Origin of the sequence: Dyella sp. 2RAB6, assembly GCF_052115385.1 — a bacterium.
Taxonomy (GTDB): Bacteria; Pseudomonadota; Gammaproteobacteria; order Xanthomonadales; family Rhodanobacteraceae; genus Dyella_D.
On record NZ_JBFRGP010000013.1, the window covers coordinates 57,672 to 112,811 of the forward strand.

Sequence of the window (55,140 nt, forward strand, 5' to 3'; positions counted from 1 at the left end):
CCCTGGGTCAGGCAGGGCGGCGGCGGCCAGTACACGCGCAAGATCCGTGTGCGCACCGACACGGCATTGACCAGCCGCGCAGGAGGCGCGCAGAGCTTCGTCGGCATCGGGCTGGACGAGCATCTCGCTACGCGCCTGCTGAAGGCGCGTGCTCTATGGAGCGGCATCAGCAAGCGCAAGGCGCGGAATGTGTTCGACAACCGCTCGCGCACGGCCGACCTGGTCTGGTACAACCCGCCGCCGAACCAGGGCGCTGCGCCGGGCAGTTGGCAGCCTATCGCAGGCCATACGCCATCGATCAAGTCCGCCGCCGTCGGCGGGACCAAGTCCGCGATCACCGAGGGCCACGGCAACGGCCGCCCGGGCAGCGGGCGCGACGGCGCGCGCGAACTGGCCGTGGAACGGACCAGGCAGGACACCAACTCGCCCCGCCCGTTCTCCGACACGCTGGTGATGGGTACGCTGGCGACCATCAAGCATATGTCCGATCCGTCGACCCGGCTCAAGCTGGCCAGGCCGCACGTGAAGACGTTGCCGACGCCGCGCTATGCCGCGCTTACCGGCAATAAAGATCTGCGCAAGAAAAAACACTTCAAGAATCTGGTCGCCCACGTGCAAGAAGAGCGCGAGCGCAAGAAGTGGGAGGTCGGCTCGGTGATGCGCGGCGACAAGCGCCTGAAAGGCATGGTGCCGCCGGTGATACGCAGCTACCTGAAGGCGAACGCCAACCGGCCGCTGGCGGCGATGGAGGCGTTCCGCAAAGACGTGCACAACAAGGCCGTCCCTCCGCCGGTCAATACCTCGGTGGAGTCGGACACCCGCAATCTGGCGACCAAGTCGCTGCACCAGATGGCGACCAAGACCAACACGAGCGGACGCCGGCAGCGCTCCCTCAGCGATGCGCGGATGCTGCCGGTGGCGCCGCCGCAGAACAGTCGGGGACATTGAGGTATGCGTACCGGTCAGGCCCACGGCCCGGTCGCGCAGGCCGACCGGATATCGTCAGAGATCAGGAGTGAGGTATGCCCAAAGACAGCTTGAGAGCCCGGGTAGCGAACAAGATCGCCGAAGCCAACCGCACCGGTGCGGCGCCGGTATTCGCCCAGCGCGAGCAGCGCCTGGTGCCGGCGCTGGTGCGCTCGCCCAGGGCCGGCTTCACGCCGGGCTTGCTGCAGGCACAGAAGCAGCAGCTGCGGCGGGTGGAGGAGGTGCGCGTGCACGGTGGCCTAGACCATGTGCACGTCAAGCGTGCTGCCGGACAGGACGCGGGGGCGTTCGCGGACCTCGCCGCCGATGCGCGCCGTTCCATGCACACCTTGATGAGCAAGCCGGACGGCGAGCGGATGATGAAGGAGATCGACACGCGCAGCGCGCAGAACCGCGCGCATGCCGGCGACAACGCCAAGGTCCATATCAGCTCGACCAGGCCTACCGATGCCTCGAACATGAATGCCCCGCACATCGCACCCGGCCTGGAACAGGGCTATCGCTTCGCCGGCAAGGAAGGCAAGGGCTGGGGCAGCGAGGTGCGCGTCGACCCGAACGAAGCGAAGTTCAACCGCTTTGTCGGCCTGGGCCACGAGATGGTGCATGCGCACCGGTTGGCGCATGGCAAGGCAGTGGGCGTGCCGCAGATCAACCAGGCCAACCATCCCTTGTTCAACGATCCGATCTCGCAGGGTGCCAGGGTCGAGCGCGGCCAGAACGCCGAGTTCGGCGCGCACCTGATGAACGTGGTCCAGCATGCCAATCATCTGCAGGAGGAGTTCGAGACCGTCGGCTTGAGCAAGACGCCGCGCGGCGCCTTCAATCCGTCCGAGAACATGCTGCGTGCCGAGCACGGTCTGAGGGCGCGTACTGATTACTCCAAGGCGAAACCCGGCGCCGCCGACGACATGATTGCCAAGGGCGACGCGCTGTTCGACAACCGCTCGGCGGCGGCCAAGCTCTGGCACGGGATATCCAGCCGTTCGCCGGCACCGACGCCGGTAAGCGATATGGTCAAGCGCTACAAGGACTGAGCGCGGGACGGATAGCGTCGAAGCCTTGAGGGGGAGGCTCCATGTCCAAGGGCTGGAAGAGGTCGAGCAATGACATGACGGGCGGCCGGGCGCCTGGAGCCGACGAAGGCAGAAAGGTCAGCCGCGGCCGCGGTATGGCGAATCCGTCGCTGACGCCGCCGGCGCTGGTCGATGAGATCGAAGACTTCCCCGACTCGCCTCCGCCTCGATCGTCTTCGTCATCCGGTTCAAGGCAGGCGCGTTCGTCGTCGAGCAGTTCTTTCCGGCGGGGCAGCGCCCTGGGTACGCCCTCCGGCACGGCAAGCTCGCCGATGGGGCCGCCTGCTTCCGGGCGGCCTGCATCGTCCTTGTTCCGGCAGCCAGTGCCTTCGGCGCCGACGCCTATCGATCCGTTGGTAAATGACCCCATCGAGGAATACGACAGCTCGCCTCCGCGCGGCATCCGTTCACTGCACGGCACGACCAGCTCATCGCGGGGGGCGCCTGGACCGCGGCCATCGGGCGCGCGCCCTGGCAGCCTTCTGTTGTCGTCATCGTCATCGTCGCGAAGTCGCGGCGGTTCGTTCCAGCGCGGGCCTTCGCACGGTCCATCGATGGACGATTTCGATCCGATCGTGGACGACGCCGCCTCGCCCCCGCGCGGTCGATCTCCATCGCCGGTTCTGCGCCGCGCGCCGCCGCGCCTGAGTTTTTTGCCGGCAAGCCATTCGAGCTCTTCCTCTTCCTCTTCCTCTTCTTCCTCGTCTTCGATGCACGGCATGGGCGCCACGCCGCCCACGCCGGTTTCCGCATTCGCTGTGCCATCGACGTCGACTGCGTCGTCCAGTTCGCCGTCATGGGAGGATCTGAATAAATCCAAAAACGCGGCGGAACACCGTTTTTCCAGGAGCTGGTCGTGGTGGACGGCACAGCCTCGCTTTGCGTCGGGATCGCGCTACAAGGAGAACAACGAGCACGCTGGGGCCGGAGATGTGGCCAAGCGCGGCCAGCCCGAGGGTAGCCTTGCACGGCGCACGCGCGATCCGGCCAGGTTTTCCATCAAGGCACTGAGTGAGCTGGATGCGCGTCCCGCAAGCAAGCCTGGAACGCGCAGAGAGCAATTGGAGTTTCTCCAGCGCGAACGTGATCCTGACGGTTTTGCCAGGTTCAGTGCGGCCCTGGTCGCACCGGATCGCGAGGGCAGGGCGTCGCGCAGCGTGGCATTGGAGCCGCTGTATGCCGACGGCCGATATCGGGGCGTCGAACAGCAGGCGATCGACAAGGGGAAAGCCGTCTTCGGCGGATCCGGGCGAACCTATCCGGACTGGGTAGCCAGGTCCCGGCAAGGCGACGGCAGCTACAAGACGATCGCCTTCGATCTCAAGGTTCCGCTTTACAAGCCCGGCACCTTCATGCAGACATTTTACGAGCCGCAGGGCGCGACCGGCATCAAGCAGGAGTTTACGAAACGAAGGGAACGCATGGAACCAGGCACCGAGCAGCGCCTGGTGTTCGATCTGGTCAGCGGCGCGCATGACTATAAGAGGAGCAGGCAGGCGATTATCGATTTCGCCGGCACCCATCGGGATCGGTCGGGGAATTTCGTGGCCGATTCGGCGCAGTTTCTCTACCGCAGGGAGATCAAGGACAAATCCGGAGCGACCCCGCGAGGAACCGGCCGTTACGAAGTGAAGATGTCCAAGCCCATCGCGCTCAATCCATCGCCGACGATGGCTGCTTCCGGCCCGAGCTCCAGTTCAACAGCGGCTCCGGCGCTGCCGGGCCTCGGCGGAGCGGCTTCATCGACGCGGCAGCTGTCATCGTCGAGTGCCGGTTCGACCACGTTTGCTCCGTTGGCTCTTTCTGCCGCGCCCACCCACGCACTCGGCCCACCCGCGGTCAGGACAAGTTTTGGCGTGTCGCCCAGGCCGCCCGGTTCATCCAGTTCTTCGAGTGCGACCAGCTCTTCGAATGCGACGTCTGGCCCTCGTCTTTCCCTGGCCCCTGCACCGCATCCACCACCTTCGCCATCGTCCTCGACGGGTACCTCAGGTGCGAGGCAGGGCACTTCATCCAGTGCAAGCTCTTCGTCGTTGCGCTCCTCGACCGCCGCTTCGACCAACAAGGGCGGTGGTCATCAGGGGCCGCTCTAGATCGCTTCGGTCTGGCGGGCGCGTGGGCCAGATGGGCTCATCCGCCGGTAATCTTTCGGGGTCACGCCGAAATAGCGATGGAACAGCTCGCCGAAATGCGAAGGTGTGGAAAATCCCAGCGCTTCAGCGATAGCAGCCACCGGCTGGTTTGTCTCCAGCAAGCGCCGGCTCGCGAGATGCAAACGATGCGTGCGCACGTAATCGCTCCACGCCATGCCGACCTGCTGCTTGAAGCGGCGGCTGAAATAGGCCGGCGACAGCGCGCATAGCGCCGCGGCCTGTTCGGCGCCATGCGCATCGGCGGGACGGCGGCGCAGGCGGTCGATGGCCGGGCGCAGGCGTTGCAGGCCGTCGGCATGGGCGGGGAGCGCTTCGCCCTGGATGGGCTTCGCCAGCACGGCGGCGCGCAGCAGCGATTCGGTCAATGGCAAGGCGAGCGGATCGCCGCCATCCAGCTCGGCCAGCCATTCGGTCAGCGCCAGCAGGCGGCGGTAGAGCGTGCGGTCCGGCTTGGCGCAGAAGGCATGTTGCAGTCGTTCCATGCCCGGTGAACGTGCCAGCGCATCGACGACTGCCGCTTCCACCTGCACCAGCACCCAGTCGCGCGGTCCTGGCGCGAGCACGAAATCGTGATGCTGCATTGACGGTATGAAGGCGAGGTTGCGCGCGGTCAGTGTGTAGCGTTGATCGTCGGCGACGAAATGCCCATCGACGTCACCGAACAGCACCAGCTCGTACACGTCGTGGTAGTGCACGAAGGAACCGCTCTCGCCGACCTCGGGTCCCTGCCGCACGCGCTCGGCGCGTACCGGTGCGCCGGGGCGCAGTTCCACCGGTTCGCAGATCGGGCGTTCGAGATGGGGCAGGGCCATGGCCTGCGGGATCCCTCAGGGCGTGCCGAGCACGCGGACCTGCATAGGATGCAGCACCTGGCTGGCGGATGCCTCATGACTGTTGGCAAGCAGATCGGTCCAGCTCGCCTTGGCCAGGCCCGGTTCCAGTGCCGGGCTGGCGTCGGCCCTGCCGAGATTGACCAGCAGCAAGGTCTTGCGTGCGCCGTCCTCGCGCAGGATGCACAGCACCGGTGAGCCATCCGCGCAGGGGAGGCGCTGGCTGCCTTCGCGCAGCTCTTGTCGAGCCTTGCGCAGAGCGAGCAGCGTGCGATACCAGCGATAGAGCGAATCGGGCCTCGCCTGTTCCTCTTCCAGCGAAACGCCATCGTGCGAGCGGCTGTAGCGTTGCGTCCACCATGGGCGATCGCCCTGATACCAGATGGCCGAGCCTGGAGCCATCAGGTCGGCTTTCCAGCGGAACGCTTCGCGCGACGGGATCTGGATGCCGTCGGACAGCGGCACGATCTCCTTCAGGCCGAAGCCGCGGCCGCGCATGCCCAGCTCCTGGCCGTAATAGACCAGCGGCGTGCCTTTCAGCAGCAGGGCGATGGCCGCGCCGGCGCGCGCACGGGCCATGTTGTCGCCGACGGCGGACATGTAGCGGTCGACGTCGTGGTTTTCGAGGAAGACGAGTTGGTCCTTGCCTGGCGGGGTGATCGCGGCGGTGGCGCGGATCGCCTTGACGATGGCGGCCTTGTCCAGCGCCAGCAGCGCGCCGCGCAAGGGAAACGCAAACACCATGTCCGCATGGCCGTGGGTCAGCCAGTCGGCGCCGAAGCCCCAGTCGGATTGCTCGGCGATGATGCGCAACGGCGGGCGCCGTGCTTTCAGTGCCTGGAACAGCGGCTGCCAGAAATCGGCGAACAGGTGCTTGTCGAGGCCCTTGTTGTCCAGGTCGTCCATCATATGGTCGATGCGGAAGCCGTCGACGCCGTCGGTGCCGCTGCCGTCGCCGTGCGGGTCGGCCCAGAACAGCAGCAGGTCGCGGAAATAGCTCTTCAACGCCGGCTGGTGCAGGTCGAGCATGGCGATGCCGTAGTTGCCGCCATCGAAGCCGTACCACTTGGGTTTGTCGAGGAAGAATTCGGCGGTGCGGTGTCCGGCGTCGCGCCACAACAGGTAGTTGGCGTAGCGGCTGTCCGGCTTGCCGATGGCTTCGCGCCACCACGGATGCCCTTCGGCGACGTATTGGAATTCCTCGTCGCGGTAGACCTTCAGCCCGCGCGCATGCGCGGCGCGTACGAAGGCGAACCAGTCGTCCATGCTGCCGTACTTCGGGTCGATCGCCTTGAAGTCGGTGGCGAAGTAGTTGTGGTAGTACGGCGAGGGCTGCACCGGGGTGAGCAGGATCGAAGTGACGCCCAGCTCCTTGAGGTAGTCGAGCTTCGCGGTCAGGCCCTTCAGGTCGCCGATGCGGTCGCCGTTGCTGTCGTAGAAGCTGCGCTGGAAGATCTGATAGAAGACTTCGTCATGCGGCGCGGGACGCGGCGGATCGGCGGCGTGCGCGGATGCGATGGCCGCAAGCAGCAGCGCCAGCAGGAAGAGGCGGCGCGCCAGGTGTGACCTTGCCATGCTCATGCGGCTTGCTCCGTTCACGGGGTGGATGTCAGCACGTCGCCGAAGAAGCGCAGGGTATCGGCAAGGGCGCGGGTCCAGTAGGGCCAGTCATGTCCGCCGGGGCCTTCGGCGTAGTGGTGAGCGATGCCGGTGCGCTGCAAGGCGCGGTGCAATTCGCGGTTGGCTTCCAGCAGCGGGTCGTCCAGGCCGCAGTCGAAGCGGAATGGCGGTGGGATGCCCGGCGTGGCGGCGAGCGCGGCGAGGATGCTGTGATCGATGGGCGCCTGGCTCCAGCCGTCGCGGGCGTCTTCGATAAAGTCGTCGAACATGGCCGCTTCGGTCACCGCCGAATGTGCCGCGGCCGCGGCGATGCGGCGCGGGTACTTTGCCGCCAGGCGCAGCGCGCCGAAGCCGCCCATGCTCAGGCCGGCGAGCAGCAGGGGCGAGTCGGCGCTGCAGGCGGGAATCAGCTCGCGGGCCAGCGCCGGGATCTCGTCCATGATCCAGCGCTCGGCATCGTGGTCGTCGTGCGCGACGTAGCCGGAGCCATCGCCCCACAGTCCGTCCGAAGGCATCAGCAGCGCTACCGGCGGCAAGCTGCGCGCGGCGATCAGGCGGGCCGCGGTGAGATGGGCGGAGCCCTTCAAGGCCCATGCCCAATGCGAACCGTAGACGCCATGCAACAGCACGACGATGGGCAGCGCGGTGAGGTCGTGCGCTTCGACCGGCACGTACAGCGTGACATCCGCGCGGCGCCGCAGCGCGCTGCTCTTGACGGTGACGAACTCCAGGCCGTCCATCGGGATGGCCGGGTCAGGGCGCTCGATGGTGCGGAAGGAGGTGTTCATGCGATGCGCAATACACCTTTGTGGCTGCGCCCGGACAACATGTCGTCGAAGGCGCGGTCGAGCGCATGCAGGGGGTAGCGATGGGTGACCTGCGCATCCAGTTCCAGTTCGCCGCGCTCGACCCAGTCGAACAGGCGCGGGAAATCGCGCGCGGGCACGCAGCCGCCGTAGAGCGGAGTGACGTAGCGCTTGTTCCAGAACAGCTGCGGCAGTTCCAGCGCCGCTGGCCCATGCGCGCCGCTGACCTGCACCGCCTGGCCGCCGTTGCGCGCCAGGCGCAGCGGCAGGAAGGCGAGGGCGGCTACGCCGGTGGCTTCGAAAGCATGGTCGACGCCGCGCCCGTCGCTGAGCGCGCGCACGGCGCCAATCAGCGCTTCCTCGTCGTCACCGGCCAGCACCGCGTGGGTGGCGCCGAAGCCGCGTGCGCGTTCGAGGCGGGCGGCGACGCGATCGATGGCGATGATCGTCCGCGCACCGGCGAGGCGTGCTGCCTGGATCACATTCAAGCCCACGCCGCCGCAACCAACGACAGCCACCGTCTCGTCATAACCGACGGCGGCGACATTGACCACCGAGCCTACGCCGGTCATCACCGCGCAGCCGAGAATGCACGCGGGGTCGGTGCGCAGCGTCGCCGGCAGCGGCGTCACCGCTTCGCGCCGCACCACGGTGTGGCTGGCGAAAGTGCCCAGGTGGAACGAACGCAGCACCGCGCGGCCGCGTAGCCGCGTGGCGCCTTCGTGTGCGCTGCTGGTGCCCAGGCGCGGCACGTCCAGCTCGTGCGTGCGCTCGCATAGCGCGTCGCCGTCGTGCCGGCATTGGAAGCAATGGCCGCAGGGGATGGCCCAGTTCAGCAGCACCGGTTGGCCGGGCTCGAGACCTTGCACGTCGGGACCGACGCTTTCCACATGCCCGGCGCCTTCGTGCCCCAGCACCAGCGGCCCGCGCCAGCGCAGCGAGGCGTGGTCGGTATGGCACACACCCGCCGCGGCCATGGCGATGCGCACCTCGCCGGGGCCGGGCGGGTCGACTTCGATCAGGTCCAGCGCGAAACCGCCCTGGCCGTTGCCGATCATCGCCGGCCCGGTGAGCGTGCCAAGCTTCATGCCGCGACCGTGTGCTGGAACAGCAGCGGGTTCTTCGGCGTGTCGATGATCTCCCCGGCGATCGCGCCGGGACACCAGCGTTCCCAGTCCGCCTGCTGCATCGGGTTCGATGGCGCTTTCAGGCGCATGTCGCGATCCATATAGATCACCGTCATCACCGAACGCGGCTGCGTCGAACGGTTCGGGCCGGCGCGGTGGAAGGTCCAGCCGAGATGGAAGCTCACTTCGCCCAGCTCGAACGGCTCGTCCACGACGGGGAAGCCGTGCGCTTCCATGTTGGCGGTGATGGCGCGCTCGCTCTCGTCGGAAATGCCCAGGTCACGCCCGAACTCCACCGCCTGGCTGCCGGCAAAGAAGGCCAGCGGACCCATGTCCCGCGGCACCGCCTGCAAGGGCACCCAGGCGGTGATGGTGCGGTCGCTGCTGACGGGCCAGTAATACTGGTCGGCATGCGCCGGCGTGATGCCGCCGCCGGGTTCCTTGTAGAGCGACTGGTCGTGATACAGACGCACGCCATCCACCTCCAGCAAGGCCGCGGCGAGGCCGGCGAGACGGCGGCCGAACACGAATTCGCGCACGCGATCGCTGGCCTCCCACAGGTTCATCACCTGCAGGAAGGCGCGGTCGTAGGTGCTGCGCTGTGCCAGCGGCAAGGTCTGCGTGTTGAGGGCGATGGTGAGGCGGGTGATTTCTTCGCCGTATTGGCGTAGTTCTTCCGCGTTGAAAACCTGCCTGAGGCGGATGAAACCATCGCGGCGGAAGTTATCGATCTGCTGCGCGGTGAGGGTATGTGGACGGTCGAGATCGATGGGCATGGCGCGGCACCAAGGGACGGTGGTGGTGGCGGCATGCTAGGCAACTGGTGGGTGCCTTACATCGGGCGGGCTTGTCGAAAGAGGGGGGTGGACTATCGGATTCATGACCGGTCGAGGGTTCGTCGTTCGGACATAGAAGAAGTCGCTTGCTTCCGCCTGTGCATGAGCGCACCGGAGGGCCCATGCGCATGCGATCAGAAAAATGAGGCGGCGCCGCCGACATATTCCGTGCGGGAACAGGGGGCGCTTATACGGGGCGCCATGGGCATGACGCGCGGCTCCATGTTTCCAAGGCTGGCTCAACATCCGGCCCATGTTTTCCTCGCCATGTCTTCCTCGTGCTTTGAATGGGGAACGATCTTCCGGCGAACCGGCAGACCTCTCTGGTTCGGGCATGGACGCCGGCACGTCAGGCAAGCCGCGGCCTTACGCGCCACATCGGCGCGCCTCTTGCTCGTACGAGGCGTGCGCAACTTCGGGTGGCATATCGAACGGTTGGCATCGGCGGGCGATGGTAGGTCGGGCGGCATCGCAAGCTATCGCCAGCAGGCCTGTCTTTCAGACAAAAAGAGATGGACGTCCTCGATTCCGGAGCCGGCCGGCGCATCAGGCAACAGGGCTGCCCGGCGGGCCCGTCATGTGCATGCGCACAACGCGTGCCAGCCGGCCTCGCGTATAGTCGCGGCTTGGTCCCTGGGGAAAACTCGCATGCTACGCAAGCACCTGCCCACGATCCTCGGCGGCATGGCCGCCACTTTCTGTCTCGCGCTGCCGTTCACGGCGGCGGCCCAGGCCAAAGACCCGCAGGCCGAGCAGATCGCCAAGCGCAATGCCACCGAGAAGTCGCTTGAAGAGGCGGCGGTGGTGGAGCGCAAGGTGATGGTGAAGATGCGCGACGGCAAGCGCATGGCGGCGGACATCTATCGGCCCAAGGGTGCGGGCAAGGTGCCGACGATCTTTTCGCGCACGCCGTACAACTTCAACTACTGGGATGTGAAGCTCGGCGCGCCGCGCGACATGACGCGCGCGCTGGATGCGGTGAAGCACGGCTACGCCTATGTGGAGATGAACGAGCGCGGCCATTTCTTCTCCGAGGGCAATTACGACATTCTCGGCGCGCCGATCACCGATGGCGTGGACGCGGTGCGCTGGATTTCCGCGCAGCCCTGGTCCAGCGGCAAGGTCGGCACCACCGGTTGCTCCTCGACCGCCGAGTGGCAGATGGCAGTGGTGGCACAGAACGAGCCGGCGCTGGCCACGTTCAACGTGCAGGGCTTCGGCGCGGGCGTGGGCCGGGTCGGGCCTTACTACGAGCAGGGCAACTGGTATCGCGGTGGCGCGGTGCAGATGCTGTTTATCGCCTGGATCTACGACTACGGCATCCAGAACCAGGTGCGCCCGAATTTCCCGGCCGGCACCACCCAGGCCGAGCTGGTCAATGCCTCGCGCTATTTCGACCTGGCGCCGCAGATGCCGCCGGTGGATTGGGACAAGGCGTTCTGGCACCTGCCGGAAAAGGACATGATCAAGGCGCTGGACGGTCCGCCGGGGATCTTCGACACGCGCATGCCGGTGGCCACCGGCGGCAATATGGTCGCGCGCGCACCGAACGATCCGGCCTGGTACAAGGGCGGCCTGTGGCATGACAACATGAAGATCGCCAAGCCGGGCCTGTGGTTCATGAGCTGGTTCGACGTGTCGGTATCGCCCAACCTGGCCGCCTATAACGAAGTGCGCCGCACCGCACCCAAAGCGGTGGCGGACGAACAATACGCCGTCATCGCGCCGGTGCTGCATTGCGCCTATACCCGCGCCAGCGAGCACACCATGGTCGGCGACATGGACATGGGCGATGCGCGCTACGACTACAACGCCCTGATGTTCGGCTGGTTCGACCGCTTCCTCAAGGGCGAGGACAGCGACGTGGTGAAGAAGCAGCCCAAGGTCATGTACTACCTGATGGGCAAGAACGAGTGGAAGAAGTCGGCGACGTGGCCGCCGGTGGGCGCCACCACCAAGGAGTTCTATTTCGCCAGCGGCGGCAAGGCCAACACCATGTATGGCGACGGCAAGCTGGTGGCGCAGCCGGAAGCTGAAGATCATCCGGACCAGTTCGTATACGACCCGGCCAACCCCGTGATGACTTACGGCGGTGGCGGCTGCTGCCAGGGCAATGCGGTGAAGTTCGGCTCCTTCGACCAGCGCAAGGAGGAAACCCGCAACGACGTGCTGGTGTACGACAGCGAAGCGTTCGCGCAGGGCACCGAGGTCAGCGGGCCGATCAGCGTCACCCTGAATGTCTCGTCCAGCGCCAAGGACACCGACTTCACCTTCAAGGTGATCGACGTCGATGCGGACGGCCAGGCCTTCAACATCACCGAGAACATCCAGCGCATGCGCTACCGCAACGGCTACGACAAGCCGCTGGCCTGGATGAAGTCCGGCGAGGTGTATCCGGTGACGTTCCAGCCGATCGACACCAGCTACTACTTCAAGCCGGGCCACAAGTTGCGCATCGCGGTATCGAGCAGCAACTTCCCGCGCTTCGACCGCAACCTCAACACGGGTGGCAACAACTTCGACGAGGCGGCCGGTGTGATCGCCAACAACGCGGTGCACCACAGCAGTGCGTATCCGTCGAAGATCGTGCTGACCGTGGTGCCTGAGGCGAAGGCTGGTACGGACTGACACGGCATGGCGACCGAGCAGTGCGACGCGCCCGTACCGCCGCCGTTCTGGCGGCGGTATGCGCTCGCCCTGTGGGTGTTGTTGCTGGTGGCGATCGGGGCGATGCGTGCGCTGAACCGCTACCTGGTCGGGGTGGCCTACAGTCATGTCGCGCCGATCGCGCCGCTGCTGATCGAGGAGCTGACCGGCGCGTTGAGCTTCGGCGCGTTCCTTCCACCGGTCTTCTATGCCTTGCGCTGGCTGCGTCGACGCCGCTGGCGCCTGCTATGGCATGCGGCGGTGTTCGCCGGTCTGTCGGTGGCGCAGACCAGCCTGATGATCGCGCTGCGCCTGCTGGTCTTCGGCGGGATGGGGCTGCCTGCGGACGACTACGCGCCGACGGTGTGGCGCTATGTGATGGAGATGCCGACGCAGCTGTTCTTCTATGTACTGGTCGCGGTCGGCCTGTGGCTGTTCGACCGTTACCGCGAAAGCCGCACGCGCGAATTGCGCGCTGCACAGCTGGAATCGGCGTTGTCGGAAGCGCGGCTGGAAGCGCTGCGCCTGCAGCTCAATCCACATTTTCTGTTCAATACGCTCAATGCGGTCTCCGAGCTGATGTACGACCGGCCCGCGGTGGCCGATGAAATGCTGTCGCGGATCGGCGCGCTGCTGCGCGCCACGCTGTCGGCCGGCGCGCAGGAGCATCGCCTCGCCGACGAGTGGAAGCTGCTGGCCTTGTACATGGATATCCAGCGGGCGCGATTCGGCGATGGTCTCGACGCCGACGTAAACAGCGACGCCGCGCTGGACGATCTGCGCATTCCCTTCCTGTTGCTGCAACCGCTGGTGGAGAACGCCATCGAGCACGGCGGGCAAGGCGACCATCGCCGGGTGCGGGTGGAGGCCGAGCGGGATGCCGAGCGCCTGACGCTGCGGGTGCGCGATGGCGGCGGTGGCGTGGCGCGTGCCGGGCATGGCATTGGCCTCGGCAACGTGGGCGCCCGCCTGCAGCATCTGTACGGTGATAAAGCCGGCGTGCGCCTGGAAGCGATGCCGGAAGGCGGCAGCGTCGTCACGGTATGGCTGCCCGCGCGGCGCTGGGTGGCAGCATGACCCTGCGCGCGGTGGTGGTGGACGACGAGGCACCGGCACGCGCGAAGCTGCGGCGCTATCTCGCCGAAGCCGAGGGTGTGCTCTGGGTAGGCGAGGCCGGCGATGGCCGCGAGGCGGTGCATCTGATCCAGCGCGAACGGCCGGACGTGGTGTTCCTCGACATCAGCATGCCCGGGATGGACGGCTTCGCCGTGTTGCAGGCACTGGGCGAACCGCTGCCGGCGGAGATCGTGTTCGTCACCGCGCATGACGACCAGGCCGTGCGGGCGTTCGAGGTGCATGCGTTCGATTATCTGCTCAAGCCGGTGGGCCCCGAACGCTTTCAGGCAGCGATCCGCCGTTTGCGTGAAAAGGTGGCGCCGTCGCTGAGCGTCAGCGCGCGTGTGGACGGCCTGCTGGAGAGCGCGCCACCGCCGGCACGCTATCTGGAGCGACTGCTGCTGCCGGTTGGCGATGCGGCCGAGCTGGTGCTGGTGGAGCGCATCGACCGCATCGAATCCGACCGCAACTATCTGCAGGTCTTCGTCGACGGCGCGCCGCGTCGCTTGCGCGGCACGCTGGATGCGATGCAGGCGCGGCTGCATCCTTCGCGCTTCGTGCGGGTCAACCGCTCGACCGTGGTGCAACTGGATGCCATCCGTGAAGTGCAGCCGTGGCCGGACGGCGAGAAGCGCTTGCTGTTGCGCGATGGAGCGCGGGTGACGTGGACCAGGCGTTACTTGGATCAGCTTCCGCCTGGCGTGTTCTTGTAAGCGGGAGCTGGCGCTGCCCACAGGCCTTCCGGACGTCACCCTATCGTTTAAATTCAAGCTGACTGTTGCTGGGCGAGGTGACGGGTGCCTGGGGCGTGTCGAACGGTAAGGGGCAGGCGGAGGAACGATTGAACATGTTCTGATGGTCCTGGAGCTGTCGATCGGCGGCGCTGATGTACGGACGGCGATCCGCGTCTGCGTCGGTGGAGCTCAATGGCGAAACGTTTTCTCTGGTCACGGGCGTACGCAGAAGTGATATCCCCGCACTCTTGCCATTGCGCTGCCCTGGTTCATGGCTTCCGGCGCGGGGTATTGCATCCGCCGGCGGGGAAGGAAGCTGGAGATTGAGGCTGCCCGCGGGGGCGGCGGGCGGTGCGGCCTGTCCGACGGCCCATGGTGAAACCCGCAGGGCGAGTGCTCCGACAAACAGCATCTGGCGGTGGCGAGATGCGGCGTAGATCTTTTTGATCATGCGAATGACCTGCTTTCGAGGCGGCTAAAGCATCGAAGCTAATCGACCTCCGCAAAGCTATAACACTGGATAATTCGTGAGGCGCACTCCTCGTGGTGTGCGGGTACTGTTTTTGGCGTGCCGGCTCCTGCTTTCGTCCCTGGCGTCCCAACCTTCGTCCCAGTCCGGCCCCCTCCATCCCAACCGCCCGCGCACACTCGCTCCATCCCACGGAGACCGTCATGCGCAAGAAAACCATCATCCTCGGAAGCCTCACCGCCCTGGCCCTGGCCGCCGGCGCCTATGGTGCCTCGCAGTTGAGCGAGGTCCTGCCCGTCGCTGCCGGCGTCGCCGCCCACAACGTCTGCTCGGCCACCTTCGTCGGCGGCCAGGATCCGGACCAGGCGTTCGAACAGCTGGTCCTGCCGGTGCTTGGCGACTTCGGCCGCCTGCTCAAGGTGCAGGTCGTGCGCGACACCGGCGATGTGGTGGTGTCCGGCCAACTGCGCCCGCTGGCCCGCGCCCATTTCACGCCAGGCTATGGCTGCCGGCTGGTGCTGCCCGGCGACCGGCCGTTGCCCGTGGTTGCCGAAGCACCGATCGCGCCGGCGGCGGATGGCTTCGCACCGAAGCAGCGCGTCGCCTCCAGCAAGCCCACGGTCACCGCTGCGCTGGACAACGTATTCGCCGAGCATGCGGGCCGGCCGGTCAAGCACGTCAAGGCGGTGGTGATCGTGAAGGATGGCCAGGTGGTGGCGGAGCGCTATGCCGATGGCATCGACGAACACTCGCCGCTGCTGAGCTTCTCCGTCGCCAAGTCGTTCACCAATGCCTTGTTCGGCATCCTGGTGCGCCAGGGCAAGCTGCGTGTCGATGAGCCGCTGAACCCGCCGGAATGGAAGGACAAGCACGACCCGCGCCGCGCCATCACGCTGGAAGACCTGATGCGCATGCGCAGCGGCCTGGCAGCGGAAGAAGCGGAGTCCGCCGAAAGCCCCGTGGCGAAGATGGAATTCCTGCACGGCGACATGGCCGCCTTCGCTGGCGCGCAGCCGGCGAAGGAGCCACCTGGCCGCACGTTTGAATACACCTCGGCCGATACGGTGCTGCTCTCGCGCAAGCTCGGCAGCGTGGTAGGCGGCGGCGCGGCAGGCATGCGCGAGTTCGCGCGGCGCGAGTTGTTCGCACCGCTGGGCATGGGCGACGTGACGATGGAGTTCGATGGCGCCGGCACCTTTGTCGGCTCCACTTATATCTATGCAAGCGCTCGCGACTACGCCCGCCTCGGTTGGCTCTACCTGCGCGACGGCATCGCGCCGGACGGCAAGCGCGTGCTGCCGGAAGGCTGGATGGACTGGTCGCGCCGTTCCACCCTGGACGCCCCGTACGGTGCCGGCTTCTGGACCAACGATGGCCGCAGCAAGGAGGCGAAGTGGCGCATCGAGGCGGGCTATCCGAAAGAAGGCTTCTACGCCAGCGGCACCATGGGCCAGCGCATCTACGTGATTCCCTCGGCACACCTGGTCATCACGCGCTTCGGTTATTCGGCGCCGCCGAGCTATGGCATCGAGGACGACCTGGCGCTGATCAAGGCGGCGATCGAGGCTTATCGCTGACCAGGACTCCGTGCGGCGGAGCCCCCGTGCCCGCCGCACCGCAGCCACAGGTTGTCGACCCATGCCGGTGTCATCGTCCTGGCGTCCCTATCTGGCTTCGGCGGGCAGCCTCCAGCTCGGACAGTTGGGATAGTTGTAATGCTTCTTTTTGTCGGCTGCTCGTTCGGCGACCATTTTCGGCGTGGGGCAATCCGGTGGTGCAGTCAAATCGGCAGGGCCGCTGCTGCTGCGGAAATAGGCATGGTCTTGCCAGGTTCCACTGCCGGCAAAAATCTTGTCCAGCGCCTGTCGTTTCTTCTCCGCCTCCGAGACTGGGGAAGGGGCGCTTGCCTGCGATCCGGAATCTTCATGAGCCCCCGCTTCAAGTCGAGGTCCTATCGCCTGAGGCTGAAGTTTGAGATTCAGTTTGCCCGGCGCGTCCTCAGCCGGCATGGGTTGTGCCAGTGCAAAGGGCGAGGCAAGCAGGGCGAGTGCCGCGAGCAGAAGGATTCCGGGCGCGCGACGGGAGATATATGCATCTTCGTTCATGGATTCGACTTTCTCCGGTACGAGTCGCTGGCAGTGAGTTCCAAATGAAGGATCAGTTTGCATTTCGCGGGCATGGCACCTACTGCTGGTAGTAGCCGCGCTGGAGCATGCAATCCGCTATCAGTGAATCTCTCCATTCTCTGTTGGCGTCGACGGCGCGCTCACTGGGCCCGGTCCAATAGCCGGGTGTGTAAGTGCACTCCTCACGTCCCTTGCGCTGCTCGCAGACCTCCCGGCCCGGTGTGTGATAACCGGGTTCCTGCACGACGATTTGATCGACGAACGCCTCGCGATAGCTGTTGCTGGTGCAAGCGGCGAGATCGCGGTCGCGGAGCTGCGGCGAAACACCCGGCTTAACCCACTCGGTGCAGCCTGCCAGGGACAGCGCAACTAAAAGCAAGGGAAGTATTGAGCGACGCACAGCATTTACTCTCTGATGACAAGAGAGCGAGGTTAAGTACCCTTGCGTTGACTAGCGCCTCGATTTTTCCAATTCGCGAGCGATCTAGTGCCCTGATTCAGAACGTATTGAGGTAGGGCACGCTCGATCCGGCGGCGTGCAATGAGGACGCCTGACCCGGAGCGACACCGCGCGGTGCATCGCTAACCCCCACCGCACAACTCCACCAGGAAATCGACGAATGCCCGCGTCTTCGCGGGCAGATGCTTGCGCGACGGATACAGCACGTACAGCGGAAAGCGCTCGTCCGGCCAGTCCGGAAACAGTTCCACCAGCTTGCCCTTGGCCAGGAATTCGCCGATGCCCAGCGACATCATCTGGGCGACGCCGTAGCCGGCGAGGCAGGCGTGCAGCATGGTGCCGACGTCGTTGACGATCAGGCGCCCGCCGGCGGGCACGCTCAGCCGCTTGCGGCCGCGATGGAATTCCCAGGCATAAGCCTGGCCGCTGATGGGGTCGCGGAAGTCGATGCAGGTATGGCGATCCTCGCCCAGCTCCTGCGGGGTGGCAGGCCGGCCATGGCGGCGCAGATAGGCAGGCGCGGCGACGGTAAGCACGCGCGTCTCCAGCAGCTTGCGCGCCACCAGGGCGGACGGGCGCGGTTCGCCGAAGCGGATGGCCAGGTCGATGCCCTCGCTCACCAGGTCTCCCGGCTGGTCGCGCACCAGCAGTTCCAATTGCAGTTGCGGATGGCGCGCGAGGAAGGCCTCGATGCGCGGCGCCAGCAGCAGCTGCGCGAACAGCGGATCGAGCAGGCCGACTCGCAGCTTGCCGCGTACCGCGCCCGCGCTGCCTGCGGCCTCATCGACCACTTCTTCCAGCTCGGCCAGCACCGGCGTCACCTGTTGGTGAAAACGGCGGCCTTCTTCGGTAAGGGCCACCGTGCGCGTGGTGCGGTCGAACAGGCGCAGCCCCAGCCGCTGTTCCAGCCGCGCCACGGCGCGGCTGACACCGGGCTGGGACATGTCCAGGATCTCGCCCGCGCCGGCGAAGCTGCCGGCGTCGACCACGGCGAAGAACACGCGCAGGCCGGCCAGGGTACGTTCGTCGAATCCGCTCATGCGTATGAGTCATGAATGAAATGATATTGATGTTATCGCCGCAGGACCGGCGAAGTCGAACAATGCCTGCCGACGCGGCCTTCCGCCGCCTGGCTTGAGGAGATTTCGACATGTATGCGATCACGGGTATCACGGGGCAGGTCGGCGGCGCGGTGGCGCGCGCGCTGTTGGCGAACGGTGCGGCGGTGCGCGCCGTGGTGCGCGATGCGGCCAAGGGCGAGCCCTGGCGCGCGCTGGGTTGCGAGGTCGCGCAGGCCGGCCATGAGGATGCCGATGCGCTGGCGCGGGCCTTCGAAGGTGCCGATGGCGTGTTCCTGATGATGCCGCCGGATTACGACCCGGCGCCGCGCTTTCCGCTGATCCACGCGCTGGCGGAGCGGTTCCGGCAGGCGATCGAACAGGCTCGGCCGGGAAGGGCGCTGTTCCTTTCCACCGTCGGCGCCCATGTCGCCGAACCGAACCTGCTGAACAACGCAGGGCTGATGGAGCAGGCGCTGGGACGGCTGTCGATGCCGGTGGCATTCCTGCGCCCGGCCTGGTTCATGGAGAACGCCGCATGGGACCTGCCTGGCGCACGCGAGGGCAGCATCCATAGTTTTCTGCAGCCGCTGGATCACCGCATCCCGATGGTGTCGACCGAGGACATCGGCGCGGTGGCGAAGGAACTGCTGCTGCGCGGCTGGAACGGCCAGCACGTCGAGGAACTGGAAGGCCCGCAGCGCTATGGCGCCGAAGACATCGCGCAAGCCTATGCCAGCGTACTGGGCCATCCGGTGCGTGCGGAGGCGGTTCCGCGCGAGCGTTGGGAAACCCTGTTCCGCGAACAAGGCGCACGCCATCCCGAGCCGCGCATCCGCATGCTCGACGGCTTCAACGAAGGCTGGATCCGCTTCGAAGGCGTGCCGCGCGTGGCCGCCACCTCGCTGGAAGTTGCCTTGCGCCGGATCGTCGAGCGCTCAGCCTGACGGCTGCACATGGCGCGAGGCGAGCATCAGGTATTCGCCATCGCTGCCGCGCCCCTGGCCGATCTCGGCAAAGCCCAGCTTGAGATAGAACGCCAGCGCGGCCTCGTTGCGGCGCAGGCATTTGAGCAGCAGCGGCTGCTCCGGCCAGCCGAGCGCCTGCAGCAAGGCGCGGCCGATGCCGCGCCGCTGCTGTTCGGCGGCGAGGTAGAGGTGATGGACGAAGCGGTCCGGCTCCCATAGCGCGACGAAGCCGGCAATGCTGCCGTCGTCGGCTTGCGCCACCAGGACGCGTTCGCCGCGGGTCTGGCCGTCGTAGTCCTCGAGCCGGAAGCTGTCGCCGGCGACCCAGCTGAAGGTGGCTCTGCGTGCTTGCAGGAACAGCTCGCGCAGGGCGGGGCGGTCGTCGTCGGTGGCGAGGCGGACAGGGATGGTCATGGCGTACCAGCGTAGCGCGTGGCGGGTCCGGACCGCCTCTTCTGCGTAAGGCCTATGCTTTTCGATATCCGCCACACGCTTTATGGTTTTTCGCGGGATGTGCGTTCGCTCACCGCGCTGAAAAACATCGCGTGACTGCAGTCACGCCTGCGCCAACGCCAGCGGCATCCCATGCAGCCGATGTGCTACTAAAGCCGCCGCTAAGCAAGTGTCGACCGCGTTCTACAGGGGACGTGCCGTTTGCCCGCAAGGGCATGCGTCGGCTACGCAACGACGCGGTGCCTTCGGTGGTGCCGTCCACGATAAAGCCGCAGTCACGGGTTGGCCCGAAATGACCAGCCGGGGCGTGCTTTGTCCAACGTTTTATCGGCGGCAGAACCAAGACCATGGGCAAGACGCAGTATATGAAGGGGAGCGCCGGAGCCATGCTTCAGGCAAGAAGGCAGGAGCTGGCGCTGTCGATCGCCGTGGCATTGACCTGCGCGATCGTGCCGGCCGAAGCCGGCGCCAGCATCTACACACAACCGATCACCGGCGTCGCGGGCAACGACCGGCCCGGCGGCACGGGCGGCTACAACCCCGGCTACGCCATCACCAGCAACGGCGGCACGCTGACCTATACGCTGGCCAAGGGCGACGCCATCAATGTCGAGTCGGCCGACCCGCAAGTGATTGGCGTGGGCGTCACTTCATCGTCGTCGTCCAGCGTGATCGACGCCAGCGCGGGCAATGTCTCCATTACCGCTACCCGCGACGTGCCAGCCACGGGCGGCAACAGCGGCAGCGCCACCGGCATCTACGCCTCCAGCCCGCAGTCCGATCCAAAGTCGGTGACCGTCAACGGTCCGATCAGCGTTACCGCCAACGACAAGAACTCCAAGGGCAACGGCACCATCTACGGCAATGCCTACGCGCTGTGGGCGGACGACTTCGCCAGCATCACCATCAACGGCGACACCACGCTGAAGGCGTCGACGCCAGGCTATGGGCGAGTCATCTACCTCACCGGCAACGGCAGCCGCATCACCATCAACGGCAACCTCACCGCCGAGTCGGACAGCAACAACACCAATTACGCGATCATGGGCGATGGACGCAGCATCCTGCGCGTCAGCGGCAACGTCGACCTCACCGCCAGCGGCATCTACCCGTCGGATAACGTCAACGGCATCTGGAACCCCAGCGTATCCACGCGCACGGAGATCGGCGGCAACCTGAAGCTGTACGCCATCGCCCGCGGCTCGACGGTGATGGGCATCCGCAACAACGGCTATATCGGCGTGGGCGGCACCACCACCATCACCGCGATCGGCAACCGCACCGCGTTCGGCGTCAATGCCGGCCATCGCCTGTCCAAGACCGAATTCTTCGGCGATGCCACCATTACGGCGCAGGGCGGCCCGAATTTATTCGGCGGCACCGTCGGCGTGTACAACTTCGGCGGCAACGGTGGCAACGGCTACATGACGTTCCACGGTAACCTCACGGCGATCGCCACCAACGGCACCTTCGAGGGCGACTCGGACGTGCTGGGCATCGACAACAACGGCCGCATGACCTTGGCCACCGCGGGCACCGTGGCGCGACTGCAACCCACCGGTAACCAAGGTACCCATGCGGCGTACGGCATCCGCAACGGCATGTCGTTCACCGCGGCCAGCGACGTCGACATCACGGTGTCGGAAAAGGCCGGCGCCACCTATGGCGTGCTCAATACCGGCGCAGCGGATTTCAACGGTGCGTTATCCATTGCCAAGGCGGCGGGATCGACGGCGGCCAACCATTACGGCGTGGTGACGCGAGCTTCGGCAGCGGCATCGGCAACCACCCACGTCAACCAGGCTGGCGGGCATGTGGTCGCCATCCAGGGCGATGTGCTGACCGGCTCGAACAGCGGCGGGTTTGCCGGCACGCTGAATCTCAAGCTGGATACTTCCAGCTCCTGGCTCAACGGCCTGGTGCTCGCCGATACGGACGGCAGCGTCGGTGCCGCCAACCTGGTCGTGAACAACGGTGCGCGCTGGATCGCCAACGGCAGCGGCACGATGGCCACCGATTTCGGCACCGGCAGCCTCAGCGTAGGCAGCGGCAGTGCGATCGACCTGGCCGCAAGCTGGGGCACGTTCGCACCCGGCAGCGTGCCGGCGTACAGCCTGCGCACCTTGCAGGTCGGCAGCAGTGCCGGCAGCGGCGCGTCGGTGAGCCTCGCCGATGGCGCGACATTTACGCTGCTCAGCGACGTGCGCAGCGGTACCGCGGACAAGGTGGTGTTCGGCAGTGGCGTCGCATCGTTCACGGCGCAGGGCACGCAGAACGTGCGGCTGGCGTATGACCCCGCGCTGGACGATACGTCGTGGATCAACGCGACCAGCTTGCAGAAAGGCACATCGATTCTCTCCGCCAGTCCCATCGTGATCGTCGACGCCAGCGCGGCGGCGAATGGCACGGCGGGTTTCCTGGCCGCTTCTGGCCTGTCCGGACAATGGAGCGGCACTTACCAGAACGCGTTGGTGCGCTTCAGCTATACGCCGCGGGTGAGCCTGAGCGCGGATCGCAAGCAGATCCTGCTGGCCGGTATCGATATCGCCGGCGATGGATCGAGCGCGCCCGCGGGTGGCGGTACGGCGACCGGCACCGGCGCTGGTCCGGGCACGAGCCCCGGCACCAGCACCAACTCCGGTAACGGCGCGCAACCTGGCACGGGTAGCCCGTCAACCACGCCCGGTGCCGCCGCGCCCGATGCGACCCCCGGCCAGGTGGCCATCACGCCTGCCACCGGCGTGCTGGTCGCCGCCGACGCCGCGCTCACGCTATCCAATCTCTGGCAACTCGACGAGCGCGCCGTGTCCCGCCGCAGCGAGGCATCGCGCCTGGACGACGCACCGCCCGGCTCGGCGTTCTGGGCCGACACCGACAGCGGCAGCCTCAAGGGCGATGGCGCCGATGGCCGCGGCTACCGTCAGAACGCCACCCACGTGAGCGCCGGCGCCGAGTGGCGCGCGGACGCGGACCCGGGCCGCGGCACGCTCGGCGTGGTCTACACCCATGCGCAATCCCGCGCCGACCTGCAGAACGGCAGCGCCGACCTGCGCGGCGATTCGGTCGGCATCTACGGCATCTGAAACGCGGGCAATGGCCTGTTCGCCGATGCCGTGGCGCGCACTGGCCGGCTGGGCGACAACTACACCTCGCGCGATGCGTTCGGCGTCGCTTCCGGCCGCTATCACGCGCGTGCTTCCAGCGTATCGGTGCGCGTGGGCCGCCGTTTCCGCGGCGAACACGGCGCCTATATCGAGCCGCAGGTGCAGGCGGCCTACGGCTCGATAGGTTCCGTCGGGTATACCGCCAGCAATCGCGTGCGCTTCGACGTGGATCGCAACCACACGTTCATGTCCCGCGCCGGCATGCTGTTCGGCCAGAGTTTCTTTATGGGCCCGACCTTGACCGGCGATGCCTATGCCCGCGTATCGGTGGTGCACACGGTGGGCGACCGCCCCGATATCACCGCCTCGCTCGACGGCGGCTCGCTGCCGGTGACACTGCCGGCGCGCCATGCCACCACCCGTGAGTTGGCGGTGGGCGGACGCGTCGCGTTCGGCCTGACCTGGAGTGCGTATGCGGAAGCGGGCCATGCCTCGCGGAGCGATGCGCTGGCCGGCGGCTGGCGCGCTTCGGCGGGTTTTCGCGTGAACTTCTAGCGTGGCTTGTCCAGGCGGGGCTTGCTCAGGCGTGGCTTGTCGCTGCGGCGGGCTCATGTCATGGTGCGGCGCCGCCGGAAGATCCGGCCTGCAACGGAATGCGCCATGAGATCGGTCGCGATGCGGGTACGCCCCGCGCACATGCTGCGGAGCTAGCGGTGGCCGGCGCGCATCCTCACGCCATGCCGGGCACCCGCGTGCGGCTCACCCCTAGGGAGCGCGAGGCGGTGCAGGCGTATTGGTCCGGAACGGGGTCGCCGCAGCGCGCGGCACGGCGTGTGCTCACCGCCGGCTCCAGCGTGATGGCAACGGTCGGTGCATTCTGCCTGCTGGTCGGTGTGACCGGCGCCTTCCTCGGGCCCCGGCACCTCAAGCACGCCTGGGTCTTGCTGATGATGGGCGGCATGCTGCTGCCGATGGCGTGCTTTTTCCTGTGGGCGATCCGCCGCAACGCACGCCGTCTGACCGAGGACCTGAAACTGGGTTCGAAGCTGGTCGTCGACGGCATCGTCGGCGACCGCTTCCATGTGGCCCGCAACGGCCGCACACCGGATTGCCTGGTCCGCGTGGTGGTGCCGCCGCTGCAGGAGCCCGGCAACTTCGTCGTGCCGGAGCGGGTGTTCCGCGGCCTGGGCAAGGGCGACGCCGTGCGTTGCGCCTATCTGCCGACGTCCAAGCTGCTGCTCTCGCTGGGCTCCGGCAAGGTTTTCCACGCGATCGGCGACCCGCCATGAGGGCGAGGCGCGTCGCGCCTCAGCCCGCCCACTGCGAACAGCGGATGACGCTGCAGAAATTCCCGCGCACGAAGGCCGGGTCCTTGTCGGCGAGTACATCGGCCTTGACGTTGCCGAACGTGGTTTCCGGCTTGTGGCGGATGCCATCGTAGAAGGCCCGCAGGATGTCCTCCTTGAAACGCGGCGTGCGCGGATGCAAGGCCACCACCGCGGCGCGCTCGGCTTCGCTGTACTGGCCGTAGGTCAGGCCCAGCACGTCCATCTCCACGCCGGCGGTGACCAAGGCCACCACCGGATGCATGTATTGCGGGATGCCCGGCGTCGTATGCAGGGCGATGGACGTCCATACCGTTTCGATATCCGCTTGAGCGATACCTCGCTGGCGCAGGAATTCGGCGGCCGCGTTGGCGCCGTCCACCTCGAAGCGATCGTGCGCACTGCTGTGCGAGGGCAGCAGGCCGATGTCGTGGAACATGGCGCCGGCGTAGAGCAGTTCCGCATCGAAGGACCGGCCGTCGCGGCGGCCGGCGATCGCGCCGAAGTGATAGACGCGGCTGGAGTGGTGGAACAGCAGTTCCGTCGCGGTGTCGCGCACGAACTCAGTGATTTCCCGTGCGAGCCGGCTGTCAGGCGCACGGATGGAATCGATGGTGGGGGGCATGGAGCGAGGCCTCGCTGGCTAGGAAGGTCTCCATGCTAGGATCGCCCGCCGACGTCTGCTATTAGCGTCATACGTAAATAACGGACATTTCGCTGCCGCCACGGCCATAGGAGGACAGGTGCATGCCGGCGCCCCGTATCGTTGCCATCGTCGCGGTCGACGGCGTGCAGTTGCTCGATGTCGCCGGGCCGCTGGATGTGTTCGCCGAAGCCAATCTTCAATCGGGCCGTACCTTCTATCGGCCGCAGGTGGTCGGCCTTTCGATGGCGCCGATCCGCAGTTCTTCCGGCGTGCAGCTATTGCCCGACCGCAGCATTTCCGCACGCGGCACGCCCGAGCCGATCCACACCTTGCTGGTGGCGGGCGCACCGCATGCGGCCGATGCAGCAGCACCCCCGGCGCTGCTGCGCTGGCTGCCGGAACAGGCGCGGCGTGCGCGGCGCTACGGCTCGATCTGCAGCGGCGCCTTCCTGCTGGCCGCCGCCGGTCTGCTGGATGGGCGGCGCGTCACCACGCACTGGGCGGTGGCGAAGCGCTTGGCCGAGCGCTTTCCCGCGGTAAGCGTGGAAGAGGATGCCTTGTATGTGGCCGACCGCCGCTTGCGTACGGCGGCAGGCGTCACCGCGGGTCTGGATCTGGCTTTGGCGCTGGTCGAGGAAGACCTGGGCCGGCCGCTGGCGATGCAGGTGGCGAGCCAGCTGGTGATGTATTTCAAGCGCCCCGGCGGGCAATTGCAGTTCAGCCGCAGTGGCGAAGCGGCGCCGGCCGGCCGCTCGGCGCTGCAATCGCTGCAGCGCTGGGTGGCGGCGCATTTGCCGGAGGATCACAGCGTGGCGAATCTCGCCGCGCGCATGCGCCTGAGTCCGCGCCACTTCGCGCGGCTGTTCCGCGGCGAAGTGGGCATGACGCCGGCAGCGTGGGTGGAGTCGGTGCGCGTGCAGGCCGCGCGCGAGCGGCTGGAGCAGGGCGGCCATGCGCCCAAGCAGGTGGCCGCGCTATGCGGCTTCTCCAACGTGGATCATCTGCGGCGGGCGTTCGTGCATTACGTGGGCGTCACGCCGGCCGAATATCGAAGGCGGTACGCGCTGTCCGCTTGAAGGTGCGCCATGTTGTGCCGCCCTGGCGGCGCCAGGGCGGCATCGATAGGTCGTCGCCGTGCGAGCGAGTGCAGGGACATGGATTTTCCGACGCCACGCGGTTGCCCGGCCATGGCGCATCTACTTCTTGATATAGCCGCGGCGATACATGCAGTCGTCTTCGACTGCGTCGCGCGCGTCGGAATTCGCATCGACCACGCTTGCGCTCGGGGACATCCAATAACCCGGCACGTAAGTACATTCCTTGTGCCACTTGCCTTCCTTCTGATCCCTGTGGTCCCGACAGATTCTTGTCGAAAATTCATAGTGGACCGGATGAGGCACGACGACTTGTTCCACCGGGAACCGGCGATAGCCGTCGGCCTTGCAGGAGGCCAGTTCGCGATCGCGTTGCCGTGAAGAAATGCCTGGCTGAAACCATTCAGTGCAGCCCACCACCGTGAGCATGCACAGAAGCAGTAGTGAGACGAGACGGAACATCGAGCAACCTGTCCATGAAGAATATGGGTTGGATAGGTTGGGCGGTCATGCGCCGCCACGCTTCCGGACTTTTCTGGTTCTATGTTGCAACTAGCGCTCGGCTCGGCGCCGGGAATGCGTTTGACATGGCCCGGTCCTCAGCGCGATTTGATTTCGTTGCGGCGACTTACTGCATGCACGCGATGCCAGGCGCCTACGCCAACTTGGGCCATACGGTGACGGTGCCGGTAGCGAGGTCATGCACCGCACCCGCCACCATCACCGCGCCCGAACGCACCGCCGGCGCAATGATCGGCTCCAGCCCGCGCAGCCGCTGCACGCCGTTGTTGACGTTGTTGTAGGTCACCTGCTTCTGCAGCGCCTTGCCGCTGAGTTTGCCGTCTTCGCTGACGGTCTGGTCGACGGCCGGATAAATCAGTTCCAGCAGGTCGTCGATCGCACCGGCCGGCTTGTTCTGTTCGTGGCGGAACTGGATGGCCGCCTTCATCGCACCGCATTCGCTGTGGCCCAGCACCAGGATCAGCGACACGCCCAGCTCCGCCACCGCGTACTCGATGCTGCCTTTCATCACCGGCCCGCTGCCCGCTACCACGTTGCCGGCGGCGCGCACGGTGAACAGCTGGCCCACGCCCTGGTCGAAAATGATTTCCGGCGCGGTGCGCGAATCGGAGCAGGCGATGATCGCGGCGAACGGTGCCTGGCCCTGCGCCACCTTGGCGAAATCCTCCGGCGTGCGGCAGGCGGCCGAGCCCTTGCCGGCGACGAAGCGCGCATTGCCCTGCAGCAGCCGGTCCAGTGCTTCCTGGCCGGTGGGACGATGCGCCGGCAGCGGCGGGAAGTTTGGCGAGGGCATGGCGCGAGCGTGGACGTCGGCCCATGGTGCGGCGGCGGAAGCCACGGCCAGGGCGGAGAGCTGCAGGAACTGGCGGCGGGAAGTGGTGGTCATGGGGAAGGGCCGTGAGTGGACTGGGAAGGCATGCGGCGATCGCGAGGCACGCAGATGCCGCGTGAAGCTGGTGCGCTTGCGTGACTCGTTAAGGAAGCGCGCGGGTGCCTACGAATAACCGGTCGTGCGCGCAGGCACCATGTCAGTTCGGGCCAGTGTAAGGTCGGCGTCTTTGCACAGCCGCTACCGCGACGAGCAGATCGTCAGGGCGATCCGGCGTGACGCAGCGACGTCTGCAGCGCCCGCACCGCCAGCGCCGCATTCACCTGGTTCAGGCCATGGGCCGTCTTTCCGTCCAAAAGAAGAAGCTTGCGGATGGACGCGACGTCGAGATCCGGCTGGATCGACAGCAGCAGCGCCACGATGCCGCTGACATGCGCCGCCGCCATCGACGAACCGGAAGTGAAGTCGTAGCCGCCGTTGGGCTGGGTGGTGAGGATGTCGCTGCCGGGCGCGCTCAGCACGTCCGCCGGCGCTGGCGTGGCGGTGCTGGAACGCACCACGATCACGCCGGGCGAGTTGTCCGGAAAACCCATGGCGTCGCCGTCCGGTGGACGCGCGGCGACCACGATGCGCTTCTGCCGCAGCAGCTCGTCCAGCAGCTTGCCGAGCAGCGGATCGGCGGGGCCGCCCAGGCTGAGATTGACCACGCGCGCATCGGTATCCAGCACGGCGGCCAGTGCCTTGGCCAGGGTGAACGAATTGCAGCGCGCGCCGGCGTTGCGGTCCGGATACCAGCAGGCCTTGTAGACGCTCAGCACCGCCTTCGGCGCGATGCCGACGATGCCCTGGTGGTTGTCGCCGACGGCCGCGATGATGCCGGCCACTTCGGTGCCGTGCGCGTCGCGGTCGAATGCGGCCGCGTCGTCGTCGACGGCATTGTGGGTGTCGGCGATGCGGCCTTTCAGGTCCGGGTGGGTGACGTCGGCGCCGGTGTCGACGATCGCCACGTGCACGCCGCCGCCCTGGCTGGTTTCGTGCGCGAGTGCGGCGTCGGTTTCGACGAAGCCGCGCTGCAGGTCGGCATACGGATCGTTGTACTTGTGCGCGGACTGCCGCGGCGGGTCGGCGTAGACCTCGTAATCCTGCAGTGGCTGGGCAAGCTTCACGCGCTCGTCCCTGGCCAGGTTCTGCAGCAGCGCATCGCGGTCGGCGCCGGCCGGCGGTTCCACCACGATGCAGAACAGGCCCAGCGCCTTGATCGGCCAGCCGACCACTTCGCGCAGGCCGTAGCGCTGCTTCAGCTCATCCAATTGCGAGACCGCGCGCTGGCCGGCGCCGTAATGGCCCGGCGGCACATAGCCGAGCAGGCTGGAGCCGGCATGCGTGCCCTGCGGATCGAGCGGATTGGCCACGGCCAGCACGATGTCGCGCTGGCTGTCCATCGCAGCGGCAACCGAGGGTTTCGAAGCAGCGCCACGCCCGGCCGACGCGGTCGGCGCCGCCGCGCAGGCGCTCAGCACCAGCGCCAGTGCGGCGAGGCAGGCGTGCCGCAGGCCTTTCACGGTACGGAGGCCACCGGCTCGGCCAGGCGGATGCCGCGCGTGGCGCGCAGCTGCCGCACTACTTCGGCCTGGGTGGTGGCGGTGCCGGACGGCATCACGGTGTAGGCGCCCACGGCATTGGGGCCGCCCACTACTTGCAGGTGCAGCGCATGCACGGCCGCGTTCCAGTCGACTACTTTCATGCCCGCATCCGGCACTACGCGGATCGCGCCCGCCGGAGCTGCGGCCCCGTCCTGGCTGCTGTAAGTGCGGTAGTCCGTCGCGCCCTGTTCGTGATACAGCTTCAGGCCGAGGAAGCCGATGCCCAGCGCCTGCAGCAGCACCGCGGCAGCCAGGCCGCGCAACAGCCAGCCGCTGCTGCGCGCGCGCGCCTTGGCGGGCTGCGCGACTTCGGCGTCGTGGGCGTCCAGGCGGTCGAGCAGATGCTTCAGGCCGGCGTTGGCGTCGACCGCGACATCGGCGGGCAGCGTCATCGCCTCGCGCAGGCGCAGCTGCTGCGCGTACTCGACGCGGCAGGCCTCGCATTGCGCCAGGTGACCGTCCAGCCATTGGGCCTGCTCGGGCGTGGCATGGCCCTGGATCACCCAGGGCATGGCTTCCCAGGCGCGGGCGCAATCCCGGCTGGCGTTGATCGAAAACGTCATGGCGCACCTCCGGCGTGCGCTGAGGATTCGCCGGCAAGCTCCGGCAAGACATTGCGCAGGCGTACCCGCGCGTGGAACAGCCGTGCCTTCACCGTGCCCACCGGGCACTGCATGATCACGGCCACGTCGTTGAGCGAATGGCCCACGCCGTAGACCAGCTCCAGCACCACCCGCTGGTCGATGGTGAGGCGGTCCAGCGCCTTGCCTAGCCAGTCGCGCAATTCGTGGTCCTCGCTGGGGTCGTGGCTGGGGGCGCGGTCGCCGTAGAGGCTGTCGTCCTCGATCGGCTCGTCGCCATGCTGGCGCAGCGCTTTCAGGCCGCAGCGGTAGGCGATGCCCATGATCCAGGTCGACACGCGCGAATCGCCCTGGAAGGTGCCGGCTTTCTGCCAGGCGATCCAGAAGCAGTCGTTGATGACTTCCTCGATCACGTCCGGGCGCCGGGTCAGGCGCGCCAGGAAGCGCGTCAGGCGGCCGTGATAGCCGCGATACAGCGTGGCCAGGGCCACGCGGTCGCCCGCCGCCATGCGCTGCAGCAGCGCTCGGTCGGTGGCATCGGCTTCGATATCGGCTTCGTTCATGGCGTCAGGTCACCGGTCGGAGGGCGGCGTGGCTGTCCCCATGAGTGCCGACCGGATAGGAAAAGGTTGCGCCCTGGTTAGGATCCGTCGCAAGGCCGCTCAGAACGACCAAAGCACCGTCGCCACCCAGGGTTCCGCCCCAGGGGAGCGTGAACGCCAGTAGCGGGGCGTCTTCACATCCGCCGCCACCCGGTCCAGCTCCACCCGCCAGGCGCCGCGGGTCCAGGCCAGGCCCGCATGGCCGTAGCGGTAGTACGGGTAGGGGTCGAAATAGGACTTGGCCACCCCGGCGCCGACCGACAGCGACAGTTCCTCGGTCAGCGGCCAGTGGAAGTTGGCGTCTGCGCCGCCGCGGGTGCGTTCATGGTCGGCGTGGGTGAAGTGGGTGGCCGACACGCCGAAGGTGAGCACGTCGCGGTACGTCCAGTGCAGGCCGCCTTCGCTGCGGTCGAAGAAGCGGTTGCCGGTGGGGTATTTGTAGTAGATCGCGCTGGCCTGCATGGACCAGTCGCCGGACAGCGTCCAGTAGTGCGCGACCTGGCCCATCGCCTCCACCATCCGCCCCGGCGAGCGCGCCTTGGCGCTGGCCGAAAGTCCCAGCGCCCAGCCGTCCGGCGTGGTCCACGACAGCACGCCCTGCAGGATCGGCGTGGCCTTGGTGATCGCCTGGCCGCGATCGACCAGCTGCGAGCTGAGCGCGATACCGCCGCCGAGCGTGCCGGCGTGCAGCGGCAGCGCCATGCAGCTCGCCGCCACGGTGGAGAACAGCCAACGTAGCGGCGGGGCCTTGCGTACAGCGGCGAGCGATGTTGTCAGTGGAGCGTGCCCAGGTAGGAAATGAGATCGTCGAGCTGTTTTGGATCGTTCAGCCCATCGTATTTCATTTTCGTACCGGGATTGGCGCGCTTGGCCGGTTGAGCGAGATAACTGTGCAGTTGTTCCGGTGTCCACACCCAACTCGACTGCGCATGCAGCGCATCGGAGTACTCGTAATCCGACACCGTGGCCGCCTTGCGGCCCACCACGCCGAACAGGCTCGGGCCTTTCTTGTTGCGGCCTTCCTTGATGCTGTGGCACTCGGCGCATTCGCTCTTGAACACGTCGGCGCCCGCCGATGCATCGCCGGCGAAGGCCGGCGAGCCGGTCATCCATGCGCAGGCGAGCGCGGCGAGGGCGAGATTTCGAAAGTTTCGCTTAAGGCTTGAGGTCTTCACGCATCGGATCCGGTCAGAACGCCACGGCGGCGGTAAGGGAAAAAGCATTGAAGTCGCGCGCATTGGTGCCGGGTGCGCCGAAGATGTTGTCGCGCGCGCCATTGAAGCGGGTGAAGCGGAACCAGTTGGCGGCGAGCTTGAGGTTGGCGATCGAGGTGTACGAGTCGTCCTTGCCGAACGGCGCCCAGTACAGGCTGACCAGGTTGGCGGTGGTATCCGGCACGCCATAGGGAACGAAGCGCGCGTCGTCGCGCGAGCCGGTGCTCACCAGGTGCGAGAACAGCAGGGTGTAGCTCTGCTTGAAGGTGTAGGCCACGGTCAGGGTCTGGTCGTGCACGCTGCCGCGCGGCTTGGCCAGCAGGCCCGGGGCGATCGGACTGGCCGGCGTGCTGCCGTACTTGCGCCGCTCCAGGATGTTCACGTAGCTCAGCTGCACGATGTGTTCGCGGTTGCCGAGGAACTGGTAGGTGAGGTCGTAGCCGAGGTCGGTGAGCCGGTCCATCGGGCCACCGCTGCGCGGCAATTCGCGCTTGGTGGTGAGCGCGACTACGCCTGCCGAGAAGAACTGCCGCCGCATGTCGCGCATATAGGCGAAGCGCGCGTAGCCGGTGTCGTGCAGCTTGCCCGGGTCGCCGTTGGGGTTGTAGCCGAGGCGGTCCTGGGTCGAGCGCTGCATCGAGTTGTAGGTGCCCACTTCGCCATACCAGCGCGCGTCGTACAGGCCATACACGGTGGCGCCGAACACGCGGTTGGCCGGCGCATTCGGGCTGGACGGATTGAGCACGGTGCCGGTGACGCCGGGCGGGCCCAGCGACGAGGCGGCGGGCAGGGCGGCGATCGGATCCTGGAAGCCGGGATTGTTGTTGACGCTCACGCCGACGGTGAGGTCCTTGCCGCCGAGCTTCAGTTCTTTCGCGACGAAGCGCAGGTCCACGTCGCTGAGCTTGGTGTCGAAGCGGTTGTGGCCGTCGTTGTTGCTGGTCACCTTCACATAGCCGCCGACCTGGTCGGTCAGGCGCCCGGCCAGATAGACGTCCGCCTCGGTCAGCCGGTTGGAACTCTCGCCGCGCGCCGGCACCGAGCGCGTGCCGATCAGCTGCGCGGCGACCGGCAGCTTGAAACCCTTGCCGTCGGTGTCGGTATAGCCGTTGAGCTTGAAGCGCATGCCGTAGGGCGTGAGCGCGGGGCCATAGGAGCCGGCATGGCAGTCGGCGCAGGCGGCGCCGGTCTGGCGGGCGTAGACGGGAATCGCTTGCGCGGTGGTGCAGGCCAGCGAGAAGGCCGCGCCCACGCCGTACAGCACGGTCATGTTCCGCGTCCGGTGCGCCATGCGGCGGTACGGCAGAGACAGCATGAAACCTCCTTGGTGTTTCCGGGGGGTGGGTCTTGCTAGAGGGGGACAGCGAGAGGGGCGGCGTGAGATTCAGCGCGCGCGCCACGGCCACATCGAGCGCAGCACGTCGTCGCGCCGCACGAAGTGGTGATAGAGCGCGGCGCCGATATGCAGCAGGACCAGGGCGAGCAAGGCCCAGGCGATGTCCTGGTGCCAGACCAGCAAGGCATCGGCGAGATCTTCGTCGTCCGCCACCAGCGCGGGCAGCGTGGCGCCGAACAGATACACCGGCTTGCCTTCGGCATTGCTGAGCGCCCAGCCGACCAGCGGCAGGGCGAGCAGGATCAGGTACAGCGCGGCGTGGGTAAGCCAGGCGGCGATGCGGACCAGGCGCGAATGGACCACCTGCGGCAGCTTGCCGTTGCGCAAGCGCAGGCCGATGCGCAGCACCGCCAGCAGCAGCACCAGCAGTCCGCTATGGCGATGGGCTTCGAGCAGCCACTGGCGGGCCACGCGGCCGGCCACTTCGTCGCGGGTCAGCGCGAAGGCCGCGGCGGCGATCAGCAGCAGCACCGTGCTCCAGTGCAGGATCGCCAGGCCGCGCGGGCGGCGGATCGATTGCTGTGCCTGCGTGGGGCTTGCAATGGCGGGCGTGCTGCCCGGCATCGGCATGTCGGCTTTGTCCTCGTACCTCGAACCCATCCAGCGATCCCCGCGCGTCGTGTCTGGCGTAGGTGCGGGTTGGATCGAGAAAGGTTGTGATCAATTTGCACATTGAATCCTTCTCCCTCCGGGAGCGCGCGGCTTTGAGGAGCGAGGAAGGTGGCGGCAGCCGGATGAGGGTACGGGCGGAGTGGAACGCACCACTTCGGCCGCACCCTCACCCCAACCCCTCTCCGATGGGAGAGGGGCTCAGGTTTTTGCATCGCCTGCTGTGAAGCACACGCAACCTTTCCCGACGCCACGGGCACTCAGCCTCGAACAGGTCGTTCTCACACGAGCGAAGAGTCAGCCACGATGGACATCGAACGCATCCAGTTTCAGCAGCACGGCGACCACGGCGGCATGCTCGTGGCCTTGGAACAGGAGCGCAACGTGCCGTTCGAGATTCGGCGCGTGTACTACGTGTACGCCACCGAGCCGAACGTGCACCGCGGCCGGCATGCGCACCGCCATCTCAAGCAGCTGGCGGTGGCCGTGCGCGGCTCGGTGACCATCCTGCTCGACGACGGCACCGGCCCGGTCGAGGTGGTGCTGAACGACCCGGGCCAGGGCCTGCTGCTGGGCGACATGGTCTGGCGCGAGCTGTACGGCTTCAGCGACGACTGCGTGCTGATGGTGCTGGCCGACCAGTTCTACGACCCGGCCGACTACATCACCGACTACGACGAATTCCTGCGCGAAGCCAACGGCTTCCACCGCCTCGGGGGCGCGGTGGCATGAGCCGGCCGCTGGTGCTGGTCGGCGCGGGCGAGATGGCGCGGATCGCGCTCGAATACTTCGAGCACGACAGCGACTACGAGGTGGTCGCCTTCAGCGTCGAGCGCGCGCACCTGAAAGAAACCGAGCTGGAAGGGCGTCCGGTGCTGGCCTACGAGGAGCTGGCGGCGAGCTACGCGCCGGGCGATGCCGAGCTGTTCGTGGCGATTCCCGCCACCGGCCTCAATCGCTTGCGCACGCGCCTGTACCTGGATGCCAAGGGCAAGGGCTACCGCTTCGCCAGCTACGTCAGCAGCCACGCCTTCGTGTGGCGCAACGCCGAGATCGGCGAAAACACCTTTATTTTCGAAAACAACGTGATCCAGCCGTTCGTGCGGGTGGGCAACAACTGCATCCTGTGGAGCGGCAACCACGTGGGGCATCGCACGGTGGTGCGCGACCATGTGTTCGTCGCCTCGCACGCGGTGATTTCGGGTTTCTGCGAGATCGGCGAAAGCAGCTTCGTCGGCGTCAACGCCACCTTCAACGACGGCGTGAAAGTGGCGGCGGACAATGTGATCGGTTCCGGTGCCCTGGTGGTGCGCGATACCGAACCGGGCAAGGTCTACGTCGGCTCGCCTGCGCGTGCCTTGCCGGACCGCTCCAGCCTGGATGTGAGGTTCTAGCGCGCATGCTGACGTGGACCAAGCGCGGACTGGTATTCGAGGTGGCGCGCGATGGCGTCGGTGGCTGGATGCGCCATTCGGCGCTGACCCCGACGCCGTGGCAGCTGGATGAGCAGCGCATTCGCGTCTACGCCGGTTTTCGCGATGGCGCCGGGGTCAGCCGGCTCGGCTATGTCGACCTGGCGGCGGACGATCCATCGTGCGTACTCGGCGTGAGTGCGCAGCCGGTGCTGGATATCGGCCGCGGCGGTTGCTTCGACGACAACGGCATGATCCTGGGCGACGTGGTCGAAGCACCAGGCGGGCTGCACCTGTTCTACGTGGGTTTCCAGCAGGTGGCGAAGGCCAAGTTCCTGGCCTTCAGCGGTCTGGCCCTGTCCACCGACGGCGGCGAACATTTCCAGCGCGTGCAGGAGACGCCGATCCTGGATCGCGCGCCACGCCGCAGCACCATCGCGGCGATCCACAGCGCGCACTACGACAACGGCCTGTGGCGGCTGTGGTATGCGGTGGGCGACGACTGGGAATCGATCGGCGGCCGGCCGTTTCCGCGTTATCACATCTGTTACACCGAGACGCGCGACCTCCATGCGATCCCGCGCGGCGACCGCATGTGCCTGTTGCCGCGCGGCGACGAATACCGCATCGGGCGGCCGCGCGTGTATCGCTTGGGCGGCCGCTACGTCATGTACTTCACCTGGGGCGACCGTGCCGGACGCTATCAGCCCGGCGTGGCGTTCAGCGACGACGGCGTGCATTGGGAGCGCGACGACGATGCGCTCGGCATCGCCCCTTCCCGCGACGGCTGGGATGCGCGCGCGCTGTGCTATCCGGCCTTGCTGCGCCAGCGCGGCAAGCTGCTGATGTTCTACAACGGCAACGACATGGGCATGGCCGGCTTCGGTTTGGCCGAGACGGCGTTCGACGAAGGCCGGCAAGCGGTGGCCGGGGAGCGCGCGCATGCTCTCGGTTAGACCTTATGCCCCGGTGGACGCTGCGGCGTGGGATGCGCTGGTCGCACGTTCGCGCAATGGCAACCTGCTGCACCGGCGCGGCTATATGGACTATCACGCCGACCGCTTCGTCGATGCCTCGCTGCTGGTGGAGAAGGACGGCGAACTCGTCGCCGTGCTGCCGGCCAATCGCGATGGCGAGCAGGTGAGCAGCCATGGCGGGCTTACTTACGCCGGCCTGATCAGTTCGCACGCGTTACGTGCCGAGGCGGCGCTGGAGGCGTTCGAGAAGATCGGCGAGCACTACCGCGCGCTGGGCGCGAAGCGCTTGCTCTACAAGGCGGGGCCGCATGTATTCCACGTGTATCCGGCCGAGGAAGATCTGTACGCGCTGCATCGGCTGGGCGCTCGCCTGGTGCGGCGCGATCTCTCTTCGGTGATCGCCTTGCGCGAGCCGTTCCAGTTCACGGAGGAGCGCCGCCGCGCCGTGGCCAAGGCGCGCAAGGCCGGGCTGGGCGTGCGCACCGGCGGCGACCTTGCACCGTTCCATGCACTGCTGACCCAGGTGCTCGCCAGGCACGAAGCCACTCCGGTCCACTCGCTGGCGGAGCTGCGCCTGCTGCAAGGGCGCTTCCCGGAACATATCGTGCTGCACGAAGTGGCGGACGGAAACGAACCCTTGGCGGCCGCGCTCGTCTATGACCTGGGGCCGACGGCGCACACGCAGTACCTGGCCGCTTCCGAAGCCGGCCGCCAGCGCCATGCGTTGAGCCTGCTGCTGGCCGAGCTGATCGAGCACACCTATGCGCACAAGCGCCACTTCAGCTTCGGCGTCTCCACCGAGCAGGCCGGGCGCGTGCTGAATACGGGGCTGGTCGAACAGAAGGAGCGCTTCGGCGCCCGCGCCGCGGTACACGACTTCTACGAATGGGAGTTCGCATGAGCGTCCCGTTCTTCGACCTGCAAGCCGTCAATGCGCGTTATGCCGAGGCGCTGAAAGCCGCGGCGGCGCGCGTGATCGATTCGGGCTGGTACATCCTCGGCGCCGAGCTGGAAGCGTTCGAGCGCGAGTTCGCCGACTACTGCGGCGTGCGCCATGCACTGGGCGTGGGCAACGGGCTGGATGCGCTGAGCTTGATCCTGCGTGCCTACGGCGGCCTGGGCACGCTGCGCGAGGGCGACGAAGTGATCGTGCCCGCCAACACCTTTATCGCCACCTTCCTGGCGGTGAGCCAGAGCGGGCTGGTGCCGGTGCCGGTGGAACCGGACCCGGTCACTTTCAATCTCGATCCGGCGCGGGTGGAGCAGGCGATCGGGCCGCGCACGCGGGCGATCGTCGCGGTGCATCTGTACGGCCAACTGGCCGACATGCCGACGTTGGCGGCATTGGCGCGCCGGCGCGGGCTGCTGCTGATCGAGGACGCGGCGCAGGCGCATGGCGCCACGCTCGACGGCTGCAAAGCCGGCGCGTTCGGCGACGCCGCGGCCTTCAGTTTTTTTCCGACCAAGAACCTGGGCGCGCTGGGCGACGGCGGCGCAGTGACCACCAGCGACGATGCGCTGGCCAGGCGTGTCGCGGCCTTGCGCAACTACGGTTCGGAAACCAAGTACCACCATCTGTACCAGGGCGTGAATTCGCGCCTGGACGAAATGCAGGCCGCCTTGCTGCGAGTGAAGCTGGCGCATCTGGACGAGGAGATCCTGCTCCGCCGCCGCATCGCGCGGCGCTACCGCGAGGGCATCGAGCACCCGGCCATCGCACTGCCGCGGGTGGCGCGCGAGGAAGGCCACGTGTGGCACCTGTTCGTGCTGCGCTGCCGGCGGCGCGATGCCTTGCAACGGCATCTGCTGGCCCACGGCATCCATACCCAGGTGCATTACCCGGTGCCGCCGCATCGCCAGCCCGCCTATGCACCGCTGCATCGCTGCCAGTTGCCGGTGACGGAACGGCTGCATGAGGAAGTGCTGAGCCTGCCGCTGAACCCGGTCTTGGACGAAGCGATGGTGGAGCGCGTCATCGCCGCCTGCCGTGCCTTCAAGGGTGGCGCATGAGCATCGCCCGCGCCGGCCTGTACAGCGCCATCGGCACCGCCGCACGCCTGCTCGCGGGCCTGGTGGTGGTGAAGCTGGTGGCGTGGGCGGCCGGGCCGGACGGGGTCGGCAAGCTGGGCCAGTTCATGAGCCTGATGTCGCTGCTGGCGGTGCTGGCCGGCGGCGGGATCAGCGCGGCCATCGTCAAATACGTGGCCGAATACCGCGACGATCCGGAGCGCCTCGCACGCCTGCTGCGCGCCGCGCTGGGCTATGCGCTGTGCGCGGCGATCCTGATGGGCCTGGCCGCATTGCTGTTCAGCCGGCAGCTTGCGCTGTGGCTGCTGGACGACGTGCGTTACGAGGGCTTGCTGCGCGTGCTGGCGTTCGCCCAGGTCGGCATTGCGGTCAGCAATTATCTGCTGGCGGTGATCAACGGTTTCATGGACGTGCGCCGGCTGGTGTTTATCCAGGTGGTGGGTTCGGGCTTGAGCATCCTGCTGGCCGCGTGGCTTTCCTGGCAGCAGGGCTTGTATGGCGCGCTGCTGGCGCTGGTGCTGGGCCAGCTGCTGTGGCTGGCGATCGGCTTGCCGGCGTGGTGGCGCAGTCCGGATTTCCGCCCCGGCATGCTGCGCGCCGGCTATGACCGCGACATGATCGTGCGGCTGGCGACGTTCTCATTGATGACGCTGAGCTCGGCGTTGTGCGCGCCGCTGGTCAATATCGCCGTGCGCGACCATCTCGCCGCGCAGTTCGGCTGGGAGCAGGTCGGCTACTGGCAGGCGGTGACGCGGGTGTCGGATGCCTACCTGCTGTTCCTCACCACCGCGATCAACGTCTATTACCTGCCCAGGCTCGCCGCGGTACGCGAGCGCGAGGAACTGAAGCGCGAGCTGGGCCAGGCCTGGCGCCAGCTGTTGCCGGCCGCCGCGACGCTGGCCCTGCTGGTGTACGTGGCGCGCGAATGGGTGACGCGGGCGCTGTTCACCGCCGACTTCGCCGCCGCCAATGCGCTGTACGGGCCGCAGCTGATCGGCGACGTGATCAAGATCGCCTCGTTCGTGCTGTCGTACCTGATGCTGGCCAAGGCCATGACCGGCCTGTTCGTGCTGTCGGAGTTCGTCTTCGCCGCCGGCTACCTGGGCCTGGTCTTCGTATTTACCCGCTGGTACGGGCTGCCCGGCGCGGTCTACGCCTTCGCAGTGAATTACCTGTTCTATCTCGTCTTCAACATGCTGGTGGCCCGCCGCTACCTCAGGAGGCTGTAGCCATGGGCAGCGAACGGACGGCGGGCGAGGGCGGCTGGCCGCTGGTGTCGATCCTGATTCCGGCGCACAACCACGAGCGCTTCGTGCTGCGCTGCCTGGACAGCGTGCTGGAAGATCCGTATCCGGCCAAGGAGCTGGTGATCGTCGACGACGGTTCGGTCGACGGCACGCCGGGCAAGATCGCGCAGTGGATCGCGCGGCATGAAAACACCTTGCCGATCATCTACCGGCGCCGCGAGAACCGCGGCGTGGCCGCCACTCTCAATGAGCTGGCATCGCTGGCGCGCGGCGATTTCCTCAAGCTCGGCGCCAGCGACGATTACCTGCTGCCCGGCGGCCTGGAGGCGCAGGTGCGCTATCTGCAGGCGCAGCCGCGCAAGTGGGCGGTGGTGGGCGATTCGGTGGTGGTCGATTGCTATGGCAACCGCGTGCACGACAGCGGCATGCATGGCTTGCATCGCGCGGACAAGCGCCAGTACGCCAGCGACGACGGCATTCGCCGTGCGGTGATCCGCCACTGGGCGATCGGCGGTCCGGTGGCGCTGCTGCGCCGTAGCGTGCCGGGCGCGATCGCCGGCTGGACCGAAGAATTGCGCATCGACGACTGGGATTTCTTCCTGCGCCTGGTGGCGCGCGATGCGCTGGGTTTCATCGACATGCCGGTCTGCGCCTATCGCCTGCACGATGCCAACCTGAGCAAGACGCGCCATGTCGCCACGCGCGTGGCCAATCTCGCCGAGTCGCGGCGGGTGGCGCTGCGCCGGGTCGAATTGTTCGACGGGCCGGACTGCCAGCTGCTGAAGGCGCAGGCGCATTACATCGGCGCGAAGATCGCCTTCCTGCAGCGGCGGCCGCTGCGGCTGCTGTGGCGCATGGCGGCCTGCCTGGCGCTGCGTGGCCTGTCGAAGGTCCGGCTGCCGTCCGCCCACCCGCAGGCGGAGCGCGCATGAAAGCCTTGCTGCGCCGCCCGTCGACCTATCTGGCCCTGCCGATGCTGCTGGCCTGCGCGGCGACGCTGCTGACCTACGATCTGCCGGAAGGCTATCTGGATGGCGTGCTGCTGCTGATCGCCGGCGCGGTGGCGATGCTGGCGCTGGATGCGCTGGGCGGCGTGCGCCTGCCGCCGTTCGAGCGCTTCGCGCTGCGCGAGTATGCGGGCACGCGCGAGGCGCTGGTCGCGTTCGCGTTCTGCGCCCTGGTCGCCGTGTTCTGCGTGCTGGACCTGGCGTTGTTCCCGATCCCGCTGCTGGACCAGCCCTCGGCTTATGCGCAGATGGAAGGCGGGCGCGAACATATCCGGCATCTGTCGGCCTGGTGCTGGGTGCTGCCGCCGGTGGGGCTGCTATGCGTGCGCAACCGCGGGTTGCGCTACGGCATGGTGCTGATCGGCATCGTGTTTCCGATCCTGGTGATCGACCGCAACCGCATCTTTGCCAGCCTGTTCTCGGTGGCGCTGGTGCTGGTGCTGCGGCGCAAGGGCGGCTTGCGCCTGCCGTGGCCGACCGTTTTGCTGCTGGGGTTGGTGGGCGCGGTGCTGTTCGCGGCGCTGGGCATCCTGCGTTCCGGGCCGCTGGAAGGGGTGACGCTGCCGTTCGGCGCGCTGTATCGCGAGTCGCCGCCTGGTGTGAAGTGGCTGCTGCTGTATCTCACCGCGGGGCCGTACAACTTCGCCTCGATGCTGGCCAAGCAGTATCACAACGTGGATTTCCTGCTGAACCAGGTGGTGCCGCTGCGCGGCTCCATCGTCACCGCCGGCACCGGCATTCCGCTGGATTCGCCGACCATCAATGTCGGCACCGAGTACTTCCCCTTCCTGCTTGCGCTGGGCCCGGCGGGCGCGCTGGCGGCGATGCTGGGGCTGTACGCGATGCTGGTGTGGAGCGCGCGGCGGTTGCGTGCCTCCACCTCGCTGTTCTCGCTGCTGATCTTCCTGCGCATGGCCTATGTCGCCGCGATGGCGCCGTTCGCGCCGCAGGCCTACACCTTCATGAGCGCGGGTTTCATCGCGCTTTGTCTGCTGATGCAGCTGTTCGCCGCCTGGCTGCCGGCCCGGCGACCGAATCCCTTCCCGATGCCTCGAGTCGACCACCATGCACCCTGACGAAATCTATCTGATCGATCTGTGGCGGCTGCTCGCCCGCCAGTGGCGCGGCTTCGCCATCGCGCTGCTGGCGGTGCTGGCGCTGGCCGTCGCCTACGCCTTCCTGGCCAAGCCGCGCTACGAAGCCACCGCCTGGGTGCAGGTCGGCCAGGTCGGCACCGCGCCGGCCGGACAGGACCCGCGGCCGGAACCGTTCCAGCGCGTGCTGGATCGGCTGCAGACCCGCTCGTTCCAGGACGAGGTGACGCAGAGCGCGGGACTGGCACCGAGCTCGCCCGAGGCGTCGGCATATCGCGGCAGCCTCAAGGCCGAGCCTTCGTTCTACGCCGGGCTGATCAAGCTGAGCGCGCGCGCCGCCTCGCCCGAGCAGGCGAAGCGGCTGGCGCTGGCGACGGTCGAGCGGCTGCAGGCGATCCACGGCCAGCTGCAGGCGGAGCCGCTGGCGCAGGCGCAGGCGCGGCTGGATGAAGTGCAGGCCGATCTGCGTACGGCGACCACCGAGCGCGATGGCTTGCAGCAGGTGGCAGGTACTGGCCAGGGCAACGCCGTGGCTGCGGGCTTGTTGCTGGCCAGCAAGGACACCGAGGTGCGCGAGTTGCGCAACAGCCGCAGCGATCTGGCCGCGCGCATGGGAGCGAACTACACCTTCGGTACGTCGATGCCCTGGCCGATCTACCAGCCGGACCATCCGGTGGCGCCCAATCGCGTGCTGATCCTGGGCCTGGGTGTGCTGGGTGGCTTGGGACTGGGCCTGTTCGTGGCAGTGGCGCTGGATGCGCGCCGGCGCGTGGCGCAACCGATGCGTGGCTGAAGAGCACTTACGAAGAAGACGTAGGTTGGGGTGAGCCAAAGGCGAACCCCAACGCCGCGACCGCATGCAAGACCTGTTGGGGTTCGCGTTCGGCTCACCCCAACCTACGCCGGACTCTGGCCAGGATCGAAGTGGAGAACCAACGTTGGAAATAAGCAGTCAGCCCGAGCTGGAACCCGCCGCCCTCGACGAGGCGCGCCTGCTCGACACCCAGCGCGCATTCGACAGCGTGGCCGCCGACTATGACGGCCCGCGCGGCAACAACGAGCTGATCCAGCGCATGCGGCTGACCTTGTGGGACACCGTGCAGCGCCTGTTCGCACCGGGCTCGCGGCTGGTGGACCTGGGCTGCGGCACCGGCATCGACGCGGTGGAATTCGGCCAGCGCGGTTTCCGCGTGCTGGCCACCGACTGGTCGCCGCGCATGGTCGAGCGCACCCGCGATCGCGCCGCCGCCGCGGGATTGGAAGGCGACGTGCGCGCCGCGCATGTCGGCGTGCAGGAACTGGGGCGGATCGGCAGCGAGTCCGGCGATCTGTTCGACGGTCCGTTCGACGGGATGTATTCCAACTTCGGCCCGCTCAACTGCGCGCTGGACCTGCCCGCGGTCGCCGCCGAATGCGCGCGCCTGGTGCGGCCGGGCGGCTTGCTGGTGTTCTCGGTGATCGGGCGGATCTGTCCGTGGGAGGTCGCCCACTACCTGCGGCGCGGACGCTTCCGCCGTGCCGCCGTGCGCGCCGCGCGCGGCGCCACCGCGGTGGGCATGAATCAGCACACCATCTGGACCCGCTATTACCTGCCGCGCGAGTTCTACCGCGCGTTCGCCGACGGCTTCACGCTGGACGGCTATCGCGCGCTGAGCCTGTTCATGCCGCCGCCGTACCTGATCGATCGCTATCGCAGGCACCCGGCGCGCTATGAGCGCCTGGGCCTGCTGGACGATCGCTGGGGTGCGCTGCCGCTGCTGCGCGACATGGGCGACCACTTCCTGATCGTGATGCGCCGGCGCTGACCGTGGACGCGATCCTGCACGGCGGCACCGTGGTGAGCGAGGGCCAGGCCTCGCGCCTGCCGCTGGCGATCCGTGGCGGGCGGGTTGCCGAAGCGGCGCCGGTGCGCGGGTTCTCGCTGGACCTGCGTGGGCATCTGGTGTTTCCGGGCCTGGTCAATGCGCACGAGCATCTGCAAGTCAATGCGGTGCCGCCCTTGCCGCGGCAGCAGCCGTTTGCCAACAGCTATGCCTGGATCGAAGCGTTCCAGGCGCACTTCCGCGCACCGGAAGTGGCCGCGGCGCTGCAACTGCCCAAGGCCTTGCGGCTGCGCCATGGCGCGCTGAAGAACCTGCTGGCCGGGGTCACCTGCGTGGTGCATCACGATCCGTGGCATGCGCAGCTCGATGCCGCGGATTTTCCGGTGGCGCTGCTGCGCGGCCATGGCTGGGCTTATGCGCTGGGCTGGGACTACGGCCCGCCGGTGCGCGCCAGCTTCGACGCCACGCCGCCGGGTGCACCGTGGCTGATCCATCTGGCCGAAGGCACCGACGAAGTGGCGCGTGCCGAACTGGCGCAACTCGAACAACTCGGCTGCCTCGACGCACGCAGCGTGCTGGCGCACGGCGTCGGTCTGAGCGAGCAGGACACTGCCAAGGTGATCGCCAGCGGCGCCGCCGTGGTGTGGTGCCCGGCGAGCAACCTGACCTTGCTGGGGCGCACGCTCGATCCGCGCAAACTGCATGCGGCCGGCCGCCTGGCATTGGGCAGCGATTCGCGCCTGAGCGGTGCGCGCGACCTGCTCGAAGAACTCTGCGTGGCCGCGGTGGTGGGCGGTCTGCGCAGCGCCGACCTGCTGGCGATGGCCACGCACCAGGGCGCCGATATCGTGCGGATGCCGACACGCGGCCGCCTCGTGCCGGGTGGCCCTGCTGACCTGGTGATCGTGGCCGATGCCGGCGGCGTGCCGGCCGACTGCCTGGTGGGCCTGAGCCGCGCCGATCTGCGCGCGGTGGCGCGTGATGGCGTGCCGTGCATCGCCGATCCGGATTTCGCCGACTGGTTCGATGCAGCCGGTGTGGAGGCGGTGCCGGTGATGCTCGATGGACGGCCCAAATTGCTGGCGCAGCCACTGGCGGATGCCGCGCTGCTCGCGCTGGAGCCGGGTCTTGAGCTGGCGGGTGTCGGCGAGGCTTCGCCGCGTGCTCACGCCGGAGTGCACGCATGACGCGCCCGGCCATGCTCGAACCCGAAGCAGCCTACGCGCTGTGGGCGGCCAGCTATCCGGCCTACGCGCACAACCCGGTGATGCAGGCCGAGGAGCGCGCCATGCTGGCGCTGTTGCCGACCGACCTGCGCGAGCACGCGGTGCTCGATGCCGGCTGCGGCAGCGGCCGTTATCTGCGCCATGCGGCGCGCCGCGGCGCCACGCGCCTGACCGGCGTGGACATGTCGCTGCCGATGCTCGAACGCGCCGGCGACGAACTCGCCGAGCTGCGCCCTCAGGCCGAGTTGACTTTGCTGCGCGGCAGCGTGGTCGAACTGCCGGTGGAGGATGCCTGGGCCGACCTCACCCTCAGCGGCCTGGTGCTCGGCCATCTCGACGATCTGCAGCGCGCGCTGGCCGAACTGCGCCGCGCGACCAGGCCGGGCGGCACGCTGCTGTGCAGCGATTTCCATCCCACCGGCCACGCGCTGGGCTGGCTGCGCGACTTCAAGGCCGGCGGCGAGCGCTACGCCGTGCGGCACACGCCGCATCTGTACAGCCACTGGCACCGCGCCTGCGCGGCGCTGGGGCTGGTGATCGAGGAGGTGCGCGAACCCATGCTCGATCCCGCCGATATTCCCGCCGGCGCGCGTTTCGATCCCATCGCCCTGGACGTGCCGGTGGCCCTGGTGATGCGCCTGCGCCGCTACTGACGACGCCACCGCCATGCCCCATACCCTGCTGATCAATCCCACCATCACCGCACGCTCCAGCGCGCGCTTCCCGCTGGCGCTGCTGAACCTGGCGGCGGCGCTGGACCGGCGCGGCAGCAGCCGCATCGTGGACGGCAATGTCGATCGCGATTTCATCCGCAGCACCTTGCATGCACTGGACCAGGGCGGCGTCGATGCGGTGGGCCTGAGCGTGATGGGCGGGCCGCAGCTGGCGCCGTCGATCGAGTTGTCCAAGGCGATCCGCGAACGCCACCCGCAGGTGCCGATCGTATGGGGCGGCTATTTCCCCACGCTGTACACCGACACCGCGCTGGCCGCGCCGTACGTGGACTACGCGATCCGCGCGCAGGGCGAGCACACCATGCTGGAGCTGGTCGGCGCGCTGAGCGGGCTGGGCGAGATCGCCAAGGTTGCCGGGCTGTCGTGGAAGCGCGGCGACGAGCACGTGCACAACCCCAGCCGCCATTTCGTGCCCGGCGATCCAGCCGTGCAACTGCCGTACGACAAGCTCGGCGATCCGCGCCAATACCTGGCCCGCACCTTCCTGGGCCGGCGCACCGCCGGTCACCAGGCGGCGCTGGGCTGCCGTTTCCGCTGCACCTTCTGCGGCGTGAATGCGATGTTCGGCGGCGCCACGGCGCTGCCGGCGGTGCAGCGGCTGGAGCGCGAGCTGAAATACCTGAAGTACGAACTGGGCGCCGATTCGGTGCAGTTCTTCGACCACAACTTCTTCGACCGCGAAGTGGAGATGATCCCGCTGCTGGAAGTGATGGCGAAGCTGGAAATGCCGTGGTGGTGCTATGCGCGCGCCGATGCGCTGCTGAATCTGTCGGAGAGCACCTGGAAGCTGGTGCGCAAGAGCCGCCTGAAGATGGCCTACATCGGCGCCGAATCGCCCAGCGGCAAGATGCTCAAGGAGATCCGCAAGGGCACGCGGCCGGACCAGACGCTGGAAGTGGCCGAGCTGTGCCGGCGCAACGGGGTGATTCCGGAGCTGTCCTTCATGGTCGCGCCGCCGGTGGATACCGAAGAGGAAACCGAGCACACCTTCGAGTTCATCCGCGAGCTGAAGCGGATCAATCCGGCTTCGGAAATCATCGTCTACGTGTATACGCCGCTGCCGGAAAGCGCCAAGCACGAGACCGACCGCGGCAAGCGCGCTTCCATGCCGCTGCTGGACCTCGACGGCGAGCCGGTGGTATTCCCCAGCACGCCGGAAGAGTGGGCGCAGCCGCAATGGGTGGACTACGCCTGCCATGCCGATGCGCCGTGGCTGACCGACAAGATGCGCAAGCGCATCCACGATTTCGTCACCGTGCTGCGCTGCCGCTATCCCACCGTGCAGGACATGCGCACGCCGAGGTGGGCGAAGCATGGCCTGCGCACCATGGCCTCGTGGCGCTACCGCTACCGCCGCTACGACCAGCCGTGGGAGCTGAACCTGGCCAACCGGTGGGTGAAGCTGCGCCTGCCGCAGGTATCGAGCCTGTAGGCCGGCGCGTGCATATCGCCCAGATCAACTTCGTGCCGGCGCCGCCCGAGGTCGAGCCGATCGATCTGCCGACGCATTGGCACACGCTGGCGGATGTGGCCGATGCGGCAGCTTCGGCGGGGGTGCGTGTGTCGGTGCTGCAGAACGCCGCGCGCGAGGCGGCCTTTGTGCGCGATGGCGTCGAGTACCGTTTCCTGCCGCTGGACGGCAACGACGGTTCGCGGCGCCTGGCAGCCGCCTTGGCGGGACTGGGCGCCGAGCTGGCGCACGTGCATGGCCTGGATTTCGCGCCGCATGCCCATGCCTTGTCCCGGCGCCTGCCGTGGTTGCCGATCCTGCTGCAGGACCATGCCAACCGCCCGCCTTCGTGGTGGCGGCGCGCGCATTGGCGGCGCTGGTATGCGGCCGCCGCGGGTGTGGCTTTTACCGCGCCGGCCTTGGCGCAGCCGTTTGTCGAGGCGAAGCTGTTCAAGCCTGGGACGCGGGTGTTCGCGATACCCGAATCCAGTTGCCGCTTTACGCCGGGCGATCGCGCGCAGGCACGTTATGCGACCGGCCTGCACGGCTTTCCGTGCGTGCTGTGGGTCGGGCATCTGGCCGCGGGCAAGGACCCGCTGGCGGTGCTCGATGGCGTGGCGCTGGCCGCGCGGCGCCTGCCGGACCTGCAACTGTGGTGTGCGTTCGGCAGTGCGCCCATGCTGGATGCCGTGCAGGCGCGGATCGCCCGCGATCCGTGGTTGATCGGGCGCGTGCATCTGCTCGGCCGCGTGCCGCATGAGCGCATCGAAACCCTGCAACGCGCGGCGGACCTGTTCGTCACCGGTTCGCGCGCCGAGAGCTGCGGTTATGCGGCGCTGGAAGCGATGGCCTGCGGCGCGGTGCCGGTGCTCACCGATATTCCCTCGTTCCGCGCCTTGACCGGCGATGGCCGCATCGGCCGCTTGTGGCCTTGCGGCGATACCGGGCGCTTGGCGGATGCGCTGGTCGCCATGGCCAGTGCCGGCCCGACGCGGGCCGAAGTGCGCGCGCATTTCGATGCCGAGCTGTCATTCGCGGCGGTGGGGCGGCGCTGGGCCGAGGCTTATGCCGCGTTGCTGGCGGGGCGACCCAGGCAGGCGGCATGGGAGGCGGTATGAAGCTCGCGCTGGTGTTGCCGGGCGGGGTGGATCGCGGTGGCGAGGAGCGGGTGATTCCTGCGTTTCTCGCCTTGATCGGCCAGCTTTCGCTGCGCCACGACGTGCATGTGTTCGTGCTGCGGCAGGAGCCCAAGCCGGCGACGTGGACGCTGCGGGGCGCGACCGTCCACAACATCGGCGATGGGCGGCAGCGGGTGCGGGCCATCGCGGCGATCGTGGCCGAGCATCGGCGTGGACCGTTCGATGCGGTGCAGGCGATCTTTTCCGGTAGCTGCAGCCTGGTGGCGATGGCGGCGGCGAAGTGGATACGCCGCCCCGGCTTGATCCATATCGCGGGTGGCGAATTGATTGCCTTGCCGGCGATCGGTTATGGCGGGCGACAGCGCTGGATCAGCCGTATGCGTGAAGCGGTGAGCCTGCGTGCCGCGGCAGCGGTGACGGCGGCGAGTGCGCCGATCCTGGAATCGCTGCAGGCGCTGGGTGTGCACGCGCAGCGCTTGCCGCTGGGTGTGGACCTGGCGGCGTGGCCGCCCTCATTGCCGCGGCGGCGCGGGCCGGGAGCTGCGCGGTTGTTGCATGTGGCGAGCCTTAATCGGGTGAAGGACCAGCCTGCGTTGTTGCGTGCGCTGGCCGAGCTTGTCGCGCAGGGTGTGCCGTTTCAGATGGACATCGTTGGCGTGGATACGCTCGATGGCGAGATGCAGCGGCTGGCGGGTGAGCTGGGCTTGGGCGAGCGCGTGCGCTTTCTAGGCTTCAAGACCCAGCGCGAGCTGCGGCCGCTGGTGGATATGGCCGACCTGCTGGTGATGTCGTCGTTGCACGAGGCCGGGCCGCTGGTGTTGCTGGAGGCTGCCGTGGCCGGTGTGCCGACGGTGGGGACGGCGGTAGGGCATCTGGTCGAATGGTCGCCGGTGGCGGCATTGGCGGTGCCGGTTGGCGATCATCTTGCGCTGGCCGGGGCGATACGGCAGCTGCTGGAAGACGAAGCGTTGCGCCTGCGGCTTGCGCACGAGGCGCAGCGAAGGGCGCTGGATGAGGATGCGGCCTACACCGCCGCGCGGTTCGAAGCCTTGTATCGAAGCCTAGCGAAATAGCGGACGTAGGTTGGGGTGAGCGCAGCGAACCCCAACGGTGCGATCGCGTGCGAGGTCTGTTGGGGTTCGCCTTTGGCTCACCCCAACCTACGCCTACTCGGGCGCGTTCAGCGCGGCGCGCACCACATACAGCGTATCCATCCGCGGCACCGACCCGGCCAGGCGCCGCAACAGGCGCCGTGCATGCGAGCGCGTCACCCATGCCTGGCCTTGCAGCCACAACTGGGTCCGCGCCATGTCCTGCCGCTCCTGCCGGCTCTCCTCGTCCGGCACGAAACGATGCCGCAGATAACGCACCGCCTCACCCGGCGTGCGCGACCACTCGATCCCCGGCAGCGCCTGCAACCACAGATCCGAACACGACACCCGCGTCAGCGTCTGCCGCCGCGCCGCAGCGCGCAGCCAGAACGGGCACCCGCGCCGCAGACGCGCCAGCACCGCGGCCGGCACCGCGTTGCGGTAATAGCGCGCGACCAGGCGCAAGGGCGGCAAGGCCCACCATGGATTGCCGGTGGACCACAGCACGTCCCAATCGGCCAGCGTCATGCGCGTGGCCAGCAGCGAGATGTCGTTGAGGTGCAGCAGGCGCAGGGTGCGGTTGCAGATATTGCCGGCGGCGTGCAGCAGCAGATGGGCCATCAAGGCGCCGTTGGAGGGATAGGGATTGAGCCCCGCCCGCGCGCAGGACGGAAACACCATCGGCGTGATGTCGACGATCGACGTCGGCAGCCGCTCGTGGATATGCGTATGCAGCTCGATATTCACCGCTGTATCGCGATGCTCGCCCAGCCCCGCCACCGCACCGCCCGTGGCGGGCTTGAACGCGCGATGCTTCCATTGCGCGAACGCTTCCGTGTAACCGAGCCCGCACAGCAGCGCGGCAGCCCGGTCCGCGTCGCCGGCGCGCACCAGCAGGTCGATGTCGGCCATCGGGCGGTCACCCGGCGCATACAGCCCGAGGCCGTGCAAGGCCGCCCCCTTGAGGGCGAGGACGGGCACGCCGGCGGCGCGGAAGGCGGCATCGATGCGCCGCAGCAGCGCCTCGATGCGCAGGTGGCGCTCCGCGACATGCTGGCGCTGGCGATCGAGAAAACGGCGCCATTCGACTTTCTGCCAGGTCGAGAAGCGATGCAGCAGGGGGGCGACGCCGTGTGCGACGGCGGCCGCCGCGGCGAGCCGCCATTCCAGCTCGCTCCATTGCGGCAGCACGCCGCCGGGACGGACCAGGGCCAGTTCCTCGGCGAGTGCCTCGGTGGCGCGGCGCAGCCCGGCGCGCACCTGTTTAAGCGGGGGCAGCGGCGCGGGAGCGGGCACGCCGAGATGTTCGGAGGGCAGGGTGAGCACCGGCATCGCTCAGGCGCTGGCCGTGCGGCCGGCGGGCAGGGCCAGGTCGTGCGCGGGCGTGGCGTCGGCGCGGCGGTAGTGCTGTTCCTCGGCCATCAGCGCATCCCAGCGTGCGTCGAGTTCGGCCAGCGCCTGCGCGTCCTGGGTAGGATGGTTGCGCGGTTGCGCTTGCAGCAGCACCTGCTCGTGCAGCAGGTCGCGCACGCGGCGATAGAACTCGCTGTCGTAGGCGCCGCGGAACATCATCGCCAGGTCGCCGCTGTCCTGCCAATGCGTCTTGCGCCCGAGTTGTGCTTTCACCTGCTCGTAGAACTTGGTGCCGGGCAGCGGGTACGACACGCTGACGCCGATATCGTCCGGCGCGGTGCGCTCGATCAGTGCGCGCGTGGCTTTCAGGTCTTCCAGCTGCTCGCCCAGGTAACCCAGTTGCACGAAGAAACCCACGCGGATGCCGTACTGGCGGAAGCGGTCGCGCGCACTGTGCAGCTCGGCGATGGTGGTGCCCTTGTTCATGCGGTCCAGCACGGCCTGGCTGCCGCTTTCGGCGCCGATCCAGGCCTCGGCGCAGCCGGCCTGGGCCAGCGCCGCGACCATGCGGTCGCTGGACAGGTCGGCGCGGGTCTGGATGGTGAACGGCACCGAGCCGTCCGCATCCCGCAGATGCTCGGCGAACTGGGTGACCCAGTCGACGTGGAAGCCGAAGATGTCGTCCGCCATCCAGATATGGTCCGGCCCGTACGCACGCTTGAGGTAGATCATTTCCTCGGCGACATCGCGCGGGCCGCGCTGCTTGTAGTGGTTGCCCCAGATCGGCTTGGCGCACCAGTGGCAGCGGAACGGGCAGCCGCGCGAGGCGGCCATGTTCAGGCTGAAATAGCCGTGGCGCTCCTGCCACAGCGCGCGATAGCGCTCGATATCGACCAGGTCCCAGGCCGGATGGCCGCCCAGGCGCGGATCCGGCGGCTGCGCGCCGATCCGGGTCAGCCGCTGCTGGCCTTGCGATAGCGTGGCCACGCCGGCGAGGTCGGCGGTCCACGGCGCGATATCCATCTGCAGGTCGTCGTTGAGCCGCCCGATCAGGTCGAGCAGGGCGGCGATGCCTTCGCCGACCAGCACCGCTTCGGCACCGGCGGCGAGAAAGGCTTCGGGGTGATCGGAGGCGTCGGAGCCGGCGACGATCACGCGCGCGCCGTGTGCCCGCGCCTCGGCGATCATCTGGCAGGCCGCTTCGCGCATCCGGTTCAGGCACATCTTGGTGAGGTAGTTGAAGTTGTCCTCGTAGATGACCACCACGTCCGGCGCGGCCGCGGCGAGGGAGCCGGCGTAGTCCTCCACGCCTTCGGCGAGCATCGCGTCGAACAGGCTCACTTCATGCCCCAGGTCCCACAGCAGGGAGGCCACCTGCAAGGTGGCAAGAGGCGGATAGGGCTTGCCGCGTTCCCACTGCTTGCGGTCGTAGCGCAGGAAGTAGGAATGGCTGACCTGGATTCTGAGCATGGAGTGGGGCCTTGGTGGTCGCGGGGAGCGGGCCGCGCTGGTGCGGTGTTCCGTTGTCGCTGGGCGTGAGTGCCGCGCTGCGCGGGTTCGGTTGCGAATGGCGCGCAGCGGCAGGCATGGCGCTGCGCAGGGCAACTTTCCGGCGCCGGCAAGGCACTCACGCCAGACGCAGATGACACCCGCCGACCGGAGTCCTTCGATTGACCAACCTGGGCCTTGCCGCGCGCCCCGCGCCCGTGGACGACGAAGCGATCGACCCCTTCCGCGAACGCGTGGCGCGGCGTTTTGCGGTGAGCAAGCGCGTGCTCGGCGCGGAGGTGCAGTTCGAGGCCGACGACGAGGCCTGGCTGGCTTTGATCGAAGCGGCGTATGGCGGTTTGCCCGCGCATGCTTTGCCCGCCGCGGCGCCGACTTTGCGCATCGAACTGCGGCTGGCCGAGCCGTCCGATCCGGCCAGCCTCGAAGCGCCGCCGCCGGCGCGCATGCGTTCCGGCGCGGGCTTGCTGTGCGGCGTGATGGACGCGGCGCATTACGCCGCGATCGCACCGGCACGGCAGCAGGCGCTGGTGGTGGCGTCGCCGGCGATGCTGGCGCGCCATGCGTATCACGTGCGCTACGAACTGCTCGAATTCGCCGTGTTCGTACTGGCGCAGCGCGCGCAGGGCCTGGTGCCGCTGCATGGCGCCTGCGTCGGCCGGCACGGGCAGGGCGTGCTGCTGCTGGGCGAGAGCGGCGCGGGCAAGTCCACCCTGGCTTTGCACAGCCTGCTCGGCGGCCTGGATTTTCTCGCCGAGGATGCGGTGTTCGTGCAGCCGCAACATCTGCTCGCCACCGGCGTGGCCAATTATCTGCACGTGAAGGACGACGCGTTCCGCTTCGTCGAGGATGCGGGTGTGCGCGATTGGATTCGCCGCTCGCCGACGATCCACCGCCGCAGCGGCGTCGAGAAGTACGAGGTGGATCTGCGCGAGGGCTATGGGCGACTGGCGCCGGAACCATTGCAACTCAAAGGTGTGATGCTGGTTTCATCCCGCCCGGCGGAGCGCCTGCTGACGCCGCTGACACCCAATGAAGCCGCGGCGCGGTTGGCCGCGGATCAGCCCTATGCGGCCGGCTTGCCCGGCTGGGACGACTTCTGCCGGCAGTGCACGCGGCTGGGCGTGCATCGCCTGGCGCGGGCGCGCCATCCGGACGAAGCGGTGGCTGCATTGTCGGCGTGGCTGGAACGATGAGCGCGCGCCACCTCACCGATCGGTTGTTGCCCGCGGCATTCGCCGACACGCTGGAGCGCCGGCACGCTTGGCAGATGACTTGCTATGTCGCGCTGTCGGTAGCCTCGGCGCTGGCCGGCAGCCTGGCCGCGGTGCTGCTGGTGCCGCTGGTCAGCCTGGGTGCGCCCGGCGCGGAGAGCGGTTTCTATCTGCATCGTGGCGTGGACGTGCAGGCAGGGGCTTTTATCGCGGCCGCGTTTGCGCTGGCTGCGTTGCGCTGGTGGTCATCCCTGTTGGCCGCACGGTTGACCGGCGATTACGGCGCCGATCTGCGCCGCCGCGTGCATGGGCATCTGATCCATGCGCCGCTGGCGGCGCTGGCCGATGCGACCTCGGCCGAGATCGCCAACGTGCTCACCTACAACATCGAGATCATGATGCAGGGCTTCAGCGGCCTGCTGCAGTTGTGGGTGGCCGGCCTGACCTGCGCGATCAGCCTGGCGTTCGCGTTCTGGATCTCGCCGCCGCTGTTGCTGGCGGTGCCGCTGCTGGCGTTGCTGGGCGTGCTGGTGTCGCGTTCGCGCGGGCAGGAACAGGCGCGGGTCAGCCGCAAGTACGTGGCGGACCTGACGCGGCTGTTCTGGCTGAGCGAGGATTTTCCGCGGCGCCTGCGCCATATCCGTTCGTTCGGCCGCGAAGCGGTGGAGCAGGCGGCGTATCGCGATGTCTCGCACGAGTTGGCGCGCGGCTACGAGCATCAGCAGGACATGCTGGCTTCGGGGCGCTTGTGGCTGGAGCTGCTGGCGGCGGCCGGGATCGCGGGGATGTTCATGCTGGCGCATCGGCTGCAAGGCGATGCGCGGGCCTCGTTGATTGCGGTGAGCCTGTTGCTGGGGCGGCTGCTGCCGTACCTGGTGTCGACGCGGCAGAGTTTCCGGCAGTTGCGTTCGGCGGTGCCGGCGTACGAGCTGTGGCGGCGTTATGCGGGACTGGCCGGCGATACGGTCGCGGTGGGTGCGCCTGCGGCGTTTGTGCAAGGCGCGAGCTTGCGCATCGAGCGGGTGCGTTCGGCGGTGGCGCTGCCTGGCGTGGAAGTGCGCGACGTGGTGCTGGCGCCGGGCGAGCTGACCTTGATCGCCGGCGATTCGGGCGCGGGCAAGAGCAGCCTGGCCGATGTGCTGGCGGGTCTGATCGAGCCGGCGGATTTCGCGGCGAGGATCGGCGGGCGCGCGCTCGATTTCGAGGCTTATCGGCGCTATGCGCGGCATGCGGCCTTTGTCAGCCAGCATGTGCGGCCGTGGCAGGCGACGGTGCGCGAATGCCTGCGCTGGGCCGATCCGCAGGCGAGCGAGCAGCGCATGCACGAGGTGCTGGCGGATGTGGGGCTGGATCGGCGGCTGCGCGCGAGCGAGCAGGGGCTGGATCTGGCGTTGCGGGATCGATCGAGCCAGCTGTCCGGCGGTGAACTGCAACGGTTGCTATTGGCGCAGGTGCTGCTGCGCAAGCCGTTCCTGGCGATCCTGGACGAGTCGACCGGCGCGCTGGATGCGGCGGCCGAAATCGACGTGCTGGCGACGCTGAAGCGACGCTTGCCGCAGACCATGCTGCTGGTGATTTCGCACCGCGCGGGTGTGCGGGCGCTGGCGGATCGATGCGTGGTGATGGGGGCTGTGCCGCCCATCGCCGTCATTCCGGCGCAGGCCGGAATCCAGTAGAGATGCGCCGCATGGAGTGCGTACCTCCAGAGTGCCGCTACCGGATGTTCCGATGACCATCGGGCGCTGTCGTCACCGGATTCCGGCCTGCGCCGGAATGACGAGTCCCGGCACGGGCGGGATGAGTGTCGGGCTCAGCGTCCGCCACCCGCTGGTGGCTGCGTCGATGCCGGCGTTTCCCGTATCGGCGTGCGGCGAAGGCGGACCCTGCAGCTGGTCGCGATCGACCTGGCGCAGCTGGCGCGCCATCTGCAGATGATCCTTCAGCACTGGCAAGGTTTGTGCGGCGAATTGCTTCACGTCGTTGTCGGTGGCGCTGGTCGAGGCCTTGCTGAACAGCGCGATGGCCTGCTGATGATCGTTGACCATGTCCTGCGCATAGGCGCGGTCGAAGGCGTCGCCATCGAGTTTCTGCAACTGGTCGAGCTTCTGCCTGGCGGCCTTGTCGGGCTCCGGCGCGATGGTGATCTGCTTCTGGCGCGCGAGCGCCACCAGCTGTTCGTTGGCCTTGGTGTGGTCGGCCACGATGTGCTGGGCCAGTTGCCGGGTCTGCGGCGCGCTGGATTTCTGCAGGGCAAGCTGGCCGAGCGCCACTTCGGCGCTGCCGGCCGCGGCCGCGTGGGTGAGAAAGGCCTGATCGGTGGCGGAGCCCTCGCTGGCGCTGGCTGCCGCAGGGCAGGCCAGCGCGAGGGCGGTCGTCGCCAGGGCCGAGAGGAGCAGGCTGCGTTTAAGCATGATGCTCTCCGATCCTTCGTGGTAGGGATGGCCTGAGCCTGCGGTGGACGCTCAGGATGGTTGTGTTTCCCGCTGCGCGCGCAGCCGCCGCCCGCCGATGCGGCCGATCGCCGCCATGTGTTCGCGATTCTCGCTGACCGCCTTGCCCCCCTTGTGGCCGGCGAGGCGGGCTTCTTCGCTGGTGAATTCATGGGCGCTGCCGCGGGCATGCGCAGTGCGTCCGCCCAGCGACGACACCTGGCGCTGCCGCTGGGGATCCATCCGCGCAAAACCGCGAAGAGGCGCTGCTTGTCCTGCCGTCTCTTTGGAAGTCATGGGTTTCTCTCGTGTGGCCGAAGGGGGATCGCGCATGCCGTGAAGGCCTCGCGCGCTTTCGTCGCCGCAACATCCGTGCCATCTGC

54 protein-coding genes (1 of these 54 cut by a window edge) are annotated in these 55,140 nt (G+C 67.7%); 29 read left to right on the forward strand and 25 right to left on the reverse strand.

The annotated features are described in order from the left end of the window. Both AB4083_RS17000 and AB4083_RS17005 read left to right on the forward strand, forming a co-directional pair. Nucleotides 1-948: the 3' portion of a hypothetical protein gene (locus AB4083_RS17000; RefSeq protein ID WP_441609273.1), read on the forward strand. Its footprint begins 186 nt before the window's first position; 948 of the gene's 1,134 nt are visible here — the last part of the coding sequence; its start codon lies beyond the left edge, outside the window; the stop codon is at nt 946-948. Between the two features lie 74 nt (nt 949-1,022). Then, complete coding sequence (locus AB4083_RS17005; protein WP_441609275.1) at nt 1,023-2,021, forward strand: M91 family zinc metallopeptidase; 999 nt, start codon at nt 1,023-1,025, stop codon at nt 2,019-2,021. Here AB4083_RS17005 and AB4083_RS17010 read toward each other — a convergent pair. Then, nucleotides 2,002-2,781, reverse strand: a complete 780-nt coding sequence (locus AB4083_RS17010; protein ID WP_441609277.1) for a hypothetical protein — start codon at nt 2,779-2,781, stop codon at nt 2,002-2,004. The genes AB4083_RS17005 and AB4083_RS17010 overlap by 20 nt on opposite strands. Between AB4083_RS17010 and AB4083_RS17015 the strand changes: the two genes are divergently transcribed. Next, entirely contained in the window at nt 2,780-4,153 is a 1,374-nt protein-coding gene (locus AB4083_RS17015; RefSeq protein WP_441609279.1) for a hypothetical protein, read from the forward strand. The two genes, AB4083_RS17010 and AB4083_RS17015, sit on opposite strands and share 2 nt — an antisense overlap. Here AB4083_RS17015 and AB4083_RS17020 read toward each other — a convergent pair. The 5 genes from AB4083_RS17020 to AB4083_RS17040 are packed head-to-tail and all read right to left on the reverse strand — an operon-like array spanning nt 4,150 to nt 9,372. Continuing rightward, complete coding sequence (locus AB4083_RS17020) at nt 4,150-5,025, reverse strand: helix-turn-helix transcriptional regulator (protein WP_441609281.1); 876 nt, start codon at nt 5,023-5,025, stop codon at nt 4,150-4,152. The two genes, AB4083_RS17015 and AB4083_RS17020, sit on opposite strands and share 4 nt — an antisense overlap. Nucleotides 5,026-5,040: 15 nt before the next feature. After that, nucleotides 5,041-6,624 carry an alpha-amylase family glycosyl hydrolase gene (locus AB4083_RS17025; RefSeq protein ID WP_441609282.1) on the reverse strand — a complete coding sequence of 528 codons (1,584 nt, stop codon included), beginning with the start codon at nt 6,622-6,624 and terminating at the stop codon, nt 5,041-5,043. Nucleotides 6,625-6,638: 14 nt separating this feature from the next. Beyond that, nucleotides 6,639-7,451 carry an alpha/beta hydrolase gene (locus tag AB4083_RS17030; protein WP_441609284.1) on the reverse strand — a complete coding sequence of 271 codons (813 nt, stop codon included), beginning with the start codon at nt 7,449-7,451 and terminating at the stop codon, nt 6,639-6,641. Next, nucleotides 7,448-8,557, reverse strand: coding sequence for a zinc-binding dehydrogenase (locus AB4083_RS17035; protein WP_441609286.1), 1,110 nt, complete (start codon nt 8,555-8,557; stop codon nt 7,448-7,450). The genes AB4083_RS17030 and AB4083_RS17035 overlap by 4 nt, the downstream gene beginning before the upstream one ends. Then, nucleotides 8,554-9,372 carry a phytanoyl-CoA dioxygenase family protein gene (locus AB4083_RS17040; RefSeq protein ID WP_441609288.1) on the reverse strand — a complete coding sequence of 273 codons (819 nt, stop codon included), beginning with the start codon at nt 9,370-9,372 and terminating at the stop codon, nt 8,554-8,556. The genes AB4083_RS17035 and AB4083_RS17040 overlap by 4 nt, the downstream gene beginning before the upstream one ends. 708 nt (nt 9,373-10,080) lie before the next feature. Between AB4083_RS17040 and AB4083_RS17045 the strand changes: the two genes are divergently transcribed. From AB4083_RS17045 to AB4083_RS17055, 3 genes are read left to right on the forward strand one after another with little or no spacing between them, the layout of a single operon-like run. Further along, entirely contained in the window at nt 10,081-12,060 is a 1,980-nt protein-coding gene (locus AB4083_RS17045; protein ID WP_441609290.1) for a CocE/NonD family hydrolase, read from the forward strand. A 6-nt stretch (nt 12,061-12,066) separates the two neighbouring features. Continuing rightward, nucleotides 12,067-13,155, forward strand: coding sequence for a sensor histidine kinase (locus AB4083_RS17050; RefSeq protein WP_441609292.1), 1,089 nt, complete (start codon nt 12,067-12,069; stop codon nt 13,153-13,155). Next, a complete protein-coding gene (locus AB4083_RS17055) occupies nt 13,122-13,907 on the forward strand; it encodes a LytR/AlgR family response regulator transcription factor (protein ID WP_441609294.1) in 786 nt (261 codons plus the stop codon). Before AB4083_RS17050 ends, AB4083_RS17055 begins: the two co-directional genes overlap by 34 nt. A gap of 40 nt (nt 13,908-13,947) precedes the next feature. On the opposite strand, the gene AB4083_RS17060 is transcribed toward AB4083_RS17055, so the two are convergent. Continuing rightward, nucleotides 13,948-14,379 carry a hypothetical protein gene (locus tag AB4083_RS17060; protein WP_441609296.1) on the reverse strand — a complete coding sequence of 144 codons (432 nt, stop codon included), beginning with the start codon at nt 14,377-14,379 and terminating at the stop codon, nt 13,948-13,950. Between the two features lie 221 nt (nt 14,380-14,600). On the opposite strand from AB4083_RS17060, the gene AB4083_RS17065 reads away from it, so the two are divergent. Continuing rightward, nucleotides 14,601-15,974 carry a serine hydrolase domain-containing protein gene (locus AB4083_RS17065; protein WP_441609298.1) on the forward strand — a complete coding sequence of 458 codons (1,374 nt, stop codon included), beginning with the start codon at nt 14,601-14,603 and terminating at the stop codon, nt 15,972-15,974. Nucleotides 15,975-16,061: 87 nt separating this feature from the next. On the opposite strand, the gene AB4083_RS17070 is transcribed toward AB4083_RS17065, so the two are convergent. The 3 genes from AB4083_RS17070 to AB4083_RS17080 all read right to left on the reverse strand — a co-directional run bounded on the left by AB4083_RS17070 (nt 16,062) and on the right by AB4083_RS17080 (nt 18,023). Continuing rightward, nucleotides 16,062-16,502, reverse strand: a complete 441-nt coding sequence (locus AB4083_RS17070) for a hypothetical protein (RefSeq protein WP_441609300.1) — start codon at nt 16,500-16,502, stop codon at nt 16,062-16,064. A 79-nt stretch (nt 16,503-16,581) separates the two neighbouring features. Further along, nucleotides 16,582-16,902 carry a hypothetical protein gene (locus tag AB4083_RS17075; protein WP_441609302.1) on the reverse strand — a complete coding sequence of 107 codons (321 nt, stop codon included), beginning with the start codon at nt 16,900-16,902 and terminating at the stop codon, nt 16,582-16,584. A gap of 203 nt (nt 16,903-17,105) precedes the next feature. Beyond that, on the reverse strand, nt 17,106-18,023 hold the full coding sequence (locus AB4083_RS17080) for a LysR substrate-binding domain-containing protein (protein ID WP_441609304.1): 918 nt from the start codon (nt 18,021-18,023) through the stop codon (nt 17,106-17,108). Between the two features lie 110 nt (nt 18,024-18,133). On the opposite strand from AB4083_RS17080, the gene AB4083_RS17085 reads away from it, so the two are divergent. Next, nucleotides 18,134-18,988, forward strand: a complete 855-nt coding sequence (locus AB4083_RS17085) for an NmrA family NAD(P)-binding protein (RefSeq protein WP_441609306.1) — start codon at nt 18,134-18,136, stop codon at nt 18,986-18,988. Here the strand turns inward: AB4083_RS17085 and AB4083_RS17090 are convergent. Next, nucleotides 18,980-19,423 (reverse strand): GNAT family N-acetyltransferase, encoded by a 444-nt coding sequence (locus AB4083_RS17090; RefSeq protein WP_441609308.1) that lies wholly within the window; start codon nt 19,421-19,423, stop codon nt 18,980-18,982. The two genes, AB4083_RS17085 and AB4083_RS17090, sit on opposite strands and share 9 nt — an antisense overlap. A gap of 425 nt (nt 19,424-19,848) precedes the next feature. On the opposite strand from AB4083_RS17090, the gene AB4083_RS17095 reads away from it, so the two are divergent. The 3 genes from AB4083_RS17095 (at nt 19,849) to AB4083_RS17105 (ending at nt 23,855) form a co-directional block, all read left to right on the forward strand. Next, nucleotides 19,849-22,545 (forward strand): beta strand repeat-containing protein, encoded by a 2,697-nt coding sequence (locus AB4083_RS17095; RefSeq protein WP_441609310.1) that lies wholly within the window; start codon nt 19,849-19,851, stop codon nt 22,543-22,545. Between the two features lie 15 nt (nt 22,546-22,560). Next, nucleotides 22,561-23,121, forward strand: a complete 561-nt coding sequence (locus tag AB4083_RS17100; protein WP_441609378.1) for an autotransporter outer membrane beta-barrel domain-containing protein — start codon at nt 22,561-22,563, stop codon at nt 23,119-23,121. Between the two features lie 182 nt (nt 23,122-23,303). Continuing rightward, nucleotides 23,304-23,855, forward strand: a complete 552-nt coding sequence (locus AB4083_RS17105) for a hypothetical protein (RefSeq protein ID WP_441609312.1) — start codon at nt 23,304-23,306, stop codon at nt 23,853-23,855. Between the two features lie 19 nt (nt 23,856-23,874). Here the strand turns inward: AB4083_RS17105 and AB4083_RS17110 are convergent, their stop codons facing one another. Beyond that, nucleotides 23,875-24,516: an HD domain-containing protein gene (locus AB4083_RS17110; protein ID WP_441609314.1), complete on the reverse strand. Its 642-nt coding sequence runs from the start codon at nt 24,514-24,516 to the stop codon at nt 23,875-23,877. A 122-nt stretch (nt 24,517-24,638) separates the two neighbouring features. Between AB4083_RS17110 and AB4083_RS17115 the strand changes: the two genes are divergently transcribed. Continuing rightward, nucleotides 24,639-25,613: a GlxA family transcriptional regulator gene (locus AB4083_RS17115; RefSeq protein ID WP_441609316.1), complete on the forward strand. Its 975-nt coding sequence runs from the start codon at nt 24,639-24,641 to the stop codon at nt 25,611-25,613. A gap of 120 nt (nt 25,614-25,733) precedes the next feature. Here AB4083_RS17115 and AB4083_RS17120 read toward each other — a convergent pair whose 3' ends face one another. The 9 genes from AB4083_RS17120 to AB4083_RS17160 all read right to left on the reverse strand — a co-directional run bounded on the left by AB4083_RS17120 (nt 25,734) and on the right by AB4083_RS17160 (nt 32,982). After that, complete coding sequence (locus AB4083_RS17120; RefSeq protein ID WP_441609318.1) at nt 25,734-26,093, reverse strand: hypothetical protein; 360 nt, start codon at nt 26,091-26,093, stop codon at nt 25,734-25,736. 193 nt (nt 26,094-26,286) lie between these two features. Then, nucleotides 26,287-27,039 carry a carbonic anhydrase gene (locus tag AB4083_RS17125; RefSeq protein ID WP_441609320.1) on the reverse strand — a complete coding sequence of 251 codons (753 nt, stop codon included), beginning with the start codon at nt 27,037-27,039 and terminating at the stop codon, nt 26,287-26,289. Between the two features lie 203 nt (nt 27,040-27,242). Next, a complete protein-coding gene (locus AB4083_RS17130) occupies nt 27,243-28,535 on the reverse strand; it encodes a S8 family serine peptidase (RefSeq protein WP_441609380.1) in 1,293 nt (430 codons plus the stop codon). Nucleotides 28,536-28,540: 5 nt separating this feature from the next. Then, nucleotides 28,541-29,188, reverse strand: coding sequence for a zf-HC2 domain-containing protein (locus AB4083_RS17135; protein WP_441609322.1), 648 nt, complete (start codon nt 29,186-29,188; stop codon nt 28,541-28,543). Continuing rightward, nucleotides 29,185-29,769: an RNA polymerase sigma factor gene (locus AB4083_RS17140; RefSeq protein WP_441609324.1), complete on the reverse strand. Its 585-nt coding sequence runs from the start codon at nt 29,767-29,769 to the stop codon at nt 29,185-29,187. Before AB4083_RS17140 ends, AB4083_RS17135 begins: the two co-directional genes overlap by 4 nt. 99 nt (nt 29,770-29,868) lie before the next feature. Next, entirely contained in the window at nt 29,869-30,510 is a 642-nt protein-coding gene (locus tag AB4083_RS17145; protein WP_441609326.1) for a hypothetical protein, read from the reverse strand. A gap of 71 nt (nt 30,511-30,581) precedes the next feature. Next, nucleotides 30,582-30,917 carry a c-type cytochrome gene (locus tag AB4083_RS17150; RefSeq protein ID WP_441609382.1) on the reverse strand — a complete coding sequence of 112 codons (336 nt, stop codon included), beginning with the start codon at nt 30,915-30,917 and terminating at the stop codon, nt 30,582-30,584. Between the two features lie 79 nt (nt 30,918-30,996). Then, a complete protein-coding gene (locus AB4083_RS17155) occupies nt 30,997-32,337 on the reverse strand; it encodes a cytochrome C (protein WP_441609328.1) in 1,341 nt (446 codons plus the stop codon). A 69-nt stretch (nt 32,338-32,406) separates the two neighbouring features. Beyond that, a complete protein-coding gene (locus tag AB4083_RS17160) occupies nt 32,407-32,982 on the reverse strand; it encodes a cytochrome b (RefSeq protein WP_441609384.1) in 576 nt (191 codons plus the stop codon). Nucleotides 32,983-33,333: 351 nt separating this feature from the next. On the opposite strand from AB4083_RS17160, the gene AB4083_RS17165 reads away from it, so the two are divergent. The 15 genes from AB4083_RS17165 (at nt 33,334) to AB4083_RS17235 (ending at nt 48,237) form a co-directional block, all read left to right on the forward strand. Continuing rightward, nucleotides 33,334-33,759, forward strand: coding sequence for a sugar 3,4-ketoisomerase (locus tag AB4083_RS17165; protein WP_441609330.1), 426 nt, complete (start codon nt 33,334-33,336; stop codon nt 33,757-33,759). Next, the gene (locus tag AB4083_RS17170) at nt 33,756-34,421 is read left to right on the forward strand and encodes an acetyltransferase (RefSeq protein WP_441609332.1); all 666 of its coding nucleotides are present in this window, start codon (nt 33,756-33,758) and stop codon (nt 34,419-34,421) included. Before AB4083_RS17165 ends, AB4083_RS17170 begins: the two co-directional genes overlap by 4 nt. Before the next feature lie 5 nt (nt 34,422-34,426). Then, complete coding sequence (locus AB4083_RS17175; RefSeq protein ID WP_441609333.1) at nt 34,427-35,395, forward strand: hypothetical protein; 969 nt, start codon at nt 34,427-34,429, stop codon at nt 35,393-35,395. Then, on the forward strand, nt 35,382-36,317 hold the full coding sequence (locus tag AB4083_RS17180; protein ID WP_441609335.1) for a GNAT family N-acetyltransferase: 936 nt from the start codon (nt 35,382-35,384) through the stop codon (nt 36,315-36,317). The genes AB4083_RS17175 and AB4083_RS17180 overlap by 14 nt, the downstream gene beginning before the upstream one ends. Beyond that, the gene (locus tag AB4083_RS17185) at nt 36,314-37,426 is read left to right on the forward strand and encodes a DegT/DnrJ/EryC1/StrS family aminotransferase (RefSeq protein ID WP_441609337.1); all 1,113 of its coding nucleotides are present in this window, start codon (nt 36,314-36,316) and stop codon (nt 37,424-37,426) included. Before AB4083_RS17180 ends, AB4083_RS17185 begins: the two co-directional genes overlap by 4 nt. After that, nucleotides 37,423-38,673 carry an O-antigen translocase gene (locus tag AB4083_RS17190; RefSeq protein WP_441609339.1) on the forward strand — a complete coding sequence of 417 codons (1,251 nt, stop codon included), beginning with the start codon at nt 37,423-37,425 and terminating at the stop codon, nt 38,671-38,673. The genes AB4083_RS17185 and AB4083_RS17190 overlap by 4 nt, the downstream gene beginning before the upstream one ends. 2 nt (nt 38,674-38,675) lie before the next feature. Then, entirely contained in the window at nt 38,676-39,623 is a 948-nt protein-coding gene (locus AB4083_RS17195) for a glycosyltransferase family 2 protein (protein ID WP_441609341.1), read from the forward strand. Then, a complete protein-coding gene (locus AB4083_RS17200; RefSeq protein ID WP_441609343.1) occupies nt 39,620-40,774 on the forward strand; it encodes a hypothetical protein in 1,155 nt (384 codons plus the stop codon). The genes AB4083_RS17195 and AB4083_RS17200 overlap by 4 nt, the downstream gene beginning before the upstream one ends. Next, nucleotides 40,764-41,585: a Wzz/FepE/Etk N-terminal domain-containing protein gene (locus AB4083_RS17205; protein ID WP_441609345.1), complete on the forward strand. Its 822-nt coding sequence runs from the start codon at nt 40,764-40,766 to the stop codon at nt 41,583-41,585. Before AB4083_RS17200 ends, AB4083_RS17205 begins: the two co-directional genes overlap by 11 nt. A 145-nt stretch (nt 41,586-41,730) precedes the next feature. Further along, entirely contained in the window at nt 41,731-42,597 is an 867-nt protein-coding gene (locus AB4083_RS17210; RefSeq protein WP_441609347.1) for a class I SAM-dependent methyltransferase, read from the forward strand. Beyond that, a complete protein-coding gene (locus tag AB4083_RS17215; protein WP_441609386.1) occupies nt 42,594-43,802 on the forward strand; it encodes an amidohydrolase family protein in 1,209 nt (402 codons plus the stop codon). The genes AB4083_RS17210 and AB4083_RS17215 overlap by 4 nt, the downstream gene beginning before the upstream one ends. Beyond that, the gene (locus AB4083_RS17220; RefSeq protein ID WP_441609349.1) at nt 43,799-44,494 is read left to right on the forward strand and encodes a class I SAM-dependent methyltransferase; all 696 of its coding nucleotides are present in this window, start codon (nt 43,799-43,801) and stop codon (nt 44,492-44,494) included. Before AB4083_RS17215 ends, AB4083_RS17220 begins: the two co-directional genes overlap by 4 nt. A gap of 13 nt (nt 44,495-44,507) precedes the next feature. Then, nucleotides 44,508-46,007 (forward strand): B12-binding domain-containing radical SAM protein, encoded by a 1,500-nt coding sequence (locus AB4083_RS17225; protein WP_441609350.1) that lies wholly within the window; start codon nt 44,508-44,510, stop codon nt 46,005-46,007. 8 nt (nt 46,008-46,015) lie between these two features. Continuing rightward, entirely contained in the window at nt 46,016-47,143 is a 1,128-nt protein-coding gene (locus AB4083_RS17230; protein ID WP_441609352.1) for a glycosyltransferase family 4 protein, read from the forward strand. After that, nucleotides 47,140-48,237, forward strand: coding sequence for a glycosyltransferase family 4 protein (locus AB4083_RS17235; RefSeq protein ID WP_441609354.1), 1,098 nt, complete (start codon nt 47,140-47,142; stop codon nt 48,235-48,237). Before AB4083_RS17230 ends, AB4083_RS17235 begins: the two co-directional genes overlap by 4 nt. A 93-nt stretch (nt 48,238-48,330) precedes the next feature. Here the strand turns inward: AB4083_RS17235 and AB4083_RS17240 are convergent, their stop codons facing one another. Next, nucleotides 48,331-49,587 (reverse strand): nucleotidyltransferase family protein, encoded by a 1,257-nt coding sequence (locus AB4083_RS17240; RefSeq protein ID WP_441609356.1) that lies wholly within the window; start codon nt 49,585-49,587, stop codon nt 48,331-48,333. A 3-nt stretch (nt 49,588-49,590) separates the two neighbouring features. Further along, the gene (locus AB4083_RS17245) at nt 49,591-51,078 is read right to left on the reverse strand and encodes a B12-binding domain-containing radical SAM protein (protein WP_441609358.1); all 1,488 of its coding nucleotides are present in this window, start codon (nt 51,076-51,078) and stop codon (nt 49,591-49,593) included. Nucleotides 51,079-51,278: 200 nt separating this feature from the next. Here AB4083_RS17245 and AB4083_RS17250 point away from each other — a divergent pair, with 200 nt between their 5' ends. Both AB4083_RS17250 and AB4083_RS17255 read left to right on the forward strand, forming a co-directional pair. Continuing rightward, nucleotides 51,279-52,310 carry a serine kinase gene (locus AB4083_RS17250; protein ID WP_441609360.1) on the forward strand — a complete coding sequence of 344 codons (1,032 nt, stop codon included), beginning with the start codon at nt 51,279-51,281 and terminating at the stop codon, nt 52,308-52,310. Next, nucleotides 52,307-54,004, forward strand: a complete 1,698-nt coding sequence (locus AB4083_RS17255) for an ATP-binding cassette domain-containing protein (protein ID WP_441609362.1) — start codon at nt 52,307-52,309, stop codon at nt 54,002-54,004. The genes AB4083_RS17250 and AB4083_RS17255 overlap by 4 nt, the downstream gene beginning before the upstream one ends. Before the next feature lie 72 nt (nt 54,005-54,076). On the opposite strand, the gene AB4083_RS17260 is transcribed toward AB4083_RS17255, so the two are convergent. Beyond that, nucleotides 54,077-54,739, reverse strand: a complete 663-nt coding sequence (locus AB4083_RS17260; protein ID WP_441609363.1) for a DUF4142 domain-containing protein — start codon at nt 54,737-54,739, stop codon at nt 54,077-54,079. A 51-nt stretch (nt 54,740-54,790) separates the two neighbouring features. After that, a complete protein-coding gene (locus tag AB4083_RS17265; protein ID WP_441609388.1) occupies nt 54,791-55,054 on the reverse strand; it encodes a KGG domain-containing protein in 264 nt (87 codons plus the stop codon). Between the last annotated feature and the right edge of the window lie 86 nt (nt 55,055-55,140).

Excerpts from the sequence above, each read along its gene's own strand:
- AB4083_RS17070 (WP_441609300.1), bottom strand. The coding sequence starts at position 16,502 with ATGAACGAAGATGCATATATCTCCCGTCGCGCGCCCGGAATCCTTCTG.
- AB4083_RS17105 (WP_441609312.1), top strand. The coding sequence starts at position 23,304 with ATGCCGGGCACCCGCGTGCGGCTCACCCCTAGGGAGCGCGAGGCGGTG.
- AB4083_RS17085 (WP_441609306.1), top strand. The coding sequence starts at position 18,134 with ATGTATGCGATCACGGGTATCACGGGGCAGGTCGGCGGCGCGGTGGCG.
- AB4083_RS17120 (WP_441609318.1), bottom strand. The coding sequence starts at position 26,093 with ATGTTCCGTCTCGTCTCACTACTGCTTCTGTGCATGCTCACGGTGGTG.
- AB4083_RS17200 (WP_441609343.1), top strand. The coding sequence starts at position 39,620 with ATGAAAGCCTTGCTGCGCCGCCCGTCGACCTATCTGGCCCTGCCGATG.
- AB4083_RS17025 (WP_441609282.1), bottom strand. The coding sequence starts at position 6,624 with ATGAGCATGGCAAGGTCACACCTGGCGCGCCGCCTCTTCCTGCTGGCG.
- AB4083_RS17045 (WP_441609290.1), top strand. The coding sequence starts at position 10,081 with ATGCTACGCAAGCACCTGCCCACGATCCTCGGCGGCATGGCCGCCACT.
- AB4083_RS17220 (WP_441609349.1), top strand. The coding sequence starts at position 43,799 with ATGACGCGCCCGGCCATGCTCGAACCCGAAGCAGCCTACGCGCTGTGG.
- AB4083_RS17190 (WP_441609339.1), top strand. The coding sequence starts at position 37,423 with ATGAGCATCGCCCGCGCCGGCCTGTACAGCGCCATCGGCACCGCCGCA.
- AB4083_RS17010 (WP_441609277.1), bottom strand. The coding sequence starts at position 2,781 with ATGCCGTGCATCGAAGACGAGGAAGAAGAGGAAGAGGAAGAGGAAGAG.
- AB4083_RS17095 (WP_441609310.1), top strand. The coding sequence starts at position 19,849 with ATGCTTCAGGCAAGAAGGCAGGAGCTGGCGCTGTCGATCGCCGTGGCA.
- AB4083_RS17040 (WP_441609288.1), bottom strand. The coding sequence starts at position 9,372 with ATGCCCATCGATCTCGACCGTCCACATACCCTCACCGCGCAGCAGATC.
- AB4083_RS17155 (WP_441609328.1), bottom strand. The coding sequence starts at position 32,337 with ATGCTGTCTCTGCCGTACCGCCGCATGGCGCACCGGACGCGGAACATG.
- AB4083_RS17245 (WP_441609358.1), bottom strand. The coding sequence starts at position 51,078 with ATGCTCAGAATCCAGGTCAGCCATTCCTACTTCCTGCGCTACGACCGC.
- AB4083_RS17235 (WP_441609354.1), top strand. The coding sequence starts at position 47,140 with ATGAAGCTCGCGCTGGTGTTGCCGGGCGGGGTGGATCGCGGTGGCGAG.
- AB4083_RS17180 (WP_441609335.1), top strand. The coding sequence starts at position 35,382 with ATGCTCTCGGTTAGACCTTATGCCCCGGTGGACGCTGCGGCGTGGGAT.
- AB4083_RS17165 (WP_441609330.1), top strand. The coding sequence starts at position 33,334 with ATGGACATCGAACGCATCCAGTTTCAGCAGCACGGCGACCACGGCGGC.
- AB4083_RS17115 (WP_441609316.1), top strand. The coding sequence starts at position 24,639 with ATGCCGGCGCCCCGTATCGTTGCCATCGTCGCGGTCGACGGCGTGCAG.
- AB4083_RS17030 (WP_441609284.1), bottom strand. The coding sequence starts at position 7,451 with ATGAACACCTCCTTCCGCACCATCGAGCGCCCTGACCCGGCCATCCCG.
- AB4083_RS17195 (WP_441609341.1), top strand. The coding sequence starts at position 38,676 with ATGGGCAGCGAACGGACGGCGGGCGAGGGCGGCTGGCCGCTGGTGTCG.
- AB4083_RS17205 (WP_441609345.1), top strand. The coding sequence starts at position 40,764 with ATGCACCCTGACGAAATCTATCTGATCGATCTGTGGCGGCTGCTCGCC.
- AB4083_RS17145 (WP_441609326.1), bottom strand. The coding sequence starts at position 30,510 with ATGGCGCTGCCGCTGCACGCCGGCACGCTCGGCGGCGGTATCGCGCTC.
- AB4083_RS17050 (WP_441609292.1), top strand. The coding sequence starts at position 12,067 with ATGGCGACCGAGCAGTGCGACGCGCCCGTACCGCCGCCGTTCTGGCGG.
- AB4083_RS17080 (WP_441609304.1), bottom strand. The coding sequence starts at position 18,023 with ATGAGCGGATTCGACGAACGTACCCTGGCCGGCCTGCGCGTGTTCTTC.
- AB4083_RS17170 (WP_441609332.1), top strand. The coding sequence starts at position 33,756 with ATGAGCCGGCCGCTGGTGCTGGTCGGCGCGGGCGAGATGGCGCGGATC.
- AB4083_RS17055 (WP_441609294.1), top strand. The coding sequence starts at position 13,122 with ATGGCTGCCCGCGCGGCGCTGGGTGGCAGCATGACCCTGCGCGCGGTG.
- AB4083_RS17015 (WP_441609279.1), top strand. The coding sequence starts at position 2,780 with ATGGGCGCCACGCCGCCCACGCCGGTTTCCGCATTCGCTGTGCCATCG.
- AB4083_RS17160 (WP_441609384.1), bottom strand. The coding sequence starts at position 32,982 with ATGCCGGGCAGCACGCCCGCCATTGCAAGCCCCACGCAGGCACAGCAA.
- AB4083_RS17020 (WP_441609281.1), bottom strand. The coding sequence starts at position 5,025 with ATGGCCCTGCCCCATCTCGAACGCCCGATCTGCGAACCGGTGGAACTG.
- AB4083_RS17150 (WP_441609382.1), bottom strand. The coding sequence starts at position 30,917 with ATGACCGGCTCGCCGGCCTTCGCCGGCGATGCATCGGCGGGCGCCGAC.
- AB4083_RS17225 (WP_441609350.1), top strand. The coding sequence starts at position 44,508 with ATGCCCCATACCCTGCTGATCAATCCCACCATCACCGCACGCTCCAGC.
- AB4083_RS17110 (WP_441609314.1), bottom strand. The coding sequence starts at position 24,516 with ATGCCCCCCACCATCGATTCCATCCGTGCGCCTGACAGCCGGCTCGCA.
- AB4083_RS17090 (WP_441609308.1), bottom strand. The coding sequence starts at position 19,423 with ATGACCATCCCTGTCCGCCTCGCCACCGACGACGACCGCCCCGCCCTG.
- AB4083_RS17065 (WP_441609298.1), top strand. The coding sequence starts at position 14,601 with ATGCGCAAGAAAACCATCATCCTCGGAAGCCTCACCGCCCTGGCCCTG.
- AB4083_RS17255 (WP_441609362.1), top strand. The coding sequence starts at position 52,307 with ATGAGCGCGCGCCACCTCACCGATCGGTTGTTGCCCGCGGCATTCGCC.
- AB4083_RS17005 (WP_441609275.1), top strand. The coding sequence starts at position 1,023 with ATGCCCAAAGACAGCTTGAGAGCCCGGGTAGCGAACAAGATCGCCGAA.
- AB4083_RS17185 (WP_441609337.1), top strand. The coding sequence starts at position 36,314 with ATGAGCGTCCCGTTCTTCGACCTGCAAGCCGTCAATGCGCGTTATGCC.
- AB4083_RS17135 (WP_441609322.1), bottom strand. The coding sequence starts at position 29,188 with ATGACGTTTTCGATCAACGCCAGCCGGGATTGCGCCCGCGCCTGGGAA.
- AB4083_RS17035 (WP_441609286.1), bottom strand. The coding sequence starts at position 8,557 with ATGAAGCTTGGCACGCTCACCGGGCCGGCGATGATCGGCAACGGCCAG.
- AB4083_RS17060 (WP_441609296.1), bottom strand. The coding sequence starts at position 14,379 with ATGATCAAAAAGATCTACGCCGCATCTCGCCACCGCCAGATGCTGTTT.
- AB4083_RS17125 (WP_441609320.1), bottom strand. The coding sequence starts at position 27,039 with ATGACCACCACTTCCCGCCGCCAGTTCCTGCAGCTCTCCGCCCTGGCC.
- AB4083_RS17265 (WP_441609388.1), bottom strand. The coding sequence starts at position 55,054 with ATGACTTCCAAAGAGACGGCAGGACAAGCAGCGCCTCTTCGCGGTTTT.
- AB4083_RS17260 (WP_441609363.1), bottom strand. The coding sequence starts at position 54,739 with ATGCTTAAACGCAGCCTGCTCCTCTCGGCCCTGGCGACGACCGCCCTC.
- AB4083_RS17175 (WP_441609333.1), top strand. The coding sequence starts at position 34,427 with ATGCTGACGTGGACCAAGCGCGGACTGGTATTCGAGGTGGCGCGCGAT.
- AB4083_RS17240 (WP_441609356.1), bottom strand. The coding sequence starts at position 49,587 with ATGCCGGTGCTCACCCTGCCCTCCGAACATCTCGGCGTGCCCGCTCCC.
- AB4083_RS17140 (WP_441609324.1), bottom strand. The coding sequence starts at position 29,769 with ATGAACGAAGCCGATATCGAAGCCGATGCCACCGACCGAGCGCTGCTG.